The 42,673-nt window shown below is 38.1% G+C and carries 39 protein-coding genes (1 of these 39 only partly in view); 18 read left to right on the forward strand and 21 right to left on the reverse strand.

Translation table 11 applies throughout. The features are described 5' to 3' along the window. Nucleotides 1-421: the final stretch of a hypothetical protein gene (locus NF867_RS10840; protein ID WP_252587947.1), read on the forward strand. Its footprint begins 800 nt before the window's first position; only the last 421 of its 1,221 coding nucleotides appear in the window; its start codon lies off the left edge, out of view; the stop codon is at nucleotides 419-421. Here the strand turns inward: NF867_RS10840 and NF867_RS10845 are convergent. Beyond that, complete coding sequence (locus NF867_RS10845) at nucleotides 418-909, reverse strand: GNAT family N-acetyltransferase (RefSeq protein ID WP_252587953.1); 492 nt, start codon at nucleotides 907-909, stop codon at nucleotides 418-420. The two genes, NF867_RS10840 and NF867_RS10845, sit on opposite strands and share 4 nt — an antisense overlap. Beyond that, on the reverse strand, nucleotides 909-1,490 hold the full coding sequence (locus NF867_RS10850; protein ID WP_252587955.1) for a hypothetical protein: 582 nt from the start codon (nucleotides 1,488-1,490) through the stop codon (nucleotides 909-911). The genes NF867_RS10845 and NF867_RS10850 overlap by 1 nt, the downstream gene beginning before the upstream one ends. A gap of 143 nt (nucleotides 1,491-1,633) precedes the next feature. Between NF867_RS10850 and NF867_RS10855 the strand changes: the two genes are divergently transcribed. Together NF867_RS10855 and NF867_RS10860 are read left to right on the forward strand one after the other, a co-directional pair. After that, the gene (locus NF867_RS10855) at nucleotides 1,634-2,485 is read left to right on the forward strand and encodes an alpha/beta hydrolase (RefSeq protein WP_252587957.1); all 852 of its coding nucleotides are present in this window, start codon (nucleotides 1,634-1,636) and stop codon (nucleotides 2,483-2,485) included. Nucleotides 2,486-2,524: 39 nt separating this feature from the next. Beyond that, the gene (locus tag NF867_RS10860) at nucleotides 2,525-3,364 is read left to right on the forward strand and encodes an alpha/beta hydrolase (protein ID WP_252587958.1); all 840 of its coding nucleotides are present in this window, start codon (nucleotides 2,525-2,527) and stop codon (nucleotides 3,362-3,364) included. 57 nt (nucleotides 3,365-3,421) lie between these two features. On the opposite strand, the gene NF867_RS10865 is transcribed toward NF867_RS10860, so the two are convergent. From NF867_RS10865 to NF867_RS10890, 6 genes are all read right to left on the reverse strand, one after another. Beyond that, a complete protein-coding gene (locus tag NF867_RS10865) occupies nucleotides 3,422-4,060 on the reverse strand; it encodes a thiamine phosphate synthase (protein ID WP_252587960.1) in 639 nt (212 codons plus the stop codon). Between the two features lie 82 nt (nucleotides 4,061-4,142). Next, nucleotides 4,143-4,643 (reverse strand): DinB family protein, encoded by a 501-nt coding sequence (locus tag NF867_RS10870; protein WP_252587962.1) that lies wholly within the window; start codon nucleotides 4,641-4,643, stop codon nucleotides 4,143-4,145. Between the two features lie 127 nt (nucleotides 4,644-4,770). Continuing rightward, entirely contained in the window at nucleotides 4,771-7,239 is a 2,469-nt protein-coding gene (locus NF867_RS10875) for a TonB-dependent receptor (protein ID WP_252587963.1), read from the reverse strand. A 355-nt stretch (nucleotides 7,240-7,594) separates the two neighbouring features. Then, complete coding sequence (locus NF867_RS10880) at nucleotides 7,595-8,068, reverse strand: DinB family protein (RefSeq protein ID WP_252587965.1); 474 nt, start codon at nucleotides 8,066-8,068, stop codon at nucleotides 7,595-7,597. A 47-nt stretch (nucleotides 8,069-8,115) separates the two neighbouring features. Next, nucleotides 8,116-8,646, reverse strand: a complete 531-nt coding sequence (locus tag NF867_RS10885) for an AAA family ATPase (RefSeq protein WP_252587966.1) — start codon at nucleotides 8,644-8,646, stop codon at nucleotides 8,116-8,118. Nucleotides 8,647-8,858: 212 nt separating this feature from the next. After that, nucleotides 8,859-10,907 carry a M13 family metallopeptidase gene (locus NF867_RS10890; protein WP_252587968.1) on the reverse strand — a complete coding sequence of 683 codons (2,049 nt, stop codon included), beginning with the start codon at nucleotides 10,905-10,907 and terminating at the stop codon, nucleotides 8,859-8,861. A 289-nt stretch (nucleotides 10,908-11,196) separates the two neighbouring features. On the opposite strand from NF867_RS10890, the gene NF867_RS10895 reads away from it, so the two are divergent. The 3 genes from NF867_RS10895 to NF867_RS10905 all read left to right on the forward strand — a co-directional run bounded on the left by NF867_RS10895 (nucleotide 11,197) and on the right by NF867_RS10905 (nucleotide 15,317). Further along, on the forward strand, nucleotides 11,197-11,511 hold the full coding sequence (locus NF867_RS10895) for a carboxypeptidase regulatory-like domain-containing protein (protein ID WP_252587970.1): 315 nt from the start codon (nucleotides 11,197-11,199) through the stop codon (nucleotides 11,509-11,511). A gap of 224 nt (nucleotides 11,512-11,735) precedes the next feature. Beyond that, nucleotides 11,736-14,549, forward strand: a complete 2,814-nt coding sequence (carB, locus tag NF867_RS10900) for a carbamoyl-phosphate synthase large subunit (protein WP_252587976.1) — start codon at nucleotides 11,736-11,738, stop codon at nucleotides 14,547-14,549. 186 nt (nucleotides 14,550-14,735) lie between these two features. After that, nucleotides 14,736-15,317, forward strand: a complete 582-nt coding sequence (locus NF867_RS10905) for a porin family protein (protein ID WP_252587978.1) — start codon at nucleotides 14,736-14,738, stop codon at nucleotides 15,315-15,317. Between the two features lie 34 nt (nucleotides 15,318-15,351). Here NF867_RS10905 and NF867_RS10910 read toward each other — a convergent pair whose 3' ends face one another. Further along, nucleotides 15,352-15,915 (reverse strand): 2'-5' RNA ligase family protein, encoded by a 564-nt coding sequence (locus tag NF867_RS10910; protein ID WP_252587985.1) that lies wholly within the window; start codon nucleotides 15,913-15,915, stop codon nucleotides 15,352-15,354. A 95-nt stretch (nucleotides 15,916-16,010) separates the two neighbouring features. Between NF867_RS10910 and NF867_RS10915 the strand changes: the two genes are divergently transcribed. Beyond that, a complete protein-coding gene (locus NF867_RS10915; RefSeq protein WP_252587987.1) occupies nucleotides 16,011-17,906 on the forward strand; it encodes an AMP-dependent synthetase/ligase in 1,896 nt (631 codons plus the stop codon). A 59-nt stretch (nucleotides 17,907-17,965) separates the two neighbouring features. Here the strand turns inward: NF867_RS10915 and NF867_RS10920 are convergent, their stop codons facing one another. The 6 genes from NF867_RS10920 to NF867_RS10950 form a co-directional block, all read right to left on the reverse strand. Further along, the gene (locus NF867_RS10920) at nucleotides 17,966-18,274 is read right to left on the reverse strand and encodes a hypothetical protein (RefSeq protein ID WP_252587989.1); all 309 of its coding nucleotides are present in this window, start codon (nucleotides 18,272-18,274) and stop codon (nucleotides 17,966-17,968) included. A 165-nt stretch (nucleotides 18,275-18,439) separates the two neighbouring features. After that, nucleotides 18,440-18,973 (reverse strand): DUF1572 family protein, encoded by a 534-nt coding sequence (locus tag NF867_RS10925; RefSeq protein ID WP_252587990.1) that lies wholly within the window; start codon nucleotides 18,971-18,973, stop codon nucleotides 18,440-18,442. Between the two features lie 3 nt (nucleotides 18,974-18,976). After that, a complete protein-coding gene (radA, locus tag NF867_RS10930; protein ID WP_252587992.1) occupies nucleotides 18,977-20,365 on the reverse strand; it encodes a DNA repair protein RadA in 1,389 nt (462 codons plus the stop codon). Nucleotides 20,366-20,470: 105 nt separating this feature from the next. Continuing rightward, on the reverse strand, nucleotides 20,471-22,021 hold the full coding sequence (locus NF867_RS10935; RefSeq protein WP_252588032.1) for an Rne/Rng family ribonuclease: 1,551 nt from the start codon (nucleotides 22,019-22,021) through the stop codon (nucleotides 20,471-20,473). Between the two features lie 280 nt (nucleotides 22,022-22,301). Continuing rightward, nucleotides 22,302-23,129, reverse strand: a complete 828-nt coding sequence (locus NF867_RS10945; protein ID WP_252587993.1) for a tetratricopeptide repeat protein — start codon at nucleotides 23,127-23,129, stop codon at nucleotides 22,302-22,304. 21 nt (nucleotides 23,130-23,150) lie between these two features. Next, a complete protein-coding gene (locus NF867_RS10950; protein WP_341870045.1) occupies nucleotides 23,151-23,513 on the reverse strand; it encodes an HU family DNA-binding protein in 363 nt (120 codons plus the stop codon). 61 nt (nucleotides 23,514-23,574) lie between these two features. On the opposite strand from NF867_RS10950, the gene mutY reads away from it, so the two are divergent. The 3 genes from mutY to NF867_RS10965 all read left to right on the forward strand — a co-directional run bounded on the left by mutY (nucleotide 23,575) and on the right by NF867_RS10965 (nucleotide 26,562). Beyond that, a complete protein-coding gene (mutY, locus tag NF867_RS10955; RefSeq protein WP_252587995.1) occupies nucleotides 23,575-24,618 on the forward strand; it encodes an A/G-specific adenine glycosylase in 1,044 nt (347 codons plus the stop codon). A gap of 43 nt (nucleotides 24,619-24,661) precedes the next feature. Beyond that, on the forward strand, nucleotides 24,662-25,129 hold the full coding sequence (locus NF867_RS10960) for a single-stranded DNA-binding protein (RefSeq protein WP_252588000.1): 468 nt from the start codon (nucleotides 24,662-24,664) through the stop codon (nucleotides 25,127-25,129). 149 nt (nucleotides 25,130-25,278) lie between these two features. After that, entirely contained in the window at nucleotides 25,279-26,562 is a 1,284-nt protein-coding gene (locus NF867_RS10965; RefSeq protein WP_252588002.1) for an OmpA family protein, read from the forward strand. A gap of 63 nt (nucleotides 26,563-26,625) precedes the next feature. Here the strand turns inward: NF867_RS10965 and NF867_RS10970 are convergent, their stop codons facing one another. Both NF867_RS10970 and aspS read right to left on the reverse strand, forming a co-directional pair. Beyond that, the gene (locus tag NF867_RS10970) at nucleotides 26,626-27,867 is read right to left on the reverse strand and encodes a purple acid phosphatase family protein (protein ID WP_252588004.1); all 1,242 of its coding nucleotides are present in this window, start codon (nucleotides 27,865-27,867) and stop codon (nucleotides 26,626-26,628) included. Nucleotides 27,868-27,995: 128 nt separating this feature from the next. Beyond that, nucleotides 27,996-29,738 carry an aspartate--tRNA ligase gene (gene aspS, locus NF867_RS10975; protein WP_252588006.1) on the reverse strand — a complete coding sequence of 581 codons (1,743 nt, stop codon included), beginning with the start codon at nucleotides 29,736-29,738 and terminating at the stop codon, nucleotides 27,996-27,998. 221 nt (nucleotides 29,739-29,959) lie between these two features. Between aspS and NF867_RS10980 the strand changes: the two genes are divergently transcribed. The 4 genes from NF867_RS10980 to NF867_RS10995 all read left to right on the forward strand — a co-directional run bounded on the left by NF867_RS10980 (nucleotide 29,960) and on the right by NF867_RS10995 (nucleotide 33,110). Then, nucleotides 29,960-30,502 carry an RNA polymerase sigma factor gene (locus tag NF867_RS10980; RefSeq protein ID WP_252588008.1) on the forward strand — a complete coding sequence of 181 codons (543 nt, stop codon included), beginning with the start codon at nucleotides 29,960-29,962 and terminating at the stop codon, nucleotides 30,500-30,502. A 123-nt stretch (nucleotides 30,503-30,625) separates the two neighbouring features. After that, the gene (locus NF867_RS10985) at nucleotides 30,626-31,171 is read left to right on the forward strand and encodes a hypothetical protein (RefSeq protein ID WP_252588010.1); all 546 of its coding nucleotides are present in this window, start codon (nucleotides 30,626-30,628) and stop codon (nucleotides 31,169-31,171) included. Next, nucleotides 31,146-32,198: a hypothetical protein gene (locus NF867_RS10990; protein ID WP_252588012.1), complete on the forward strand. Its 1,053-nt coding sequence runs from the start codon at nucleotides 31,146-31,148 to the stop codon at nucleotides 32,196-32,198. The genes NF867_RS10985 and NF867_RS10990 overlap by 26 nt, the downstream gene beginning before the upstream one ends. Before the next feature lie 111 nt (nucleotides 32,199-32,309). Continuing rightward, nucleotides 32,310-33,110 carry a TerC family protein gene (locus tag NF867_RS10995; RefSeq protein WP_252588014.1) on the forward strand — a complete coding sequence of 267 codons (801 nt, stop codon included), beginning with the start codon at nucleotides 32,310-32,312 and terminating at the stop codon, nucleotides 33,108-33,110. 79 nt (nucleotides 33,111-33,189) lie between these two features. Here NF867_RS10995 and NF867_RS11000 read toward each other — a convergent pair whose 3' ends face one another. Both NF867_RS11000 and NF867_RS11005 read right to left on the reverse strand, forming a co-directional pair. Further along, nucleotides 33,190-33,846 (reverse strand): hypothetical protein, encoded by a 657-nt coding sequence (locus tag NF867_RS11000; protein ID WP_252588015.1) that lies wholly within the window; start codon nucleotides 33,844-33,846, stop codon nucleotides 33,190-33,192. 66 nt (nucleotides 33,847-33,912) lie between these two features. Next, nucleotides 33,913-35,100, reverse strand: a complete 1,188-nt coding sequence (locus tag NF867_RS11005; protein WP_252588017.1) for a class I SAM-dependent rRNA methyltransferase — start codon at nucleotides 35,098-35,100, stop codon at nucleotides 33,913-33,915. 49 nt (nucleotides 35,101-35,149) lie between these two features. Here NF867_RS11005 and NF867_RS11010 point away from each other — a divergent pair, with 49 nt between their 5' ends. Beyond that, nucleotides 35,150-35,614, forward strand: coding sequence for a nucleoside deaminase (locus NF867_RS11010; RefSeq protein ID WP_252588018.1), 465 nt, complete (start codon nucleotides 35,150-35,152; stop codon nucleotides 35,612-35,614). Between the two features lie 219 nt (nucleotides 35,615-35,833). Then, a complete protein-coding gene (locus tag NF867_RS11015; RefSeq protein ID WP_252588019.1) occupies nucleotides 35,834-36,439 on the forward strand; it encodes a superoxide dismutase in 606 nt (201 codons plus the stop codon). Between the two features lie 79 nt (nucleotides 36,440-36,518). Here NF867_RS11015 and NF867_RS11020 read toward each other — a convergent pair whose 3' ends face one another. Together NF867_RS11020 and NF867_RS11025 are read right to left on the reverse strand one after the other, a co-directional pair. Continuing rightward, nucleotides 36,519-37,919, reverse strand: a complete 1,401-nt coding sequence (locus NF867_RS11020; RefSeq protein ID WP_252588021.1) for a DUF4270 family protein — start codon at nucleotides 37,917-37,919, stop codon at nucleotides 36,519-36,521. A 28-nt stretch (nucleotides 37,920-37,947) separates the two neighbouring features. Continuing rightward, nucleotides 37,948-38,769, reverse strand: coding sequence for a glycogen/starch synthase (locus NF867_RS11025; protein ID WP_252588022.1), 822 nt, complete (start codon nucleotides 38,767-38,769; stop codon nucleotides 37,948-37,950). A 146-nt stretch (nucleotides 38,770-38,915) separates the two neighbouring features. Here NF867_RS11025 and panC point away from each other — a divergent pair, with 146 nt between their 5' ends. After that, nucleotides 38,916-39,755, forward strand: coding sequence for a pantoate--beta-alanine ligase (gene panC / locus NF867_RS11030; RefSeq protein ID WP_252588028.1), 840 nt, complete (start codon nucleotides 38,916-38,918; stop codon nucleotides 39,753-39,755). A gap of 972 nt (nucleotides 39,756-40,727) precedes the next feature. Continuing rightward, on the forward strand, nucleotides 40,728-42,673 hold a 1,946-nt coding region (locus NF867_RS11035), incomplete at its 3' end, for a hypothetical protein (RefSeq protein ID WP_252588030.1).

Raw genomic sequence — 42,673 nt, forward strand, 5'->3', positions numbered from 1 at the left:
GCCGTTTAGTTATACACCGACTTCAATTGATGCTGATTGTCGGGTGTTGGATATTCCATTGAATATTAATTACCGTGTTTTTGAAAAGCGCAGGGATGCGATATCCATTACCACCGGTTTATCATCCTATATCATGCTGAATGAGGATTATCACTTCAACTATAACTATTCATCTCCATCCGATCCTCAAAATTATTCAGTAAATAACCAGAATAAACATTGGTTTAATGTAGTTAATCTTCAGTTGCAATATGAACGTAAACTGTCGCCTGGAACCAGCTTAGGAATTCAGCCGTTTATGAAAATTCCAATAAATGGGGTTGGCTATTCAAGGGTTGACTTAAAATCGATCGGAGTTGCGATTAACTTTAATATTAACCTGAATACAAACGGAAAGAGCAAGGCGAAGAGCGGAAACTAAACAAGTTTCATTCGCATTACGTAGTCATTTAGTACGAATTTACCATAAGGAATATCTACTTCTTCATGAACCTTAAAGCCCAGTTTGTCATAAAACTGCTTGGCTTTATTATATCGGTTAACATTCAGTTCTAAAATCTCAGCACCTTTTGGTTTAATTTCACTAATAACCGAGTCAATTAGAAAACGACCAATTCCTTTTCCCTGGGTTAGAGGTAAAACGTAAAGCTTGTGAATTTTATAAATATTTTCATCGGTTTTGGAAAAAGAAGAAAAGCCTAAAGGAATATCATTTTCATAGACAATGATGAATGTATTGCCTTCTTGTTGTTGTTTTCGTAAGGCTTCAGGAGTATACATATTGCTATACATGTATTCTATTTGTTCATCAGAGATAATTCCTTTGTAGGTTTGTTTCCAGGTTTGGTCAGCAAGCGCAACAATAATATCAATATCTTGCGAAGTGGCAATTTTGTAGGTATAAGTCATCAGGCTAGTTTTTCAACTACAAAAATAGGCGATTTTGTTGTCGAGAATGTCACAATTCCATTGTTTTCTGTTTCAAAAACATCCTTATCGATTTGTCTGACACCTGTCATCGAATACTGATTCTCAGGGTTAAAGTTGATGATAGTCAGTTGTTCGTTAGCAGCAAACCATTTTTCAAGTTTGCTTTTTACAGGAAAGATCTTGGAATTTTTGTTTAATAGAACAATATCAATATGAGGGATACAATCTACCAATCCAGCTAATTCATTTTGCTCGGCAATAATATTTACAGATGGAAACTCGTCCTCGATCAAATATTTAACGGCTTCATTTAATGAGTTAGAGGTTAATATGATTGTTTTGGTAGACTCTTGAAACGGATCTGTTTCTGAAGAGTTAGTTGTAAAAACAGCGTCTATTTTTATCTCTTTGGAAAGGAGGTTTTCTAACTCGTTTTCAAAAACAAATACCACCGGATTCCACTCCAATAGCTGTCCTAAATACTCATCATTAAAATCAGTATATGACGAAACAATTAATGCAGGTTCCTGCTTTTCCCGAACGATATGATGTGATGACATTTATTCGAAATACTATTTTGGTTTATAGACTAAAAGGCAGTAAATCTAATTTATTATTCGGTTTCTGCCTTAAAAAAACTGCTTAAAATACAGACAAATATGGAGTGTTTTTTGTAAATTATTAAGTCATAATCTCTCTCTTTATGAAAACACCTCTACACCTTTCCCCCCTTTATTTATCTTTTTTCCTGATGTCTTCCTGCAGCCAAATGAGCCGTACAGATGCGACTTCAGAGATGTCAGTGCAAATTGTAGAGAATTTGTCATACGGCAATGATCCGGAGCAAAAAGTTGATATACTTTTGCCCTCAATGCGCAATGATCAAACCAAGGTGATGTTGTTTTTGCATGGAGGATCTTGGAAAAAGGGCGATAAATCAGATTATACACCTGCTCTTAAGGCCTTCGCCCAACGAGGGTTCGTAATTGTTAATATGAATTATCGGCTGGCCGAAAAGAATAAAAATAAGTTCCCGGTACAGATGGATGATATTACGGCGGTAATTAATATGCTGGATAAACGGTCTCATGAGTGGGGATTTGGCTTAAAGAATATTGGTATTTCGGGGCATAGTGCCGGAGCGCATCTTGCCCTTCTGTATAGTTATCATTTTAATAAAACGGGGAAAGTTAAGGCTGTTGCTGCTTTGGCTCCAGTTTCCGATCTCACAGATGCAGGTCGATTAGGAAACGCAGAATACCAAAATCCAATCGCTAACTTTTTAGGTAAAAAATTCCTTCAAGATTCTACCTTGTGGGCAGCAGCCAGTCCTTACTGGATGGTAACTGCAGGAGCTGTCCCGACCTTACTATTTCATGGAACTGAAGACAGGGTGGTCCCCATTAATCAAAGTGCCAAGCTCGAGAAGCGCCTAGAAAGCCTGAATGTTCCCTCTAAATTCATTAAGTACGATGCCGGGCATGTTTGGCTGGGAGCTGATTTAAGAGACACCCGAGACAATGTTATTAAATGGATGAATACCTACTTAAACTGAATGCTTTAGCTTAAATTTATGCGACAACAAGCATTATTTATGAAGACGCTTTCAACCCTGCTTCTTTTTCTGCTACTGGTTACATCATGTAAGCAAAATTTTAATGAACCTGAACCGGTATTAGAGGCAAAGCAGATCATGGATGTTTCTTATGGCAATGCAACCGAACAAACCTTTGATGTTTACTTGCCTAAAGGAAGAGGCTCTTCGACGAAGATTATTGTTTTTTTTCATGGTGGAGGTTGGAAAGATGAAGACAAAAGCATGTATGCACCATTGCTCACCTATTTTGTTGATAATGGATTTGCAGTAATAAATGCCAATTACCGATTGGCAAAAGATAATGCTGATAAGTTTCCGGTTCAAATGCAGGATATCGAACAGGTTATTGATCAGGTTTTGTCCGACCATAATGAATATTCAGTTTCTGATAAAATTGCCCTTGCTGGCAATAGTGCAGGCGCTCATTTGGTGTTGCTTTATGCTTACGCCTATGATACCAACGGCAGGGTAAAAGCAGTTGCCGCTCAATCGGCGCCAACTGACCTTGTTCAAGCCGCTAACTCTGGAAATACACAGGCAATAAATACAGTTACTTATTTCCTTGGAAAAACCTATGATGAAGATGCCGAGCTATGGAAGAACGCCAGTCCTTATTGGAAAGTAACTGCTAATGCGCCGCCAACTATCCTTTTTGTAGGGGAGAAGGACGATGTGGTGGTGCCGCAACAAAGTGTTTCACTTCAACAGCGACTAAATACATTACAAGTGAAAAATCAGCTGATAAGATATCCTAATGAGGGGCATGCATGGTTGGGGGCTAACCTGAATGATACCAGGAAAAAGATAGTTGACTGGCTTAATGCTAATGTAGATTGATAAAGCAAAATGGTTGAATTGTTACGGAAACTATTCAACCATTCTACAATACTACTATTAATACATCTTTTTATAAATCTCTTTATAAACTGCTTCGGGATTATCAGCAAGGTTGATTGCAGAGCAAACAGCAACACCGTGAATGCCGGTTTTTAATAATTCTTCCACGTGTTCCGGTTTAATTCCCCCGGCGGCAATTACAGGCAGGTCAATTCCTTCATTCTTCATCCTTTCAATTATAGATGAATAATCTTCAAGAGTTAAATGACCTACACTATACTTGATGGTGGTTGTTGGTTTATACGGTCCCAGGCCAACATAATCAGCTCCAGAATGATAAACAGCCTTAATCTGTTCAAATGTATGTGCCGAGCCGCCAATTACTTTGCTGTCACCCAGTATTTCACGGGCTTGCTCAACCGAAATGTCAGCCATTTCAATGTGTACACCCTGAGCGTCTTCTACGGTATTTACCACGTCCACATTTGAGCAAACGATCAGGGTTGCTCCCCAATCATCGCAAATATTTGCGATCTGTCGTGCCTCGGCAATCCATTCTTCAGTTGAATGCTTATTTTTTGTACGGTACTGAATCCATTTTGCGCCGGCTTTACAAGCCATTTCAGCCTGTTGAGCATGACTGAAATGATCCATGTCGAGCGTGAGGTAATGGAATTTTTCTATGTGTTTTTTCATTTTATTGCAATTGGCTTTTAGCTCTTAGCGTTTATTGATTTTAAAATTTGATTTAAGTATTGCTAACAGCTACTGGATACATTTACTTAGCCGCCGCCATTCCCATAGAAGACCATTCTTCTTTTGCCGGCCCATATACACCTGTAACAATCAGCCCTGCCTGTCGCATAAGTACGGTAAGCTGTCCACGGTGGTGTGCCTGATGGAGAATAAGAACGGAAAGGACTTTTCCTTTTGGCCAACTGTCGCCATACATTTCCACTTCATTTTCAAGGTCGGAGTCGAGCCATTTTGAAGCAACCTGTTCTTTGGCCTGGTCAGCAGCGTTTGAGAATGCAAGTCGTATTTCATCAGCTGATTGTGGAGCATCAACGGTATCATCAATTTCCTCCAGTTTGAGCCCGGCCCGATTTAGTATCTCCGGAATACTGGCAGCAATATGCCAAACGAGCTGGCCCAACGTACGACCTTCATCATAAACCTTTTGATTTAATGACTTATCAGTAATTTGACGAAGCAAAGTTTCAGTTACCTGGTTCTCATAACTCCATGAGTTTAAAAAATCTTCAATTGTTCTGAACATAATTTTAGACCGTTTTTTTGAGCTATGAATTTAATAAAAAGGAGGGTGTTTCAAAAAGGGCTACCAATAGTATTCAGCAGCATGAAACTCAATAACAGGGTTTCATGCTGCTGAATAATAAATCTGTTTAAAATTTCAGGTTTAAACCAGCCAAAACGTTTGTTCCGGCTTGTGGAAAGTAGAAATTCTCATTAATTCGTTCACCACCTGCAATGTAACCCCAAGTGTAGCCATTCGGCTCATATTTAGCATTCAATAAGTTGTTAACCATTACGGTAAAGCCTAAGTTTTTAATGGATTTAAACTGCAGGTTGTAATTCAGTAATAAATCACTCACAAAAAATGCATCCATCGATCGAAGGCTACTCGAGGTATTGTCGAGGTATTGTTTGCTAACATATTTACCCGATAAACCAGCTGTAAAGTTTTTAAATGGGCTAATATTAAACTGTGTGCCGGCAATAAAGTTTGGAGAGTAAGCGATGTCAGTAGTCTTGTAACTGATCTGGTCTAAATTACCCGTGTCGTAGTTAGTTACATACTCACTAAAGTTTTTTACTTTATTAGCGCTGAATGCCGCGTTTAAATTCCAGCTTAGGTATTTGGTAAGTTTAAAGTTGCCGTCAAATTCAACACCTGTACGGTAGCTCCCTGGAGTGTTTACTCTTATAGCCTCACCTACATCATTAAGCCGTCCGGTTAAAATCAACTGGTCCGTATAGCTCATGTAAAACAGATTAACTCCAAAGTTGCGTGTCGAAGTTTGGTTACGGAAACCCAGTTCTATATTATCCAGTTTTTCAGGTTTGGGACGACTTTGTGGGGTTGATTTGGTATACTCATCTCTGCCAGGTTCTTTGTTAGTATGAGCGTAAGATGCATAAGCGCTACTGTTTTCGTCTAACTGATAGGTTAAACCAATTTTCGGATTGAAGAAGTTTAGATTAGCATCCTGTTGAACATTATTCTGTTCCTGATCGAATCCTAAGAAAGAATAATTCACTCGACGATATTGTAAATCAGTGAACGCGTTTAATTTATCATCGATTCCATAAGTTACTTTGCCATAAATGTTAAAGTCTTTCTTATTGGCATCGTCGTTATAATATTTTTTATCAGGATTGCTGTTTGAGGCATATTGTGCCCAAATTACTTTTCCGTAGTGTGTCCCATCATAGTTATTATAAGCACCACCAAGGGTAAAGTTTAGTTTACTTAGAGGTTTGTACTCCAATGAAAATACGGTACCGTAGAAATCATTATTCAACCATTTCTGGCGGATAAGGTCAGAGTTAGTGATGGTTTCATCGCCAATAACTACGTTGTCAATGCCGTAGTTGGCAAGTTCTGCATTGTACTTGTACTCCTCGTAATAACCTTCGCCATGAGTATAATGCAATCCCACATTCATGGTTAGCTGATCACTTAAAACCTGGGTGTAAAATGCCTGGTAATGGTCCTGACGATAATTATCAGTTTGGTTGCTGTATGTGAAATAATTGTAAGTTCTTGGGTCAGAATCGAACAGGTTCGCTGCATCTGCCTCGGTATTGTACATAGCACCGTCATACCCTGAGTTGCGGTCGTAATGTGCTTGTAAATCCTCTTTGGTTCCAAATAGTTTTGCTTCCGGAATACCGTTCCAAGCCTGATAGGTCTTTTCTTTGCCCGAAATCACATTCACTTTAAATAAGCTTTTTTTGCCATAATAGCCTCCTGAAAGGAAGAAGGAGCGTAGATTAGATGAACCGCGATCAATAAAGCCATTTGAATTGATCATTGAGAATCGGCCATCAAATGCGAATTTGCCCATTAAACCGGTGCCCACTTTTAATGTGTTTTTGATAGTACCGAATGAACCTCCCGAGCTGTTTACCTCTGCAAATGCTTTTTCGTTTAAAGTATTGGTTTGGATATTAATACTGGCACCGAAAGCACCTACTCCATTGGTGGAAGTTCCCACTCCTCTTTGAATTTGGATGTTATCGATAGAAGAAGCCAGGTCGGGTAAGTTAACAAGGAAGGAACCTTGTGATTCAGCATCATTTATTGGGATACCATTAATCGTTAAATTGGTGCGCGAACCATCACTACCACGGATGCGAATTCCTGTATAACCAACGCCATTTCCTGCATCTGAAGATACCACTGCCGAAGGAGTTTGATTAAGAAGAAACGGTAAGTCTTGACCCAGATTTTGCTTTTCCAGATCGTTTTTGCTGATGTTTTTAAATGTAGTAGCAGAGTTTGCCGCCGCACGGGTTGATCGAACTACTACTTCGTCGGCAATTACATTGCTATGTTCAAGTTTAATTTCCAGACTTTTATCAGCCGTTAGGTCAACTATTTGCTCAATAGAAGTGTAGCCTACAAATGAAATTTGAAGGGTGTAGTTTCCTGGTTTTAACTTTTTGAAATTGAAATTTCCGCTCGAATTGGTTTGAGTGCCGATAGCAGTTCCTTTAATGCTAACATTGGCACCAGCTAAAGACTGGTTTGATTGTTTGTCAGTAACCTTTCCGCTCAATTGCAATTGTGCAAGAGCTAATAATGGCATTACCATGGCTAATACGGCCATAAGTAAAACTTTTTTCATTTTTAGAATTGTGTTTTTGTTAAACAATGCGAATGCAAAGGGTATACAACCGCTTAAATTTAACTTTACCTCCCTACGCCGGCATTATCCGGATCAGGTGCTCAACGTTAAGTTTTGAGTAACTCAGTCGTTGATGGGTATAATCTCAGCCTATATGGAGAATTTAAGTGTTAAGTTCAAAGTTTTAAGCTTTGCTCGCATGCATAGCTACTTATTACTTTCAACTTCTTACTATTAACTTCTCTTCGGCACCCCTTAAGAATTAAAGCAAAGGTATATTAAAAAATGAAAATAGGGAATAGAAAGATGTAGCCATCGATCATTCCCTATCTTGATTAAGTGTTTATTGTAAGAATTACACGTTTTCTTTCACGGCAACTAATCTTTTAAGAGCCATTATATAGCCTAAATGTAACCCTTCATGATAAAGCAAAAAGGTTGTTGCTTCCTCAATACTGTTTAATTCAGCTCCATAGCGGGTTGTCCAAGGAGTATAATTTGAAATAAGCTGATTATTGTAATCTGTTTCAAATTGATCGATGGTGCTTAAAAATAAACCCTTTATGTGCTCAAGTTCTTCCTGATTCATAACATCCTCAGGTTTAGTGCCGGGTTTATAATTTGCAAAAAGAGCTTCGTCGATAATCATTTTATTGCCCGAACGTAAATAGCAAACACCTTGTTGAGCCGCTATCAAATGAGCAAGATTCCAGGCGATGTTATTGTTAAACCCAGTTGGAACCTCGTTTAATTGTTCAATTGTTAAGTCACTGACAAGATCAAGCAAGCTTTTTCTTGTCTTTCTAAGCATTTCAAATTGTTCTTTCATGTTAGAGCTATATATTTTAAGTGTATAAGATGTTTTTAGGATAGATGTTATGAATTAAGAACAGCTTTTACGGCCTCAACTCCTTTGTCAAAACGTTCTTGCCCCAATCCGGTTATTATAGTGTACGAAGCATTTATCAATTCCAATTCCTGTTTATAGATATCAAAAAAATACTCTCGCTTTTCAGGGAAATCTCTTAATGGGTCGTTCTCCCAGGGGTTATCAATGTACATTAAAAGGTAGTGGTCATAATGTCTGTTTTTGATTTCATTCACAACAAAATCAGGAGTGGAACCAAACACTTCGTCGCACCAAACTTTAACAGTCATTACTGTTACATCACAAATCAGCAATTTGTTTGCAGTTGGGAGAAATTTTTCTTCAAGTGCTAACTGACCATAAAACATATTGATCTCATCTTCTAAAGTGCAATCGCGATCAAGACCTTCGCAGTATTCGCGGGCATACTCCGGAACCCAAACAGTATTGAAATAACTGGCGAGGTATTGTGCCATGGTTGACTTGCCCGTTGACTCGGGCCCCACAATAGCAACCTTTTTTATCGCTGATGAAGTCATTTTCGAACAAATGATTTTAGAAGTGCAAGTTTAGGCTAAATAATTTTAGATTAACTGATTTTGGAGTTTAGAAGTACGATTTAAGATTGATTAGGAAGATTTGGAATCTAAGAAGTCGTTTGTTTCAGGTTTTCAGGAGGAAATAATTTTAGAAGTACAATTTTAGCTTCTTTCTAAAATCGTACTTCTAAATTCTAAAATCTACCTTGGTTTTACCAAATATTCACCCTTAAGCTGTCGGCTCTCCACATTGGGTCTCCTTGCTTAATGCCAAACGCTTCATAAAATGCCGGAATATTAGCAAAAGGACCGTTTACTCGTAAGTTAGCAGGCGCATGTACATCGGTCATAATTTGATTAGCCAAACTCTCATCACGCTGATGGCCTAGCCAGCCTAAAGCATAACCCAGAAAATAACGTTGAGCAGGAGTCAAGCCATTAATTTTTTCACCTTTTTTGTATTGTTCGGTTTTAACAAATGCATCCCATCCCAGTAAAATGCCTCCAAGGTCAGCAATGTTTTCTCCCTGGGTAGCATCTCCATTGACGTGCATACTGTCTAACACTTTAAATTCATTAAACTGTTTTACTATCATTTTGCAACGATCTTTAAACTTGGCTTCATCTTCTTTTGTCCACCATTTTTTAAGATTTCCTTTTGCATCAAACTGACTACCCTGATCATCGAACCCATGCGTAATTTCATGGCCAATGGTCGAGGCAGCTGCATAACCATAAACTACTGCATCATCAATATCCTCATCGTTCCAACCCGGAATAAGGAAGATTCCAGCCGGCAATACAATTTCATTGTTCGATGGATTGTAATAGGCGTTATAAGTTTGAGGGGTCATGTCCCACTCGGTTCTGTCAACTGGTTTTCCCAATTTGTTTACATTATAATCATACCAAAACTCCGAACCGCGTTTCATATTGGTTACATAAGCACTTCTGTCGATTTTTAATGCTGAAAAATCTTTCCATTTATCAGGATAGCCAACTTTTTTTGTCATCGAGGCTAGTTTTTCCTGTGCCTTCTTCTTGGTTTCATTACTCATCCAGTCTAATTTCTGAATACGTTCTTTATAGGCATCTCTAATGGCTTCCACTAAATCTTCATAGCGTTTTTTGGTTTTGGCAGAGTAATATTGTTCTACATATAGTTGACCCAAAACTTCTCCCATAACTGATTCTTCTGAGGAAAGAACACGTTTCCAACGTGGTCGCTGAGCCTTTTTACCTGTAAGAACAGTTCCATAAAAACGGAAATTCTCGTCGTCGATCGACTTGTTTAAATAAGATGCGGCCGAAGTAACATAATTCCATCGCAAGTAGTTTTTCCAATCATTAACAGAAACTGTTTTTAAGCTCTGTTCCACTTGCTTTAAAAACTCAGGCTGTCCAACAATTATTGAATCTACTTTCTTGATCTTCATCTTCACTAAAAGGTCGTTCCAATTAATTGAAGGGGTAAGTTTATTTAGATCGCTGACTGACATTTTATTGTAATTGGCGTAGGGGTCACGCAAGGCTTCCAGTTTGCGTGAAGCTTTAGCCAAACCCTCTTCCAGCTTGTAAGTGCCTTCGGCAGCTGTTTTAGCTGTTGACTCATCAAGTCCCGATAACTTAAACATTTTTGGAAGGTGCTGCTGACGATAATCATCTCTGATTGATTTGGTGCGATTGTCGGCATTGAAATAATAATCACGGTCAGGCAAGCCTATTCCTCCTTGGTTAATATAGAGCGCCATTACTTCACTGTTTTTCATGTCTTGGTATACACCTAAACTAAACAGTGGTTCATTGGTCAGGGTATGCTGATAAGCAACTTCTGTTAAAACACCCTGAATGTCTTTGATGGCATTTATTCGATTTAAATCAGCCTCAATTGGCTTTATACCTTGTTTTTCAATTTCTACGGTGTCCATACCTGCCAGCCAGAAGTCGCCAATTTTTTGGGTATTGCTTCCTGCTTCTGCTGATGCTTTTGCAGCATCCTCATTGATCTTTTTCAGTTTGTCGTAAATCTCATCGTTTACCAGGTTGCCGATTCCCCATCTACTGTAGGCCGCTGGAATAGGGTTGTTTTTAATCCAATTACCATTTGCATACAGAAAAAAATCCTTGCTGGGACTAGCAGTAGAATCAATATCCGTTTTTACAATATCGATTGTTGATTTTGGTGTTTGTTTGCACGCAACTAGTGCAGAGGCAATTGTGCCCCAAAGCAATACGTGAACGGTAGCTTTTAATAGGTTCATGATCGAATTATTTCTTTAAAAATAAGAAAGAAAACTATTATGATTAAAATATAAATGTGTAACGGCTGTGTTGCATAACTTGGGTAGTTATTATCCAGAAAGGTGCAGTTTTTCCACAGTTAACTTATTGTGTATCAACTAAAAACCATGTTTTTGCTCTTAAAACCTTGTTTTTAATATTTTAACTCTTGAGGCATATTATTTGGACTCTTTATAATGTATCAACACATCAAGTATGTAAAATAAGTTTACCTGAACGTATTATTTGTAAAAACTAAAAATCAACATTATGAAAAGAATTATGCTAGGCATTGTTGCGCTGACCGGATTGTCAGCAGGCCTTTTTGCTTTTACAGCCGCTGAACTTTCAGGCATTAAAGGGAACATTGTTCCAAGTACAGGTGCTTCGTATGTTTGGGCTATTATGGGTACAGATTCGCTGAAGACAAGTGTTAATTCGGGAAGTTTTGAATTTAATAACATAAAACCCGGCAATTATAAGGTTGTGGTAGATGCTATTGAGCCTTTAAAAGATGTTCAGTTTGAAGTATCTGTTCCAGAAAATAAAGTGATAAATGTTGGTGATATTAAGCTTGCGCAATAAGGTTTGTTCCAATAAGCTTTTTAATTGAAATAATAATCCCAGCTATATTTATTCCAGGCAAGAAGAGCTGCTCCGTCCCAAATGGAGTGGCTCTTACGTTTTGTATCAGTTGATAATCAACATTTTGTTAACCTTACAAGACTTATTTCAAAAATCTCAAATTAATCCATAAATTATAGTCTGAAAATAATACCTTTGCACAATTTTTAGACTCCCATCAAGAAATGCCAAGAAACGAAAGTATTAAATCTGTCCTCATTATCGGTTCTGGTCCCATCATTATCGGCCAGGCATGCGAATTCGATTATTCAGGTTCCCAAGCAGCATTATCATTAAAAGAAGAAGGTATTGAGGTTTCGATTATCAACTCGAACCCTGCTACCATTATGACTGATAATGTTATTGGAGATCATGTTTACCTTTTGCCACTTAATTGCGAAAGCATTGAGCAAATTTTGCAAGAGCGTAAGATCGATGCAGTATTGCCAACAATGGGTGGACAAACTGCGTTGAACCTTGCTAAAGAGGCAGAAGAACGTGGAATTTGGGCTAAGTATGGTGTTAAGGTTATCGGTGTTGATGTTGCAGCGATTGAAAAAACCGAAAACCGTGAAGAGTTCCGTCAGTTAATGATTGATATTGGAGTGGGTGTTGCCCCTTCAAAAATTGCGAATTCTTTCCTTGAGGGTAAAGAGGCTGCGCAAGAGATTGGCTTTCCTTTGGTAATCCGTCCTTCGTACACGCTTGGCGGTTCCGGAGGTGGTTTCGTACATAAAAAAGAAGAGTTTGATGCCGCATTAAACCGTGGTTTGCAAGCTTCTCCAACACACGAAGTGTTAGTAGAAAAAGCGGTTATTGGTTGGAAAGAATATGAATTGGAGCTTTTGCGTGATGGAAATGACAATGTGATCATTATCTGTTCGATTGAAAACTTCGACCCAATGGGTATTCATACCGGAGATTCAATTACTGTTGCGCCTGCAATGACCTTATCAGATCGTTGTTACCAGGACATGCGTAACCAGGCTATCAAAATGATGCGTGCCATCGGAAACTTTGCCGGAGGATGTAACGTTCAGTTTTCGGTAAGTCCTGATGATGAAAAAATCATTGCTATTGAGATCAATCCACGTGTTTCTCGCTCATCGGCCCTGGCATCAAAAGCTACGGGTTACCCGATTGCAAAAATTGCTGCTAAACTGGCAATTGGCTACAATTTGGATGAGATTGAAAACCAAATTACCAAAACCACTTCTGCATACTTCGAGCCTTCACTTGATTATGTAATTGTTAAGATTCCTCGTTTTAACTTCCAGAAATTTAAAGGGGCTAATAAGCAGTTAGGCCTTCAAATGAAATCGGTTGGTGAGGTAATGGGAATTGGTCGTAGTTTTATTGAAGCGCTTCAAAAAGCTTGTCAATCGTTAGAAATCGGACGATATGGCCTTGGCGCTGACGGCAAGCAATTAAAGGATCTTGACAAAATTATGTATAGCCTTGAGCATCCAAGCTGGGACAGATTGTTCCACGTAAAAGATGCTTTAGCCTTAGGCGTACCAGTGTCTTCTGTTCAGAAAGCTACAAAGATCGATCGTTGGTTCTTAATGCAAATTCAGGATCTTGTTCACATTGAATTGGAGATCAAACGCTATACATTGGCAAATCTTCCTAAAGAGTTGCTAATGAATGCGAAGCAAAAAGGATACTCTGACCTTCAATTAGCTTATTTACTAGGTGTTGAAGAGGATGATATTTACAATAAACGTAAAGAGCTTGGAATTCGCAGGGTTTACAAAATGGTAGATACTTGTGCAGCAGAGTTCCCTGCCCAAACACCATACTATTACTCAACTTACGAGGGTGAGAATGAATCAATTCCATCTGATAAGAAAAAGATCATCGTTTTAGGTTCAGGCCCAAATCGTATCGGGCAGGGGATCGAGTTTGATTATTCATGTGTACACGGATTATTGGCTGCTAAAGAAACAGGTTTTGAAGCAATCATGGTTAACTGTAACCCTGAAACCGTTTCTACCGACTTTAACATGGCTGATAAACTTTATTTCGAGCCGGTATTCTGGGAGCATGTTCGCGAAATCATTGATCTTGAAAAACCAGAAGGTGTTATTGTTCAGTTAGGTGGTCAAACAGCTTTAAAAATGGCTGAATTGCTTCACAAGAATAATATTAAGATCATCGGTACCTCATTCCCGGATATGGACGTTGCTGAAGACCGTGGTCGTTTTTCTGATTTGTTGAAAGATTTGGATATTCCTTATCCTAGATACGGTGTGGCACACTCTGCTGACGAGGCAATTAAAGTGGCCAATGAAGTTGGTTATCCTGTATTGGTTCGTCCTAGTTACGTATTAGGTGGACAAGGAATGGAAATCGTTATCAATGATGAAGAGTTAGAGCGTGCAGTAGTTAAGTTGCTTCGTCACATGCCTGATAATAAGATCCTGATCGACCATTTCCTTGATCGTGCAGAAGAGTCGGAGTCAGATTCAATTTGTGATGGCGAAGATGTTCATATTATTGGACTAATGGAGCATATTGAACCGGCAGGTATTCACTCAGGTGACTCAAGCGCTGTACTTCCTCCTTTCAGTTTATCTCAAAATGTTCAGGATAAAATGAAAGAATACACGATTAAATTGGCTAAATCGCTAAATGTAAAAGGCTTATTAAACATTCAGTTTGCTATTAAGAATGAGAACGTTTATGTTATTGAGGCCAATCCACGTGCTTCTCGTACAGTTCCTTTCATTGCTAAAGCCTACGATGTTCCTTACATTAATATTGCTGCTAAAGTAATGCTTGGTGTAAATAAGCTGAAAGATTTTACGATCGTAGAGAAACCTAAGGGATATGCTATAAAAGAGCCAGTGTTCTCCTTTGAGAAATTCCCTGAAGTAAATAAGGAGTTAGGCCCTGAAATGAAATCAACAGGTGAAGCAATCCGATTTATTAAAGATCTGGAGGATCCGTACTTCCGCCATTTGGTAAAAGAAAAATCAATGTATTTGTCTAAATAGATCAATTTAATACATGAAAATTTTAAGCTCCCGGATAGTTTTTATCCGGGAGCTTTTATTTTGAGGATGGCCGAACAGATCATAAAACCGTCTATTGTTTTGTATTGCAGTTAAACATAAGTAAATTAGGGTATCATCTAAATTTTGAGAAAATAATAACACGCTATTTATCTAAAATTTAACATTATGAAAAAGCTCTCTACACTATTTATTTTGCTGTTAACAGTTACGTTTACTGTTAAAGCACAAACCCAAAGGGGAAACTTTCTAATTGGGGCACAACTCGCTAATATTAATGGAGTATTTCAAAGTGGAAATAGTGCATTTACTTTCGGGTTAACTCCTATGGTTGGATTTTTTATTAAAGATAATGTGGCTGTTGGACCGAATGTGAATTTTCAATATGCTCATAATGATGGCGATAATACATTTATTTGGGGTGTGGGTGCCTTTGGTCGAAAGTATTTTCATGATCCAACTATCGACTTTTCTAAACACAGCAGTTGGTTTTTTGAGGCTAATGCAGGAATTCAGGGCGTAAATACAGCCGGAAGTAATACAAATGGTTTGGGCTTAGGGTTTGGTCCGGGTTTGGCTTATTTTCTTACTCCAAACATAGGCCTCGAAGGCTTGCTCAAATATGATCTTACATTAGGTTTCGGAAGTTCAGTTACAACTAATCAAGTCAGTTTAAATTTAGGATTCCAGATTTATTTGCATAAGGACAAAGCCAAAAACATTATTGAACAAGAAAAAAGCGGTCAATAAAAGCTTTTGATACACATTATTGAAAGGAGTTGTTTTAACCGACAACTCCTTTCTTAAGTTTAAATGAGGTGTGAGCACGCCAATGCTTGCCATCGTGCTTAAGCAAGTGAAATTCACTTACATCAAAGGTTCGCACATAGTTCAAATTTTCAAATTCTAACCAAGCCATCTTTCTGGCTTCCAGCGAAAGGTCTCTATATGCAATGGTTAAATGAGGTGTATACCTTGCAGAAGGTTCAAGATGAAGTATACTCATCGACTGATTGTTTAGAAACGTAACTAATCGTTCGTAGAATTGATGAAGATTGGAAGTGTCGGTAAGTTTTACGTACACTACATCACTTTTCTTCCCGGTAAAAAAACCAAACCCCTCAAGATTAATCTTGAACGAGAACTCATGTTTTGTAAAATGACGGAGCTCACTTATAAGCGTATTGATAAATGACTCTTTGAGTACGAAAGGTGGTTTTAATGTAATATGGGGTAATACTTTTAATCCGTATGTTGCGTTATATTTTGTTGCAAACAATTCTTTCCATGCAATAATCTCATTGGATATAAGTTCATTAGGAAGTATCGCCAGCAGGTATAAGCCCATGTTTAGCTATTATTTATTTTATGCGTGCATTTAGTTTTGCATTTATTTCTAGGGCACAAGAAAGAAATTATCTTTGCTATCCTTTTTAATTGTTTATGAAGACTATAATAGATCTTTTTGAAGAAAGTGTAGCTAAATATAGCAATAATCCATTTTTGTGGGAGAAGCGCGGTGATACGTTTGAACCACTATCTTATGCGCAAACCCATGCTCAGGTTCATCAACTGGGCGCAGGGTTAATGGCTTTGGGAGTTGAAAAAAATGATAAGGTTGCATTTCTTTCTGAAGGCCGCAACACATGGATAATAGGTGAATTGGGAATATTATATGCTGGTGCTATTAATGTTCCTTTATCAGTTAAGTTGGAAGAAAGTAACGATTTGATCTTTCGCATTATACATTCCGATGCTAAGTTTATAATGGTTTCAGGGAGACATCTTTCTAAGATAAGAGCTATTATTACCAATTTACCGAATGTAGAAAAGGTCATTGTTTTTGATGAGCTTGATCAATACGAAGAAAGGGAGATGTTTATCGGTGATATTTTGAAAATGGGAACCGATTTCCTGAATACAAAACCATCAGCATTTGAGAATCGCTATAAATTAATTAAGGATAACGATTATGCAAATATCAGTTATACCTCCGGAACTACTGCCGATCCTAAGGGCATTATCCTTTCACATCGTAATTATACTGCTAATGTTGAACAGGCTTTGAGCCTGATGAATATTCCAACCAACTGGAGAACATTGATCATTTTGCCTCTGGATCATTGTTTTGCCCACGTTGCCGGTTTTTATAGCTTCATGGCTTCGGGTGCCAGTGTTGCCACGGTTGACCCTGGTAAGAACACTATGGACACGCTTAAGAATATTCCGATAAATATGAAGGAAATTAGACCGAATCTCCTTTTAAGTGTTCCTGCATTGGCTAAAAACTTCAAAAAAAATATTGAAACATCCATTAAGCAGAAGGGAGGCTTTACGGAAAAGCTTTTCAATCACGCCCTGAAAATAGCCTACAACTACAATCAGGAAGGATTTAATAAAGGGAAGGGTATTCACCTTCTGTATAAACCTTTGCTTGCAATCTATGATAAACTGGTTTTCTCAAAAGTTCGGGATGCGTTTGGGGGACAGCTTAGTTTCTTTATTGGAGGAGGGGCTCTCCTAGATATTGACTTACAACGCTTTTTTTATGCAATAGGGGTTCCTATGTTCCAGGGTTATGGCCTTTCTGAAGCTACTCCTATCATTTCGTCTAACTCAGTAAAAAAGCACAAATTAGGTTCATCAGGGTATTTGGTACAGCCAATGGAGCTCAAGATTTGCGATGATAATGGAAATGCCTTGCCAGTTGGACAAAAGGGAGAGATAGTGATCAAGGGTGAAAACGTTATGATTGGCTACTGGAAGAATGAATTGGCTACCGACGAAACAATTAAGAACGGTTGGCTCCATACGGGCGATTTGGGATATATGGATGCGGATGGTTTCTTGTACGTTTTGGGCAGGTTTAAGAGTCTATTAATAGGGAGCGACGGCGAAAAATATAGTCCTGAAGGTATTGAAGAGTCGATGGTGCAAAACTCGAAGTATATAGATCAGGTAATGCTCCATAATAATCAGGATGCGTATACTACTGCATTACTTGTACCTAATAAAGAATCATTAAAGGCTTATTTGAAACAACGTAATTTAAATTGGGATAGTAAAGAGGGAAAGAGGGAGGCTATTAAACTATTGCAGTCGGAGGTTAATGAATATAAAGGTAAAGGTAAATTTGCAGGTATGTTTCCTGAGCGCTGGTTACCTGCTACATTTGCTGTTCTGCCAGAAGGATTTACCGAGCAAAACCACTTTTTAAATAGTACTATGAAAATGGTTAGAGGTAAAATAACAGATTATTATCAATCACGAATTGATGCATTATATACTTCTGAAGGAAAAAATGTTTTAAATGACGATAATCTTAAATCGTTAAACTGATAAAAAAGAAGCGGCCGATAAAGAAATTATCGGCCGCTATTGCTCAAAAAAATTAAAGATTAATTGTTTTCATCTTCCCTGAATGCTTTGTAGCAAGAAACGATGTACCATAGGCATCCTATGGAAATCATTATCAATTCTGGGATAGAAATACCTGTATACGTGCCTACCACTAATGTTACGATCATTAACAATGCAGGGAGGATTATTTCTTTACGATAAAATTTGCTTTCTGTTTGCTCATTGATTTCTTCTCCAGGGATCTCATAAACTGATGAAGCTTTGGATAATCGAGAAACATGAGGAATTTTTTCTCTTTGAGGTTTTGTTTTTAAACTCAAAGGTTTTGTGTCAAAGTTTAATTCCATAGAGTAGATTGTTTTTGCCCGGTCAAAATTATTTCTTTTTGCGTAATTAAAAATTAAAACAGCCAAGTATTTTTATTTTACGTACATATACGTAGTTAATAAGATAACTATTATTACTGAAGGTTTAATTACTTTAGCTAAAATAAATTACCGGAAGATGCACAGTTATTTTCTGTTAATCATAGAACTATTGTATTCCGCTGATTTGTTTTTAGGAATACTTAATGAAATCCAATCACCTTTTTTAATAAGCTTTCCTAGTTGAACAATCTGTCCAACGTGATAGGCATAATGATTTACCTGGCGATTAATTGCATCTAAAGCAGTATGCGCTTCAGCCCGAATGAAAACCGTTTTTAAGAGGTCTTTTTCATCCATTGAGCTAAGAAGTGTAGTAAGGATCAGCCAACCCTCCTCCCAAATTTTTAACAGCTTTTCTGTAGATAGTTGCTGTTCATTAAATTCCGCATCACGGTTACGGTTTGGTTTTTCTCCATCTGAAGTAAAGAAGTCTGTAAACCTTGATTTCATATTGCCGCTGATATGTTGTATCTGAATGGCTATACTATTAGTGTTTTCATCAGGTGTAAAGTGCATTTCTTGCTCTGTGAGTTGAGCAAAAGTTCTTTCTGCCAGATCTTTTTGAGATGCAAATACCTTTTTAATGTTTTCAAGGTAAACTTGTCCAATTGTTTCCATTTATTAGCCAAATAAGTAACCGAATACTTCTTCTATTTTACCTACACTAACAATGGCAATGTTAAATCGTTTTAAGTCGAGTGATTTTTGATTGTATTTTGAAATGAATATTTGATCGAATCCAAGTTTTTCAGCTTCAGCAATTCGTTGCTCAATACGGTTTACGGCTCTTATTTCACCTGAAAGACCGACCTCGGCGGCAAAACAGGTTTTATATGAAACAGGAATATCTTCGTTTGATGAGATGATTGCAACAACGAGTCCTAGGTCAATAGCTGGGTCCTCAATCCGAATACCTCCGGTAATATTTACAAAAACATCTTTCATTCCCAGTTTAAAGCCACCCCGTTTTTCAAGTACTGCCAACAGCATGTTCATACGTCGTGTATCAAAACCTGTGGCAGAACGCTGAGGTGTTCCATAAGCCGAATGACTTACCAGGGCCTGTGTCTCGACTAGCATTGTACGTGCACCTTCTAGGGTAGCTGATACTGTAACGCCACTTAGAGGCTCATCACGCTGCGATAATAGTATTTCCGATGGATTAGACACCTCACGTAGTCCGTTGCCCTGCATCTCATAAATGCCCAATTCTGATGCCGAGCCAAATCGGTTTTTCACAGCTCTTAAAATTCGGTAAGAATAATGTCGATCTCCTTCAAATTGGAGTACAGTATCAACCATGTGCTCCAGAATTTTTGGGCCTGCAATCATACCGTCTTTGGTGATATGGCCAATAAGGAATACTGGAGTTGAAGTTTCTTTGGCAAAGCGTAGTAATTCTGCTGTGCATTCACGGACTTGGGAAACACTTCCCGGTGTTGATTCAATGTGAGCTGAATAAAGCGTTTGAATAGAGTCGACAACTACTATTCCCGGTTCAAGCTCTTCTATTTGCTTAAAAATATTTTGGGTCGATGTTTCTGTTAGAATGTAGCACTCACCGTTTTGCATACTTTGCTCCAAACGTTCGGCTCTCATTTTGATCTGTTGATCACTTTCTTCGCCAGAAACATATAAAACCCGATGACCTTTTAGCTGCAAGGCTAACTGTAACATCAGTGTTGACTTTCCAATGCCAGGTTCTCCTCCAATTAGTATCAATGAGCCTGGAACAATGCCGCCACCAAGCACCCGATTCAATTCCCCATCAATGGTTTGAATTCGAGATTGTTCCCTGTAGTTTATAGCGTTGATTTCCTGAGGCTTCTGTGCTCGTTGTGTGCTGGTAGATTGAGAAGCAGCCTTCCAATCAGGTATACTGGTATTGGGCTTTTCAATAACTTCTTCTACAAAGGTATTCCATGCCGAACAAGCAGGGCATTTGCCAAGCCATTTCGGCGATTGATAGCCACAGCTTTGACAGAAATAAGAGGTTTTTATTTTTGACACGTTGTTAATTTGAAAATTTGAGGGTGTGAAAATTTGAAAATTATGGCAATTGCAAAATTGTGTTACCCTATAATTTTCAAATCTTCAAATTAACCTATTTTCAAATTAAAACGAGATTTCTTCTTCGTTCGGATTAAAGAAATGATACTCGGTAAGCGTATAGGAAGTAACAGCTTTAATTTTCACCCATTTACGATACTTGAATAACCATTTCATTCTAATAGAAGGAAGTCCTTTAGTTAGATAAGCCGCAATGTAAGGGTGAACGCAAAGTGTAATGCTATTCTCATTCTGCTCTTCTAAAATGTATTGGAGGTTATTCTGAATATCATCAACCAGTGTAATGGTTGCTTTTACCTCTCCGCTTCCATTACAAGTAGGGCATTTTTCTACCGTTACGATGTTCATTTCAGGGCGAACGCGCTGACGAGTGATCTGAACTAATCCGAATTTGCTAGGAGGAAGTATAGTATGTTTTGCACGATCTTCCGACATTTCTTTTCGCAAGGCATCATACAATGCTTTGCGGTTTGTCGGTTTGTGCATATCAATAAAGTCGATAACAATGATGCCACCTAAATCGCGTAAGCGAAGTTGACGGGCAATTTCTTTAGCCGCTTCAATGTTTACCATTAAAGCATTCTCCTCTTGTGTGTCTTCACTTGCATTACGGTTACCGCTGTTTACATCGATAACGTGCATTGCTTCTGTGCTTTCAATGATCAGGTATGCACCACCATGAAAGTTTACTGTGCGTCCAAAGGCTGTTTTGATCTGCCTTTCAATTCCATACTGCTCAAAAAGGGCCTCACGACCTTTATGCAGTTTGACAATTTTCTCCTGCTCAGGAGCTATGTTATGGATATATGAACGGATCTCCTCGTAAATGCTCTGTTCATCCACAACAATATTCTGGAAATCGGGGCTTAAAATGTCGCGTAAAATACTCGATGTTCTGTCAATTTCCCCTAACACTTTACGGGTAGGTTCTGCAGATTTTAAACGACGTGCAAACTCCTCCCATTTATTGATTAATTCAGTAAGATCTGCATGTAGTTCAGCAACACCTTTGTTTTCAGAAACTGTGCGAATAATTACACCAAAGTTTTTTGGTTTAATGCTTTCGATCAGTTTTCTTAAACGCATGCGTTCTGTAGAACTTTTGATCTTCTTAGAAATGGAAATGGTATCGGAAAACGGAACTAATACAACAAATCGACCGGCCAGTGAAATATCTGAGCTCAGACGGGGGCCTTTTGTTGAAATGGGTTCTTTAGCAATTTGAACTGGAATTAGCTGGCTTTTACTGAGAACTTCAGAAATCTTTCCACTCTTATTAATATCCTCTTCCCCATTAAAGCTCTGCAGATTATGATAGTTATGACTTCCATTGCGCACTTCCTTGGTTACTTTTAATAACGAACGTACCTGCGGCCCAAGGTCCAGGTAATGCAAAAAAGCATCCTTCTCATAACCTACATCCACAAAAGCGGCATTTAATCCCGGCATAATTTTTTTAATACGTCCAAGATAAATATCACCCACAGCATAATTTTTATTACGCTGTTCCTGATGTAGCTCTATAAGTTGTTTATCTTTTAATAAGGCGATGGTAACTCCGGTAGGAGTTGAGTTGATTAGAAGTTCCTTTACCAAAAAATAAATCCTTGATAATTCCAATGGTCCATAATATGGGCACATTGGAGTTAGTTATAAATACAGTTAATTCTCTGTTTGATTCCAATGAAAAACAAGGACACAAGCGCATTAGTTTGCAGTTCATGTCCTTGTAAGCAATAATAGCGAAAAGAAGATTAATTATTTCTTCTTATGTCTGTTTTTTCTTAAGCGTTTTTTGCGCTTATGAGTAGCCATTTTATGTCTTTTTCTTTTCTTACCGCTTGGCATAATTTCAACTCGTTTAAAGTGTTACAATTTATTTAAGCTCTTTTATTATCATGTCGACCTGCGAAGTAAACTGCGGGTCAACGATGAATTCTTTTGCTTTCTGATAAGCCTCAATTGCTTTAGCCTTTTCACCCATGTTGCGATAAGTTTCGCCGAGGTAAAAGTAAGCTTCACCACTTGGGGCTTTCTTCAGAACGGTGATAAAGCGTTTTTCCGCTTTATCATATTGGCCTGATCGCATTGAGAACAAACCTAAACTATAGTTTGCCTTAATATTCTCAGGATCTTTTTCAACAACCCCTCGGAGCAAGGTTATGCCCTGCATAGGGGCTTGAGTGTTTTCAACATAACAAATTCCCAAGCCTGTTTTAGCATCAAGGTTTTCCGGGTCGAGATTAAGCACCTGTTGATAAGCGTCAATAGCTTTATCGGCAACAAAGCGAACAACTAAACTATCGCTGATAGAAGCTATGCCGGTTTGTAATTTTTCACCTGCCAAAAGCCAGTTGTTGACATCTGGTCGGGCTTTGGCTACATCATAATAGTATAAACCGCTGATGTAACTTAAACCTCTGTCAGTAGTTTCCCACTGTTTTGCCAATGATTTTTTCAACTCTGTGTTTTGAGGATCTTTTGCCAATCTAGCTTCCAGATCTTCAATTTGCTTAACACTGCCCGCTTCTAATTGCTTTTTAGCAGATATAGAAATCGATTGTATTGAAATTTCCGAAGAAGCTTGCGCATTCTCCGGCTTTTTACCCTCATTAGGGTTTACCAACCCTTTGATGTCAAGTGAATACAGTGCACCAACCAGTATGACTGATGATCCGATAATGAGTATTTGTTTTCTCGACAACAATTTAATAGGGGTTTAAAATTACATTTCTACTTTTTCCTCTGCAGAAGCAGCCATTTTAGCTTTTGCACTGCTGTTTTTTACTTTCTCTACGAAAACTTTTGCAGGCTTGAAGCTTGGGATAAAGTGTTCAGGGATAATAATAGCAGTGTTTTTAGAGATATTTCTGGCAGTTTTTTCAGCTCTTTTCTTGATAACAAAGCTTCCAAAGCCTCTTACATACACGTTATCGCCCTCAATCATTGAGTTTTTGATTACCTTAAAGAACGCTTCTACGCATTCCGCTACATCAACTTTCTCAATTCCAGTTTTTTGTGCAATTTCTGCAATTACCTCAGCTTTAGTCATCTTTTTTCTTTTTAAAGTCCTAACGTCTTCATTAATTTGGGGTTGCAAAGTTATGTGTTTAAACCGATTATAAAAATCTAAAAAATATTTTTTTAAAATGTTTGTTGAAGAAGTTACAAAGTGGTACGAAATAAACAGTCGTGAGTTGCCTTGGCGCAACACTTCCGATGCTTATATAATATGGCTCTCAGAGATTATATTACAGCAAACACGGGTGGAGCAGGGGATGCCCTATTTTTATAAATTTAAGGAGCGATTTGTTACTGTGAATGACTTTGCTCAAGCTTCTGAAGATGAAGTTCTTAAGTTGTGGCAAGGGCTTGGTTATTACTCCAGAGCAAGGAATATGCATGCGACTGCAAAATCGGTAATGACTGATCATAATGGAGTGTTTCCAACGGATTATTATCAACTACTAAAACTTAAAGGAATTGGGGAGTACACCGCTGCTGCTATATCATCTTTTTCATCAAATGCTCCCCATGCTGTAGTTGATGGAAATGTTTATAGGTTGTTATCAAGGTATTTTGGCATATCCACTCCTATCGATTCGACTAAAGGCAAAAAGCAGTTTAAAGAGTTGGCTTACGATTTATTGAAAGAAGCGGTTCCTCGAGTTTATAATCAGGCAGTTATGGAGTTTGGGGCAATTCAATGTAAGCCGGCTAATCCGAATTGCGAAAATTGTCCTTTGCAGATTAATTGTGTTGCTTATATACAGCAAACAATTAGTTCATTACCCGTTAAATCGAAGAAGACAGCTGTTAAAGAGCGTTTTTTTAATTATCTTATTTTTCGAAATAATAACAACTTATTGCTGAATAAGCGTGTCAGCAAAGATATCTGGCAAAACATGTATGACTTCCCGTTAGTTGAAAGCCAAACCAGATTAAGTGAACAGGAGTTGGTTTCATCTAGTCAATTTCAAGATATTGTAAACGCGAATGACGCACTGATAATGTCCGTTTCAAATGAGCAAAAGCATGTGCTTTCTCATCAGATTATCTATGCTAAGTTTTGGGAGATTGAAAGTAAATATCCGAAAACCAGCTTATTGGAAAATGAATTTTGGGTAGGTGAGGAGGAGTTTGAAAGTTATGCTTTCCCAAAATTAGTTGATAATTATTTAAAAAAGTTTTAACTTATTCTGATAAATCAATTTTACGCTCTAATACAATTTATCTATGTCTGGAATTAATAAAGTTATTCTGGTTGGACATTTGGGCAAGGATCCCGAATTAAGACACCTGGAAGGCGGAGTAAAGGTAGCTAGTTTTCCTTTGGCCACTTCCGAAACATACACCAAGGATGGTAAAAAAATTGAACAGACCGAATGGCACAATATTGTAATGTGGCGTGGCTTGGCAGATATTGCTGAAAAATTTCTGGTGAAAGGGAAACTGGTTTACATTGAAGGTAAATTGCGCACTCGTTCATGGGAAGACAAAGAAGGTCACAAACGTTATCAAACAGAAATAGTTGCCGACAATTTTACCATGCTTGGCCGAAAAAGTGATAATGAGCCTGTTAACGGGGGCTACCAATCTACCGGAACCTATGATGGTTCACATGGAACAACAAAAGTTGAGGAGCACATTCCAGCTGCAATCTCTGCAAATCAGGATGCTCCTGAAGACGATCTTCCTTTTTAATCTTAACATCTAATGATACTAAAGCAGGCTTCCTACAAGAAGCCTGCTTTTTTTGTTTTAAATTACTGATTAATAGTTAATTGTAATTATTAACTTTAAGCTACCTCGTGTTAATTAAACCTTCTATTCTAAACTAAAAATCTAAACTTATGGCAACCAATATTATTGATAGCTTAAAAGGCTTAGTATCACCTGATCTTATTTCACAAGCTTCTACTTTGTTAGGTGAATCGTCAGGGAGTGTTAATTCAGCTCTTGGCACCGCATTTCCAAGCATTTTGGCAGGGCTGTTAAATAAATCTTCTGATAGCTCATCAATGAGTAGTTTGTTTAGTATGATCCAAGGGGCGGGTACCAGCAATATCCTTTCTAATCCCTCTGATTTGATTTCAGGCTTAAGTGGTGGAGGGAGTGGTATAATCGATCAAGGTAAACAATTTTTATCCTCTTTATTTGGCAGTAAAACCGCTGATTTGTCAACAATGATTGGTACTGCATCAGGGGTTAGGAGTTCATCTGCTTCCTCTATTTTGAGTATAGCGGCCCCTTTGGTTATGAGTTTTTTAGGGAGCAAAATAAGCAGTGAAGGGCTTGGATTAAGCGGACTAACCAGCTATTTAAGTAGCCAAAAAGATAATATCATAAATGCAGCACCTGCCGGATTAGGCAGCTTGTTAGGAATTGGTAGTTTATCAAGTTTAGGATCAAGTGCTGCCAATGCAGTACAGGATACAGTTACTGGTGCTCGTAGACAAGCTGAGAATGCCGCCAATCAGGCTTCTGGTAGCTCCTCAACGATTAGAAACCTGTTGCTGCTTGCCGTAGCAGCTTTAGCAGTTTTCTTTTTATGGAGAAGCTGTAATAAGAAACCTGATGTAACCGAAGTTCCTCCAACTATTGATTCAATGGTGGACAAGGCCAAAACAATGGCTGATTCGGCAGCCTCTATGGCTACAGATGCAGTTGCGAAGTTGGGTGCCTTCTTCAAAAAGAAATTACCTAATGGAATCGAATTGAATATTCCGGAAATGGGTATTGAGAATAAGCTTATTGCTTTTATTGAAGATACCAGCAAGCCGGTTGATAAAACAACTTGGTTTTCTTTTGATCGGTTGACCTTTGAAACGGGGTCTGCAGTTTTAAAACCTGAATCAAACGAACAATTGACTAACATTGCTGAGATTTTGAAGGCGTATCCTAATGTGGAGGTTAAATTGGGTGGTTATACAGATAATGTTGGAGATGCTGCAGCTAATTTGAAACTTTCCACCGATAGGGCTAATAACGTTAAAGCAGAACTTGAGAAATTAGGGATTGATGGAAAACGTATTGAAGCCGAAGGCTATGGTCAGGAACATCCAGTGGCAAGTAATGATACCGAGGAAGGCAAAGCACAAAATCGTAGGATAGATATTAGAGTGACTAAGAAATAATTAACATAATAAACCTAAGATTGACAAAGGGCGGTGTTTATGGAACTCCGCCCTTCGCAATTATTAAATAGACCAATCTTGCTTTCGGGCATCTTTACCAAGTGCATAACTGCCAACTTCATTGCCGTTGTCATTAAGCATTTGTAAACTTAGCTTTCTTGTATTTGCTTTAAGTTTAATTAAAGTACGCTCCCCATTCTGAGGACCACCTCCTATAATAATCGGATAGTTATGTGTACCTGGTTTTCGATCATGCACTTTGTAGGTATGGGTGTGTCCACAAATGACCATGTCAACCTTCCCCTTGTTGAACAAATCAGCAAACATTTTACGTGAATGCGTACTCCCATGCTCTTCTTCAGAATAATAATGAGGTATATGCATTAATACTACTCGAAACGATGCCTTTCTGAATTCCGGCTTTTTTATTTCATTGGCTAACCATTGCGCTTGAACTTCACGATAATGATCAAAATCTACAATTCCGGCGTACACAGGATGGGTGTCTTCCTTGTCTTCGCCGGTGTCTAAACAAACAAAACGCACAGGTCCTTGAGTAAAGGCGAAGAAAAAATTGCCCGAAATATTGTCGAAGTAGTTTACAAACTCACGGGCAAATTTGCCGCGGGTTTCATGATTACCACGCACATACATGAAAGGTGTTTTTGTAGCAAAGGCATCTGTGCAGGGTTTTAACATATGATTGATAATTTGTTTTTCATCAGTTTGATAGTCGAACATATCACCATTGAAGAAAATCAAGTCATATGGGTCGTTTTTGTTAAGATTTATTAAATGACCGATGCTTTCCGGACGGTCGTGAAGGTCATTCATTATTAGCATTGAAACATTATCCGACTTTGTTTCAAATGTTTTAAATGAATAGGATTCGCTATTTAGTGTTTTGCCATAAGTGACTTTGTATGGTTTGAAATCGAGAATTTCTTTGGCAACAACCCGGTATTGGTAAACTTTACCTGATTCTAAGTTCTCAAGCTTGATTTTATTTAAACCACAGTTTGCTTCAATTAATCCATTATGTGAAGCATACGCCTTCTTGTCCAAAATGCCATTCTCGCCATAGTCAATCCAACAGAATGCTTTTTTATTGGTAAGCCACATTATAGTTATTGAAGTTGCTGTGGGGCTTTGTAAGTAAGGCAATGTTAAAAATCCAAATTCTTCCTCTTCCTTTATTAATTCACCCGCTTTAGAAATAAATGGAGTTGATATTAATGCTCCGAGTGCTCCGGCTTTAGATACCAAGCTAACAAACCCACGACGAGATATAGATTTTTTACTCATAATCTTAAATAGGAATTCAAATGGGTTTCAAGGTATTTCAATTTTATAGCAATAAAAAAAGCCATGGTTATAAGACCATGGCTTTTTATGCTTTTTAGCGTTAATCAAACGATTGTTTTAATTTCAGCTTATTTTACGGCAATACTTAATTCATTTAGTTGCTCATTGGCGATTGTCGAAGGCGAATCAATCATCACATCACGGCCTGAGTTGTTTTTAGGGAATGCAATCACGTCGCGAATGGTATCTAAGCCCGCAAATAATGAGCATAAACGATCGAATCCAAAAGCGATACCACCATGCGGAGGGGCTCCGAATTCAAATGCATCCATTAAGAATCCAAACTGTTTATGAGCCTCTTCTTGGCTAAATCCTAAATGTTTGAACATCAGGCTTTGTAATTCTTTGTTATGGATACGAATAGAACCTCCACCAATTTCGGTTCCGTTTAGTACCATATCATAGGCATTGGCACGAACAGCTCCGGGGTCAGTTTCCAACAAGGCAATATCTTCAGGTTTTGGAGAAGTGAACGGATGGTGCATTGCATGCCAACGGCCACTTTCTTCGTCAAACTCCAATAACGGAAAGTCTAATACCCAAAGTGGAGCAAACGTATTTTTGTCGCGGAAACCTAAACGATTACCCATTTCTAAACGAAGTTCATTTAGTGCTTTGCGGGTTTTGTCAGCTTTTCCGGCAAGGATCAAAATCAGATCACCTTTTTCGGCTCCGAAAGCGCTTACCCATTTTTGGAGTTCTTCTTCCGAGTAGAATTTATCAACTGACGATTTGATGGTTCCATCTTCGTTATAACGACAATAAACTAAACCTGTGGCGCCAATCTGTGGTTTTTTAACAAAGTCGGTTAACTCATCAACCTGCTTACGAGTGTATTGAGCGCACCCTTTTGCGCAAATACCCACAACAAGTTCGGCATCATCAAAAACTTTAAAGTCTTTCCCTTTTACTACATCATTCAGTTCAACAAACTTCATATCAAAACGAATATCCGGTTTGTCGGAACCATAGTATTTCATAGCGTCAGCATAGGTCATGCGTGGAACCTCGGCGATGTCAATTCCTTTAATCGACTTAAATAAATGTTTAAATAAGCCTTCAAACATATTTAAAATGTCTTCCTGCTCAACAAAGCTCATCTCGCAGTCGATTTGAGTAAACTCCGGTTGGCGGTCGGCACGTAAGTCTTCATCACGGAAACATTTTACAATCTGAAAATAGCGGTCAAAACCAGAAACCATTAACAGCTGCTTAAACGTTTGCGGTGATTGAGGAAGCGCATAAAACTCTCCCGGGTTCATACGACTAGGTACCACAAAGTCGCGAGCACCTTCAGGCGTTGATTTGATCAATACCGGTGTTTCCACCTCAATAAACTTATGATTGCTTAAATAATTGCGGGTTTCATGAGCCATTTTATGGCGAAGCTCCATGTTTTTACGCACAACCGCACGACGTAAATCGAGGTAACGGTACTTCATGCGTAAATCATCACCACCATCGGTTTCATCTTCAATTAAGAAAGGAACCGTTTTGGCAGCATTTAATATTTCCAGTTTTGAAATTTTAATTTCGATTTCTCCGGTAGGTATCTTTAAATTTTTGCTCGAACGCTCAATAACCTTTCCGGTTATTTTAATAACAAACTCGCGGCCCAATTTACGTCCTTCGGCACACAGCTGCTCGTTATCATCCATGTTAAAAACTAACTGGGTAATTCCGTAGCGGTCACGTAAATCAATAAATGTCATTCCTCCCAAATCACGCGATTTGGCAACCCATCCGCTCAGGGTAACTTCGGCTCCTAAATCTTTTATAGTTAACTCTCCGCAAGTGTGTGTTCTATGCATATGCTTATGTTTTGCAGTCTGTTGAGGCGCAAAAGTAATTATTTACACCGAAATTAGATAGGTGTTGATATTCAATTAAAGTAGGAAAATCTAACTAAATTGAACCTTGCAATGTCATTTTATTACTTAAAAGACATTTTAACTGAATTTTCGAAAAAAAATTTCATCTATGTGCAACATTCTTTAATTGGTTCATGTCATTACATCGTAAAACAAATCCATTGGAAACACTAGTTCTCGACAGGCACATAGACCTGGTAGAAAAATGTCGAACGGGTAGCAGTAAAGCGCAGTATGAACTTTACCGCTTGTACTCCCGCAGTATGTTTAGCGTGGCAATGCGCATATTAAATGATACAGGAGATGCCGAAGACGTGTTACAGGAGTCGTTTATTGATGCTTTTGATAAGCTCAACAGCTTTAGAAGTGAGTCGACTTTTGGTGCATGGCTTAAGCGTATTGTCATTAACAATTCGATCAATTATTTACGTGCACGAAGAGTAAAGTTTGAAGACATTGACATGCATCCAGAGGTTGATATTGAAGATGAAACTTTTGACGAAGAAGAAATAACTCTTAAAGTAGATGAAGTAAGGCGGGCTATTCAGCAATTGGCGGATGGGTATCGAACGGTTCTCACGCTGTATTTGTTCGAGGGGTACGACCATGAAGAAATTGCCGAAATATTAAAGGTAAGCGAATCGACTTCACGAACTCAATACATACGGGCTAAGAAAAGGTTGCTGGAGATTTTGAAACAGTAGCCAGTCTGCAGTAAGTAATCTCCAGTAGGATGGAGAATAAAATTGAAGAAATTAGAATAAAAATGGATTTAAGATTGAGGCTTATCTCAAATCAAAAATCTCAAATCCCAAATCTCAAATAAGATGAAAAATCGTTTGGAAAAATTTGTTGAAGAACACCGTGATGAATTTGATGTTTATGAACCAAGTGCTGAGGTGTGGCGCTCAATTGAGAAAACCATGCGAAAGGAACCGAAAGTGTTCAAGCTGAATTTTAACTGGCGCATTGCAGCAGCCATCGCCCTTATAATTGGTTTCGGTGTCACTGTTTTCAGAGTGGTTAACCGCCCTCCGCAGCCAGAGGATAGTCTGGCTCGTATTAATCCGGAGTATGCGCAAACTGCCTATCACATGGCAGCCCTAATCGATATTAAACGAGATGAGCTTAAGCGTATTCAAAAGGAGCAACCTGAATTATACAAGGAGTTTTCAGGTGATTTGGAACGGCTTGACAAGAACTACCAGTCAATGAAGGTTCAGTTAAGTGGGGCTGCTAACCAGGAAAAACTGGTAGAAGCGATGATCCAGAATTTACAATTGCAGATCGATCTGTTAAATCAACAGTTAACAATAATTCAAAGAATAAACAGCAAAAATAATCAGTATGAGAACAAGGGTATTGCATTGTAAATTTTTACTCATGGCCTTTTTGTTGCTTGCTGTAGAGGCAAGTGCTAAAGACGGTGAAAGTGCAGGGTTTGGAGTTGAGAAAACAAAAAAAGTAATAAGAGCTTACCAGGTAAGCACAAAAGATAAGCTTTTTATCGATAATAAATTTGGCTCGGTTACTATAAACACATGGGAAAAAAGCGAATTTAAAGTTGAAATAACGGTTATTGCAAATGATAACTCGGATGAAAAAGCCCAAAAGCAACTCGACAGAGTTACTATTTCCGATAGCAAATCAGGCAATGAAGTTCGTTTTGTGACTAACATTGCCAGCGGCAATAGTTGGAATTGGAAGGGTGATGATAAAAAAGGACTTGAAGTGAATTACTCAGTTTATATGCCATCATCTAACTCATTAAGTATTATCAATAAATACGGGCCTACAAAAATAGCTGATTTTAATGGTCCATTAAGCGTTGATCAAAGCTATGGAGGTTTTACCGCCGGTAACTTGAAAAGCAACTCGAACTCGATTATTATTAGGTACGGCAGTGGCACAGTGGAAAGTGTTAAAACGGGAAGCTTTGATGTATCTTATTCAAAGTTAAGCATTGGCAAAGCGGGTAATGTTTCTGTAGTTCACCGGTATGGCAATCTGGATATTGATGAAGTAGACCAGTTAAGTGCTGATATCGATTATTCAGGAATAAGGATTAACCAGATCAATCAGTCTGGATCCATTAACAGTAAATATTCCAGTGGTGTTAAGTTGAATAATGTTTCACGTTCTTTAAAATCATTGGTAATTAATGCTGCCTATTCAGGGGTTTCGTTAAGTTTCGCAGATGATGCAGCCTTTGACGTATCCGTTAATGTATCATATGGGGATTTTGGATATAATCACGACAAATCAACTACCTTAACAGAGTCGGGTGCGGATGGGAAAAATTGGAAACCATCGAAGAGCTTTAGTGGGCATTATGGCTCCGGTACGATCAATGGTAAAATAGCAATCACTACCAGGTACGGAAATGTGAAATTCAACTAGTTGCTAAAATTATATTTGAATGTTAAGCCCGGTTTACCGGGCTTTTCTTTTTTATTGGGTATAGAGTATTCTAATAATTATCTTCGGGCTCTTTAAAACTATTAATGATCTATGGAATGGATTACCAATCCCGATGCTTGGTTGGGACTTTTAACTTTAACATTTCTTGAAATTGTATTAGGAGTTGATAATATTATTTTCATCTCTATTGCTTCAGGCAAACTACCGCCTGAATTACGTAAAAAAGCAACCAATATCGGTTTGTTATTAGCAATGGTTTTACGTATCGTTCTATTGTTAGGTATTAACGTACTGATCTCTATGAAAAAACCTTGGATTAGTTTCCATGCTTCGTGGTTTCATGGCGATTTTTCAGGCCAAAGCTTGATTTTGCTTGCGGGTGGAATCTTTTTATTGTATAAAAGTACATCTGAAATTCACCATAAATTGGAAGGCGAAGAGCATCCGGAGCAATCAACTACAAAAAAGGCAGCGGCTAGTCTAGGCAGCGCAATACTTCAAATTACTGTTATTAACATTGTGTTTTCATTCGACTCAATTTTGACAGCTGTGGGAATGACCAATGGACTACCGAATGCACTTATTTTAATGATTGTTGCAGTGGTATTATCAATGGCTGTTATGATGCTTTTTGCGGCTCCTGTTGGAAAGTTTGTAAACGACCATCCAACCATTCAGATGTTAGGTATGGCATTTTTAATTTTGATTGGCTTTATGCTGATAACAGAATCGGCGCATTTGGGGCATGTTGTCGTTATGGGTAGTGAGGTTGGCGCCATTCCCAAAGGATACCTATACTTTGCTATTGCGTTTTCGCTTGGCGTGGAGTTCTTGAATATGCGCTTGAGAAAAAAAGGAACACCTGTTCATTTGCATTCCAGAACAGAGTAATAATAATACTATTTCATCAACACTAAAGGCCTGTTTACAAACAGGCCTTTAGTGTTTAAAAGTTGATATACAACAATAGTTATTCTTTTTGAGATACGGACGTACTATCTGTTTTAGCCAATATTTGCAGTCTTAATGGAGCATAGCCCAACGATTTTAATGTAAGCAATCCGTAAGTAGTTTCCCCGTTTTTTATTGTCTTTCCTGATAAATTATATCTTGTAAGTTCATCCTTGAATTTTTCATTAGCAGCGTTTGCAACAAGCATGTTTCCGCCTGAAATAGCAGGCCCAAGTATTAATCCTAATGGAAAGGAACTGGTTTGAACACCATTTTTAGCTGTAGTAAGTTTAGTTGGAGTTAAAAGCAAATAAAGTAAATAAATGGGTATACTTTGTTTTACATCATTATATACGACTTGAGGAGAGACTTGCACGGCAGGTGCGTCATAAGCCAGTAGTTTTATGTCTTCATTAAAAACCAGGTCTTTTCCTGATTTGTTATTGATCTTAACTGCTACTACCTGATTATTCGTTTTCACTTCTCGTCGGGCATATTTCCGATTCCCTTTTTCTTGTAACACGTTATAAGCATAGCTTAAGGTTACATTTTTGGTATTGGACTCCCCCTGATAGCTTATTGTTTCAGGTGTTAAAGAGCGGTAAGTTGAAGCACAGCTGGTTAATAAGGTTGATGATAATGCTAACGCAATTACTTTTTTTACGCAAAGGTTCATAGATGAAAATTTCTTTTTGATGGCCTGTTAAAATTTGCGCAAAAGTATTTCTTTTTAGATATATAATTAAACTATTCTGCACATAACTCCTTTCAAATATTCCGATTCGGGAAACGAAGCTAAAATTGGATGGTCTTCTGGGTGCCCGAATTGCTCAATAAACTGCACTTCTTTTCCAGCATCTAATGCAGCCCAAGCCACTGCCTGTTTTAACATATTCAATTCAACACCACCGGAACAAGAAAAGGTAGCCAATAATCCTCCAGATTTCAATATTTTTAAAGCCTGAAGGTTAAGGTCTTTATAGGCTCTCAACGCTCTGTCAACCGCCGAACGGCTTGGAGCAAGTTTTGGTGGGTCGAGAATAATCAAATCAAAATTTCTATTTTCTTCCTGAAAACGACGTAAAGTAGCATTTGAGTCGCCTTTAACTAACTCGTTTTCTGAATAATCAATTCCATTGGCTTGATGATTACGTCGTACCATGTCGATAGCTAATGCCGACGAATCAACGCTTGTTACTGATTTAGCACCGGCTTTTCTTGCATTGAGTGTAAATCCTCCTGCATAGCAAAAGCAATCAAGAACGTTTAATCCGTTTGCATAATCACTTACACGTTTTCGAGTGTTGCGTTGATCTAAGAAATAGCCCGATTTTTGACCGTCAGCTATATTAACCACGAATTTTAATCCATTTTCAGTTATTTCGGTGAACTCTTGTGGCTCCTTACCAATCAGCAATCCATTAGATGCTTTCAGGCCTTCTAAGCTTCTTGCGGTGGCGTCACTGCGTTCATATATTCCCGTAGGTTTTAATAATTCAAACAGATACGAAGCGATCAGTTGCTTTCTTACTTCAGTCCCTACTGTAAGTACCTGCATTACTAAATAATCAGCGTATTTATCGACAATTAAGCCTGGTAAACCATCAGCTTCACTATAAATTAGTCGAAAAGAGTTGGTGTCAGTTGATGTTAACAAATTTTGGCGGCGGTCAATCGATGCTTTAATTTTCCCTTTCCACCATTGATCATCTACTTCAAGCTCTTCAACCCACTCAATGGCTCTAACCGCAATTTTGGATAGTTTGTTAAAGTATCCATAAGCAAGAAATTCATTTTTTGAATTGATAAGTCTAACTATTTCACCTTGATCAGGGGTTTGCTTTATTGTTTCCAAAGCTCCTGAAAATACCCAGGGATGATGCTGCTTTACCGCTTTGTCTTTTCCGGCTTTAAGCTGAAGAGTTTTCATGCGACAAAAGTAGACTTTTGATTACACAGATTAGTATTAGTTTTGTACCATGATATTCAAATTTGATGAGGATCCGGGCGTTTCGACCGATGAGTTTTATATGAAACAGGCACTTAAAGAAGCTCAACTGGCCTTTGAAGCTGATGAGGTGCCCGTTGGAGCCATTGTAGTTTGCAGGAACCGAATCATTGCCCGTGCTCATAATCTTACCGAACGATTAAATGATGTGACCGCACATGCCGAAATGCAGGCCATTACGGCTGCTGCCAATTTTCTGAACGGGAAGTATTTAGATGAATGTACGTTGTACGTAACACTTGAACCCTGTGTTATGTGTTCTGGAGCCTTACATTGGGCTCAAATCGCCAGAATTGTGTTTGGAGCCTTTGATCCTAAACGCGGTTTTATGCGCTTAATCCCAAGTCCTTTGCATCCGAAAACAGAATTTGTGGGTGGTATTTTAGAAAATGAATGCGGACAATTGGTTAAAGATTTCTTTAAAAAAAAGAGATAAAGGGATTTTAGAAGGCAGATTTACGATTTCCGAAATTGGTAAAGTTGTGTGTTGCTCTAATCTTGAAACCGTCAGTCTCTCATCTCTTTTATACTTTAATTAAAATCTTGCAGTTTGCCAATAATTAATTAATTCCAAACAAGTAATTTTACCAACAAACCATTAATGGTTTCAATGGTTATCTATTCATCTATTGTTTAACTATATAAATCTATAAAAATGTCATTTGAACTACCTGCGTTGCCATACGCTTTTGACGCCCTTGAGCCAAATATCGATAAATTAACTATGGAGATTCACCATGGTAAACATCACCAGGCTTATGTAACTAATCTTAACAATGCTATTAAAGGTACTGATGCTGAAAACTTGAGTATTGAAGAGATCTGTAAAAACGTATCTAAATACCCTGCTGCTGTTCGCAATAATGGTGGTGGTCACTACAATCACTCCTTATTTTGGTCAGTAATCGGCCCAAATGCCGGTGGTTTGCCAACCGGTGATTTAGCTAATGCAATCAATAGTGCATTCGGATCATTTGAAGCTTTTAAAGAGAAATTTGCAACCGCGGGTGCTACTCGTTTTGGTTCGGGATGGGCTTGGTTATTAGTAAAAGATGGTAAGTTGGAAGTTTCTTCAACTCCTAATCAGGATAATCCGTTAATGGACGTAGCTGAGGTAAAAGGTACTCCAATTTTAGGGATGGATGTATGGGAACATGCTTACTATTTAAAATATCAAAATCGTCGTCCAGATTATATCTCTGCTTTCTTCAATGTTATTAATTGGACTGCAGTTGCTGAGCGTTTCGCTAAAGCAAAATAATCACAGATCAGATAAAAATAAAACCCCTGATTCAATATTGAGTCAGGGGTTTTATTTTAGTATTTTGCTTGTAACCAATTTAGTTGGTTTGCTTTACATCTGAATAAATGATGCGCAATTTCATGCTGTAGCTAAGTCCTTTAGGGCCACCAAATACAGCGCGTTCACCAGAAATTGCCGGATTATCAAATGTTAAGAACAAGTTATCATCATTGGCTTTTCCATCCAGGATATCCTGAACGTACTTGGTTACTAATATTGAATAATTCTTTTTACTTGAATTATAATAACCACTATACTCTGCCCCTGCAGGCCTATAACGAGTGTCAGAAATGTTATTGTCGGCTATCTGAATGAATGAGCCTGATTTGTTTTGTCCTTGATTTAGGAGGATACGTGCAGGACCAGTAAAAGTTCCATCACTTCCCGGATCTACGGTTACAATAAGTTCAGCTTTATTGATCGCTCTTTTGCTGTCTTTATTGATCAATTTAATGTATGGGAACTTCACTTTTGTTTTTACTCCAGCCATTGACTGAACATAAACTGTTTGTTGTGTATTGGTTCCGCCGCCTAGTAAAGTTTCAATAATTGTTCCGGCATAATCATGTTTAAAATAGTTACTTTGAGCAACTCCTCCCGATAACCTGAGAGTATGGAAAGTGGTATCAGTTGCATTATGATAGTAAAAATTTATTACTGATTTGTCGGTAGTTTGAACATTCAGTTTAAATATTCCGCCCAAACCTGTTGTTCCATTAGGATCAATTCGAAGTTTGATTCCTTTGAAATATGAATTAAAGTTAGCCGTACTTTCATATATTGATGAAGGGGCATTAACAAACTTTTGGATAGCATAATTTTTATCGATCGGAACTCGAATTTGTGCCTCAGCTGTTTTTAAGGTATCAGGTTTATCATTGATAAAATCCATAACTTTTATCTTGTTCAAGTTTGGTGTTATCAATGCCGTTCCAATGGGGGTGGCATTTTTTGGGTTGAAGTACTGATTAGAATAATAGGAAGTATCAACTCTCATCGGATCGCCAAGTTCCTCAACAATAAAGCGAAACTTAGAAGTAGCGGAACCATAGAAAGTGTTTGCCAATTTTGATGTATCCTGGTAAGCTAGGACCAATACTGCCGAATCGAGTACAGCCTCGGCAGGAAATGCAAATGCTGCGGAGTCTGGTTTTACAAATTGAGTATTTAGTTCTGCATAACTTTTGCCAAAAATAGCATCGTTCATATAGCCTAAAAGTTTGGTATTGTTGGCTGCAACGTTTCCATTGTTGGAAAAACGGTTGTCGGTTCGAACTGGCAAGTCGGCAACTAATTGCGATTGGACAGTAAATGTATCTACCTGAATACCGTTTTGATAATCTGTATCGTTTAATCCGATTCCATCTGGGTTTTCACAACCCGAAAAAATAAAAAGACTTATTAATAAAATTAATAAGTCTAGTTTAACTAATTTCATATATGATTTAATGATCTCTAATTACTTATTAAGCTGAAATCAATTCTGCGTTAGCCATTTCTTCGTAAAATTGCGCGTAGACTTCAGTTTGCTCAAAGTTAGTATAATTCATGACAGGTTTACCGCATGAGGCAATAAATTCTTCAACTTTTGGATCAATTTTCTCGTCGCCCTTAATTACAGCATCTGCAAAGCCGATTGCTCCCATATGAAGAGCGTTATTGGTTGCCGGGGCATAATGAACAAGATCTTCTTCGGTCATTTGGCTCATTACCGCTTTTTTGCTGAAATCAGCGTTTAAAACTTCGCTGAATTCGTTTTCATAAACCGAATAAGTAACCTTCGTGTTCTTAAACATTGGGTCGTTTTTATAGGTGGTTTTTAAATAAGCAGGTACTAAACTGCTCATCCATCCATGACAATGTACTATGTCAGGTGTCCATCCTAATTTTTTAACGGTTTCAATTGCACCTTTGCTGAAGAAAATGGTACGTTCATCGTTATCATCAAAGAACTTTTCTTTATCATCTCTAAAAACGTGCTTACGCTGGAAATATTCTTCATTATCTAAAAAATATACCTGCATTTTTGCACCTTGAATCGAAGCCACCTTGATAATCAGCGGGTTGTCGTTGTCGTTGATCACAATATTCATTCCCGATAGGCGAATCACTTCGTGCAAACGGTTGCGACGTTCGTTAATGCAACCGAAACGGGGCATTAAAACTCTGATCTCATAACCTTGCTCTTGGATTGCTTGTGGAAGTTGGCGGGTGATCTTTGCAATTTCAGTCAACTCTAAAAACGGCGACATCTCGTGGGTGATGTACAGAACCTTCTTCTTTGCCATGCTCTTCTTTACTTAAACTAATTGTGTACTAAGCCAATAATGGTGCAAATATACGAATATTTTATTAATTATAAAGGAATTATAGAATATGTCTTGCATTTTAGGTTTGGTTTTTGCAAAATTTGCGGATTTTAAACTTATTCAAGTTGCTACAAATAATTACTACAAAAGCTGAAATGCAGCAAATAGCCACGGCTATAAAGGTTCAAGGCAAAACTTTGGGGTTCGTTCCAACCATGGGTGCTCTCCATAATGGACACTTAAATCTTATCGCCCGCTCTATTGAAGAAAATGATATAACGGTTTGTAGTATTTTCGTTAATCCCACCCAGTTTAATGATCCTTCAGATTTGGAACGATATCCTCGTCCGGTTGAAGCCGATGTTGAAAAATTACAAAGAGCTAAATGTGACTACTTATTTATGCCTTCTGTGGAGGAAATGTATGCAAAAGGAGAGACTTGGCATTTAGATTTAGGGTATTTAGAAAATATTCTGGAAGGCGCATTCCGTCCAGGACATTATCAGGGAGTAACACAGATTGTAAAAAAGCTGTTTGACATTGTACAACCAACCAATGCTTATTTTGGCCAAAAGGATTTTCAGCAAGTAATGGTGGTGAAAAAAATGGTTGAACTATTTAATCTACCGGTAAATATAATTCGATGTCCTACTGTAAGAGAAGAAGAAGGCTTAGCTATGAGTTCCAGAAATGTTCATTTAAGCGATTCGGAACATAAGTTGGCATTAAAACTTTCACAAACATTAACGTTTATTAAGAACAACAGATTAACTACAGGTTTGTCGGATGTTTTGAATGAGGCCAAAACACAATTAACATCCCCGCCAATTGTTCTTGAATACCTGGTTATAGTTGATGGGGCCACTTTGAATGAAATAACAGCATGGGAGCAATCGAAGGAGCCAGTTGCCTTACTTGCCGCTAAAGTTGGTAAAACCAGGTTGATTGATAATATGGTGTTGTAAATATCACCCCCTAATAGTTGTTTTGTTGCGTTGTTGCGTAAAACACACTCTCGATACGGCTTATACTCGACGTATATACGACGTATATAAGGCTTTGATACGTCCTGAAATAACTATACAGATTAGTGAATAAATCCTGGATTAACTATACATTGGATGTTGTTAATCCTAATTGAACTATACAGGCTGTTTTCGAAGTTACTTTTTTAGTGTGTATGCGTCGTATATGCGTCGAGTATACGTCTAGTATACGTCGAGTATACGTTGAGTATACGTCGAGTATGCGTCTGCCCCGTCCTGAAATAACTATATAGATTAGTGAATAAATCTTGTGTTAACTATACACTGGATGTTGTTAATCTTTTTCGATACATCTTTTTTTGATGTATAGCTATAATACGACGAGACAAAGCATTACGTCGCATGATAAAAGCGTGTATTACTTCCTAAGATTTCAGACAAGTTTTTTTCTAATCTATACAGTTTTAAGCTGTTGGTAGACTGTTTTCATTGTTTTGTATGCAATTTTATAAATAAGATTAATTTCCTTACAGAACGAATCTCACTGATTTACAAGGGGTATTTGAAATCTCGAAACTTATTCTAATTTTTGTGGCAAGAATATTGTTGTTTAAACAACGGAAAAAAATGGGTCAATTTGTACACAAATAATTTAAATTGGCTTAAATATTGTCCATAAGTATTTTTTTGAGGAAAAAAATACCCAGTTTTGGATTAATTAGTTTTATATCATAAATTTTGCTCATAAACAGAAAAGTTACTTACAGCTAAACAAGATAAATGGCTTAAAAAATACTCACTCTCCTAATCTAAAATTCCCGCTCTCCATTCAAATCAACTGATGCATGTAGTTATTACATGTCGAACCTTTTATGATCATCAATGATTAGGGATACTCAATCATTTAATATTCATGTTTTAATTAATTCTAAGAAGGCTTTTCTAAAGCTCATGCTTTTGATATGCTTTATTTTCTTAGGGTTAGCTACCTATGGGCAATCAGTTGGTGATTATCAATCGAATGTTAATACATCCGGAAATTGGTCTGCATTATCTTCTTGGCAAAGATGGAATGGATCTGCATGGGTCACACCAACCTCTACTGAGGGTTATCCAGGTGAGAAGACAGGAACAGGTACTGTAACTATTTTGGATGGTGATCACATTACCCTCGATGTCAATGTAACAAAAGTCTTTACAGCTTTAGTTATTGGACCTGGATCAACAGGAAGTAGTCTATTGGTTGACGGTGATTTTAGCCTTTCAACTTCCCTCGTAACGATTAATACGGGAGGAGAAATGAAATTTTCTAAGAATAAATCACTTACATTGCCAGACCCCAATGCTGTTTTGCAACTTAACGGTGGGACACTGGATGAAGATGCTAATTGCAGTAATAATGTTGCGATATTTATAAGTACAAGAAAATATGCTGTATGTACTGGAGGAGGAAATGCGGATTTTACATTTGCTGATCTTAATAAAGGAAATGGCACAATCGCTTCAAATCCATCATATAATTCTCCTGCTTGTGCAGGAAATAACCTGCAACTGAACGGGGCTTTTACGGGAGCAAATGTAATTGGAACTACTACTTATCCTGTAAGCTATAATTGGAGTGTTACAAATCCTTCAGGTACTATTACACCTTACAGCACTAAGGATGTGACTATATCAAGTGCTGTTGCGGGGAATTATTCAGCAAAGTTGACTGTCTCCTTTACAATTGGTTCTACAACCTACTCAAACTTTAAAACTATTTCAGTTACAGTTAATGCGCTACCAACAGTATCCATTTCCGGCAGTTCAACAATTTGCGCAACCGGATCAACTACCCTAACTCCAACCACAGGCGGAACATGGTTAAGCAATAATCCTTCTGTTGCCACTGTTACCAATGCGGGGGTAGTATCGGGCGTTGCAGCGGGTAGCACTACATTCACTTTTACCAGTTCAACCACAGGATGTTCATCTACTACTTCAGCGGTATCAGTTTATTCTGCAATTACTGGAAATACTTTACCAAGTGGTACGACTGCAAATTGCGGTTTAAATACATTTATTAATGCAGGTCAGCCATCAGGTGGTTACAACTCCACTTACACTTACCAATGGGAGACATCCTCGGACGGCACTACTTGGTCTACAGTCCCATCATCCAATACCCAAGGGTTGTCAACAGGTACTCTGACTTCCACTACTTACTTTAGAAGGATTGTATCATCAGGAAATTGCGCTACAAGTGTTTCAAATACAATTGTTTATACTATAACCAATACTCCTTTTTCGAGTAATACAATTTCTATTAACGGACCTTCTGTGGGTTGTGGAATGGTAGCTCCTTGGTCACTTGAAGGGTTGCAACCTACTGGTGGATACAATAGTACATATACGTATCAATGGCAAAGCTCCACAACAAGTGCAAGTGCTGGATTTACAAATATTCCAGGAGCTACGGGACAACAATATAGTCCTGGTACATTAAATCAAACAACCTACTTTAAACGTATTGCTATATCAGGTGGATGTTCTTTTGAAAGTAATGTATTAGTTTTAACAGTAGGGACAACTACCCCTGCTGTTCCAACCATTACTTCTACGGCGGCCACCTGTTCAGCAGCAGGCAACAGTACCATTAGCAATTATAATTCAACCTACACCTATACCTTTAGTCCATCAGGACCAAGTGTCGGAACAGGCGGGGTAATTAGTGGCATGACTGCTGGCACCTCTTACACCGTAACGGCCAGTAACGGAGGCTGTACTTCAGCTCCATCTTCCGCATTTAGTAATGCGGCGATGTTAGTAACGCCAGCTGTTCCAACCATTACTCCTACGGCGGCCACCTGTTCAGCAGCAGGCAGCAGTACGATCAGCAATTATGTAGCGGGCACCAC

This window comes from Solitalea agri, assembly GCF_023914155.1.
Classification (GTDB): domain Bacteria; phylum Bacteroidota; class Bacteroidia; order Sphingobacteriales; family Sphingobacteriaceae; genus Solitalea; species Solitalea agri.

What these genes read in the sequence shown, in the direction of transcription:
- NF867_RS10845 (WP_252587953.1), bottom strand. Translation starts at nt 909, where the DNA reads ATGACTTATACCTACAAAATTGCCACTTCGCAAGATATTGATATTATT.
- NF867_RS10850 (WP_252587955.1), bottom strand. Translation starts at nt 1,490, where the DNA reads ATGTCATCACATCATATCGTTCGGGAAAAGCAGGAACCTGCATTAATT.
- NF867_RS10855 (WP_252587957.1), top strand. Translation starts at nt 1,634, where the DNA reads ATGAAAACACCTCTACACCTTTCCCCCCTTTATTTATCTTTTTTCCTG.
- NF867_RS10860 (WP_252587958.1), top strand. Translation starts at nt 2,525, where the DNA reads ATGAAGACGCTTTCAACCCTGCTTCTTTTTCTGCTACTGGTTACATCA.
- NF867_RS10865 (WP_252587960.1), bottom strand. Translation starts at nt 4,060, where the DNA reads ATGAAAAAACACATAGAAAAATTCCATTACCTCACGCTCGACATGGAT.
- NF867_RS10870 (WP_252587962.1), bottom strand. Translation starts at nt 4,643, where the DNA reads ATGTTCAGAACAATTGAAGATTTTTTAAACTCATGGAGTTATGAGAAC.
- NF867_RS10875 (WP_252587963.1), bottom strand. Translation starts at nt 7,239, where the DNA reads ATGAAAAAAGTTTTACTTATGGCCGTATTAGCCATGGTAATGCCATTA.
- NF867_RS10880 (WP_252587965.1), bottom strand. Translation starts at nt 8,068, where the DNA reads ATGAAAGAACAATTTGAAATGCTTAGAAAGACAAGAAAAAGCTTGCTT.
- NF867_RS10885 (WP_252587966.1), bottom strand. Translation starts at nt 8,646, where the DNA reads ATGACTTCATCAGCGATAAAAAAGGTTGCTATTGTGGGGCCCGAGTCA.
- NF867_RS10890 (WP_252587968.1), bottom strand. Translation starts at nt 10,907, where the DNA reads ATGAACCTATTAAAAGCTACCGTTCACGTATTGCTTTGGGGCACAATT.
- NF867_RS10895 (WP_252587970.1), top strand. Translation starts at nt 11,197, where the DNA reads ATGAAAAGAATTATGCTAGGCATTGTTGCGCTGACCGGATTGTCAGCA.
- carB (WP_252587976.1), top strand. Translation starts at nt 11,736, where the DNA reads ATGCCAAGAAACGAAAGTATTAAATCTGTCCTCATTATCGGTTCTGGT.
- NF867_RS10905 (WP_252587978.1), top strand. Translation starts at nt 14,736, where the DNA reads ATGAAAAAGCTCTCTACACTATTTATTTTGCTGTTAACAGTTACGTTT.
- NF867_RS10910 (WP_252587985.1), bottom strand. Translation starts at nt 15,915, where the DNA reads ATGGGCTTATACCTGCTGGCGATACTTCCTAATGAACTTATATCCAAT.
- NF867_RS10915 (WP_252587987.1), top strand. Translation starts at nt 16,011, where the DNA reads ATGAAGACTATAATAGATCTTTTTGAAGAAAGTGTAGCTAAATATAGC.
- NF867_RS10920 (WP_252587989.1), bottom strand. Translation starts at nt 18,274, where the DNA reads ATGGAATTAAACTTTGACACAAAACCTTTGAGTTTAAAAACAAAACCT.
- NF867_RS10925 (WP_252587990.1), bottom strand. Translation starts at nt 18,973, where the DNA reads ATGGAAACAATTGGACAAGTTTACCTTGAAAACATTAAAAAGGTATTT.
- mutY (WP_252587995.1), top strand. Translation starts at nt 23,575, where the DNA reads ATGTTTGTTGAAGAAGTTACAAAGTGGTACGAAATAAACAGTCGTGAG.
- NF867_RS10960 (WP_252588000.1), top strand. Translation starts at nt 24,662, where the DNA reads ATGTCTGGAATTAATAAAGTTATTCTGGTTGGACATTTGGGCAAGGAT.
- NF867_RS10965 (WP_252588002.1), top strand. Translation starts at nt 25,279, where the DNA reads ATGGCAACCAATATTATTGATAGCTTAAAAGGCTTAGTATCACCTGAT.
- NF867_RS10970 (WP_252588004.1), bottom strand. Translation starts at nt 27,867, where the DNA reads ATGAGTAAAAAATCTATATCTCGTCGTGGGTTTGTTAGCTTGGTATCT.
- aspS (WP_252588006.1), bottom strand. Translation starts at nt 29,738, where the DNA reads ATGCATAGAACACACACTTGCGGAGAGTTAACTATAAAAGATTTAGGA.
- NF867_RS10985 (WP_252588010.1), top strand. Translation starts at nt 30,626, where the DNA reads ATGAAAAATCGTTTGGAAAAATTTGTTGAAGAACACCGTGATGAATTT.
- NF867_RS10990 (WP_252588012.1), top strand. Translation starts at nt 31,146, where the DNA reads ATGAGAACAAGGGTATTGCATTGTAAATTTTTACTCATGGCCTTTTTG.
- NF867_RS10995 (WP_252588014.1), top strand. Translation starts at nt 32,310, where the DNA reads ATGGAATGGATTACCAATCCCGATGCTTGGTTGGGACTTTTAACTTTA.
- NF867_RS11000 (WP_252588015.1), bottom strand. Translation starts at nt 33,846, where the DNA reads ATGAACCTTTGCGTAAAAAAAGTAATTGCGTTAGCATTATCATCAACC.
- NF867_RS11005 (WP_252588017.1), bottom strand. Translation starts at nt 35,100, where the DNA reads ATGAAAACTCTTCAGCTTAAAGCCGGAAAAGACAAAGCGGTAAAGCAG.
- NF867_RS11010 (WP_252588018.1), top strand. Translation starts at nt 35,150, where the DNA reads ATGATATTCAAATTTGATGAGGATCCGGGCGTTTCGACCGATGAGTTT.
- NF867_RS11015 (WP_252588019.1), top strand. Translation starts at nt 35,834, where the DNA reads ATGTCATTTGAACTACCTGCGTTGCCATACGCTTTTGACGCCCTTGAG.
- NF867_RS11020 (WP_252588021.1), bottom strand. Translation starts at nt 37,919, where the DNA reads ATGAAATTAGTTAAACTAGACTTATTAATTTTATTAATAAGTCTTTTT.
- NF867_RS11025 (WP_252588022.1), bottom strand. Translation starts at nt 38,769, where the DNA reads ATGGCAAAGAAGAAGGTTCTGTACATCACCCACGAGATGTCGCCGTTT.